This window comes from Flavobacterium enshiense, from assembly GCF_040750275.1.
Taxonomy (GTDB): domain Bacteria; phylum Bacteroidota; class Bacteroidia; order Flavobacteriales; family Flavobacteriaceae; genus Flavobacterium; species Flavobacterium enshiense_B.
Genome location: NZ_JBDOCV010000001.1, coordinates 1 through 57,370 on the forward strand (window position 1 = coordinate 1; position 57,370 = coordinate 57,370).

General features: G+C 40.9%; 57 protein-coding genes and 1 tRNA gene (1 of these 58 cut by a window edge). 44 read left to right on the top strand and 14 right to left on the bottom strand.

From position 1 onward, the window contains the following. Positions 1-284 precede the first annotated feature (284 nt). On the bottom strand, positions 285-737 hold the full coding sequence (locus ABGT15_RS00005) for a 6-pyruvoyl trahydropterin synthase family protein (protein ID WP_367229368.1): 453 nt from the start codon (positions 735-737) through the stop codon (positions 285-287). Positions 738-814: 77 nt separating this feature from the next. On the opposite strand from ABGT15_RS00005, the gene ABGT15_RS00010 reads away from it, so the two are divergent. After that, complete coding sequence (locus tag ABGT15_RS00010) at positions 815-1,438, top strand: 2OG-Fe(II) oxygenase (RefSeq protein WP_367229369.1); 624 nt, start codon at positions 815-817, stop codon at positions 1,436-1,438. A 37-nt stretch (positions 1,439-1,475) separates the two neighbouring features. Here the strand turns inward: ABGT15_RS00010 and ABGT15_RS00015 are convergent, their stop codons facing one another. Together ABGT15_RS00015 and ABGT15_RS00020 are read right to left on the bottom strand one after the other, a co-directional pair. Next, on the bottom strand, positions 1,476-2,240 hold the full coding sequence (locus ABGT15_RS00015) for an enoyl-CoA hydratase/isomerase family protein (protein ID WP_367229370.1): 765 nt from the start codon (positions 2,238-2,240) through the stop codon (positions 1,476-1,478). 6 nt (positions 2,241-2,246) lie between these two features. Further along, a complete protein-coding gene (locus ABGT15_RS00020) occupies positions 2,247-5,723 on the bottom strand; it encodes a T9SS type B sorting domain-containing protein (protein ID WP_367229371.1) in 3,477 nt (1,158 codons plus the stop codon). Positions 5,724-5,839: 116 nt separating this feature from the next. Between ABGT15_RS00020 and ABGT15_RS00025 the strand changes: the two genes are divergently transcribed. Beyond that, complete coding sequence (locus tag ABGT15_RS00025) at positions 5,840-6,448, top strand: hypothetical protein (RefSeq protein WP_367229372.1); 609 nt, start codon at positions 5,840-5,842, stop codon at positions 6,446-6,448. A 114-nt stretch (positions 6,449-6,562) separates the two neighbouring features. Further along, on the top strand, positions 6,563-7,156 hold the full coding sequence (locus ABGT15_RS00030) for a hypothetical protein (protein ID WP_367229373.1): 594 nt from the start codon (positions 6,563-6,565) through the stop codon (positions 7,154-7,156). A 46-nt stretch (positions 7,157-7,202) separates the two neighbouring features. Here the strand turns inward: ABGT15_RS00030 and ABGT15_RS00035 are convergent, their stop codons facing one another. After that, on the bottom strand, positions 7,203-8,450 hold the full coding sequence (locus tag ABGT15_RS00035) for an NAD(P)/FAD-dependent oxidoreductase (protein WP_367229374.1): 1,248 nt from the start codon (positions 8,448-8,450) through the stop codon (positions 7,203-7,205). Positions 8,451-8,568: 118 nt separating this feature from the next. Here ABGT15_RS00035 and ABGT15_RS00040 point away from each other — a divergent pair, with 118 nt between their 5' ends. From ABGT15_RS00040 to ABGT15_RS00200, 33 genes are all read left to right on the top strand, one after another. Next, a complete protein-coding gene (locus ABGT15_RS00040) occupies positions 8,569-10,089 on the top strand; it encodes an HAL/PAL/TAL family ammonia-lyase (RefSeq protein ID WP_367229375.1) in 1,521 nt (506 codons plus the stop codon). Between the two features lie 20 nt (positions 10,090-10,109). After that, positions 10,110-11,219, top strand: a complete 1,110-nt coding sequence (locus ABGT15_RS00045; protein ID WP_367229376.1) for a WG repeat-containing protein — start codon at positions 10,110-10,112, stop codon at positions 11,217-11,219. 7 nt (positions 11,220-11,226) lie between these two features. Then, positions 11,227-11,958 carry a 3-oxoacyl-ACP reductase FabG gene (gene fabG, locus ABGT15_RS00050; RefSeq protein ID WP_367229377.1) on the top strand — a complete coding sequence of 244 codons (732 nt, stop codon included), beginning with the start codon at positions 11,227-11,229 and terminating at the stop codon, positions 11,956-11,958. Positions 11,959-11,974: 16 nt separating this feature from the next. After that, a complete protein-coding gene (locus ABGT15_RS00055; RefSeq protein WP_367229378.1) occupies positions 11,975-13,201 on the top strand; it encodes a beta-ketoacyl-[acyl-carrier-protein] synthase family protein in 1,227 nt (408 codons plus the stop codon). A 2-nt stretch (positions 13,202-13,203) separates the two neighbouring features. Continuing rightward, positions 13,204-13,455: an acyl carrier protein gene (locus ABGT15_RS00060; protein WP_367229379.1), complete on the top strand. Its 252-nt coding sequence runs from the start codon at positions 13,204-13,206 to the stop codon at positions 13,453-13,455. A gap of 6 nt (positions 13,456-13,461) precedes the next feature. Then, a complete protein-coding gene (locus tag ABGT15_RS00065; protein WP_367229380.1) occupies positions 13,462-14,343 on the top strand; it encodes an LpxL/LpxP family acyltransferase in 882 nt (293 codons plus the stop codon). Between the two features lie 9 nt (positions 14,344-14,352). After that, positions 14,353-15,252, top strand: coding sequence for a dialkylrecorsinol condensing enzyme DarA (locus ABGT15_RS00070; protein WP_367229381.1), 900 nt, complete (start codon positions 14,353-14,355; stop codon positions 15,250-15,252). 7 nt (positions 15,253-15,259) lie between these two features. After that, positions 15,260-16,393, top strand: coding sequence for a beta-ketoacyl-ACP synthase III (locus ABGT15_RS00075; RefSeq protein WP_367229382.1), 1,134 nt, complete (start codon positions 15,260-15,262; stop codon positions 16,391-16,393). Beyond that, a complete protein-coding gene (locus tag ABGT15_RS00080) occupies positions 16,393-16,827 on the top strand; it encodes a hypothetical protein (RefSeq protein ID WP_367229383.1) in 435 nt (144 codons plus the stop codon). Before ABGT15_RS00075 ends, ABGT15_RS00080 begins: the two co-directional genes overlap by 1 nt. Next, positions 16,827-17,285, top strand: coding sequence for an ABC transporter permease (locus ABGT15_RS00085; protein ID WP_367229384.1), 459 nt, complete (start codon positions 16,827-16,829; stop codon positions 17,283-17,285). The genes ABGT15_RS00080 and ABGT15_RS00085 overlap by 1 nt, the downstream gene beginning before the upstream one ends. 11 nt (positions 17,286-17,296) lie before the next feature. After that, entirely contained in the window at positions 17,297-17,701 is a 405-nt protein-coding gene (locus ABGT15_RS00090; protein WP_367229385.1) for a hypothetical protein, read from the top strand. Next, complete coding sequence (locus ABGT15_RS00095; protein WP_367229386.1) at positions 17,691-18,686, top strand: BtrH N-terminal domain-containing protein; 996 nt, start codon at positions 17,691-17,693, stop codon at positions 18,684-18,686. The genes ABGT15_RS00090 and ABGT15_RS00095 overlap by 11 nt, the downstream gene beginning before the upstream one ends. 5 nt (positions 18,687-18,691) lie before the next feature. Further along, positions 18,692-19,447, top strand: coding sequence for an ABC transporter ATP-binding protein (locus tag ABGT15_RS00100; protein ID WP_367229387.1), 756 nt, complete (start codon positions 18,692-18,694; stop codon positions 19,445-19,447). Further along, positions 19,437-20,720 carry an ABC transporter permease gene (locus ABGT15_RS00105; protein WP_367229388.1) on the top strand — a complete coding sequence of 428 codons (1,284 nt, stop codon included), beginning with the start codon at positions 19,437-19,439 and terminating at the stop codon, positions 20,718-20,720. Before ABGT15_RS00100 ends, ABGT15_RS00105 begins: the two co-directional genes overlap by 11 nt. After that, a complete protein-coding gene (locus tag ABGT15_RS00110; RefSeq protein WP_367229389.1) occupies positions 20,695-21,144 on the top strand; it encodes an acyl-CoA thioesterase in 450 nt (149 codons plus the stop codon). The genes ABGT15_RS00105 and ABGT15_RS00110 overlap by 26 nt, the downstream gene beginning before the upstream one ends. Beyond that, entirely contained in the window at positions 21,144-22,280 is a 1,137-nt protein-coding gene (locus tag ABGT15_RS00115; protein WP_367229390.1) for a beta-ketoacyl synthase N-terminal-like domain-containing protein, read from the top strand. Before ABGT15_RS00110 ends, ABGT15_RS00115 begins: the two co-directional genes overlap by 1 nt. A 1-nt stretch (position 22,281) precedes the next feature. Next, the gene (locus ABGT15_RS00120; protein ID WP_367229391.1) at positions 22,282-22,896 is read left to right on the top strand and encodes a 3-oxoacyl-ACP synthase; all 615 of its coding nucleotides are present in this window, start codon (positions 22,282-22,284) and stop codon (positions 22,894-22,896) included. A gap of 1 nt (position 22,897) precedes the next feature. Next, a complete protein-coding gene (locus ABGT15_RS00125; RefSeq protein ID WP_367229392.1) occupies positions 22,898-23,155 on the top strand; it encodes a phosphopantetheine-binding protein in 258 nt (85 codons plus the stop codon). A 3-nt stretch (positions 23,156-23,158) separates the two neighbouring features. Beyond that, the gene (locus tag ABGT15_RS00130; protein ID WP_367229393.1) at positions 23,159-24,355 is read left to right on the top strand and encodes a beta-ketoacyl-[acyl-carrier-protein] synthase family protein; all 1,197 of its coding nucleotides are present in this window, start codon (positions 23,159-23,161) and stop codon (positions 24,353-24,355) included. After that, positions 24,355-25,416, top strand: coding sequence for a beta-ketoacyl synthase N-terminal-like domain-containing protein (locus ABGT15_RS00135; protein WP_367229394.1), 1,062 nt, complete (start codon positions 24,355-24,357; stop codon positions 25,414-25,416). Before ABGT15_RS00130 ends, ABGT15_RS00135 begins: the two co-directional genes overlap by 1 nt. Beyond that, on the top strand, positions 25,410-26,174 hold the full coding sequence (locus tag ABGT15_RS00140) for a polysaccharide deacetylase family protein (protein WP_367229395.1): 765 nt from the start codon (positions 25,410-25,412) through the stop codon (positions 26,172-26,174). The genes ABGT15_RS00135 and ABGT15_RS00140 overlap by 7 nt, the downstream gene beginning before the upstream one ends. Next, positions 26,164-26,790, top strand: coding sequence for a LolA family protein (locus ABGT15_RS00145; RefSeq protein WP_367229396.1), 627 nt, complete (start codon positions 26,164-26,166; stop codon positions 26,788-26,790). Before ABGT15_RS00140 ends, ABGT15_RS00145 begins: the two co-directional genes overlap by 11 nt. After that, positions 26,756-27,388 carry a hypothetical protein gene (locus ABGT15_RS00150; RefSeq protein WP_367229397.1) on the top strand — a complete coding sequence of 211 codons (633 nt, stop codon included), beginning with the start codon at positions 26,756-26,758 and terminating at the stop codon, positions 27,386-27,388. The genes ABGT15_RS00145 and ABGT15_RS00150 overlap by 35 nt, the downstream gene beginning before the upstream one ends. A 12-nt stretch (positions 27,389-27,400) precedes the next feature. Continuing rightward, positions 27,401-28,012, top strand: a complete 612-nt coding sequence (locus ABGT15_RS00155; protein ID WP_367229398.1) for a porin family protein — start codon at positions 27,401-27,403, stop codon at positions 28,010-28,012. Between the two features lie 6 nt (positions 28,013-28,018). Continuing rightward, positions 28,019-28,645, top strand: a complete 627-nt coding sequence (locus tag ABGT15_RS00160; RefSeq protein WP_367229399.1) for a porin family protein — start codon at positions 28,019-28,021, stop codon at positions 28,643-28,645. An 11-nt stretch (positions 28,646-28,656) separates the two neighbouring features. Next, on the top strand, positions 28,657-29,028 hold the full coding sequence (locus tag ABGT15_RS00165) for a 3-hydroxyacyl-ACP dehydratase (RefSeq protein WP_367229400.1): 372 nt from the start codon (positions 28,657-28,659) through the stop codon (positions 29,026-29,028). Position 29,029: 1 nt separating this feature from the next. Beyond that, a complete protein-coding gene (locus tag ABGT15_RS00170; protein WP_367229401.1) occupies positions 29,030-29,512 on the top strand; it encodes a hypothetical protein in 483 nt (160 codons plus the stop codon). Between the two features lie 3 nt (positions 29,513-29,515). Then, positions 29,516-30,691 (top strand): DUF2062 domain-containing protein, encoded by a 1,176-nt coding sequence (locus tag ABGT15_RS00175; RefSeq protein WP_367229402.1) that lies wholly within the window; start codon positions 29,516-29,518, stop codon positions 30,689-30,691. 4 nt (positions 30,692-30,695) lie between these two features. After that, positions 30,696-34,367 carry an MMPL family transporter gene (locus ABGT15_RS00180; protein ID WP_367229403.1) on the top strand — a complete coding sequence of 1,224 codons (3,672 nt, stop codon included), beginning with the start codon at positions 30,696-30,698 and terminating at the stop codon, positions 34,365-34,367. 3 nt (positions 34,368-34,370) lie between these two features. Continuing rightward, a complete protein-coding gene (locus tag ABGT15_RS00185) occupies positions 34,371-35,897 on the top strand; it encodes a phytoene desaturase family protein (RefSeq protein ID WP_367229404.1) in 1,527 nt (508 codons plus the stop codon). Then, positions 35,894-37,558, top strand: a complete 1,665-nt coding sequence (locus ABGT15_RS00190) for a C45 family autoproteolytic acyltransferase/hydolase (protein ID WP_367229405.1) — start codon at positions 35,894-35,896, stop codon at positions 37,556-37,558. Before ABGT15_RS00185 ends, ABGT15_RS00190 begins: the two co-directional genes overlap by 4 nt. After that, positions 37,555-38,844 (top strand): phenylacetate--CoA ligase family protein, encoded by a 1,290-nt coding sequence (locus ABGT15_RS00195; RefSeq protein ID WP_367229406.1) that lies wholly within the window; start codon positions 37,555-37,557, stop codon positions 38,842-38,844. Before ABGT15_RS00190 ends, ABGT15_RS00195 begins: the two co-directional genes overlap by 4 nt. A gap of 5 nt (positions 38,845-38,849) precedes the next feature. Beyond that, positions 38,850-38,923, top strand: a tRNA-Ala gene (locus ABGT15_RS00200). Positions 38,924-38,976: 53 nt separating this feature from the next. Here ABGT15_RS00200 and ABGT15_RS00205 read toward each other — a convergent pair. Genes ABGT15_RS00205 through ABGT15_RS00230 form a run of 6 tightly spaced genes read right to left on the bottom strand, consistent with a single transcriptional unit; the run spans position 38,977 to position 46,667 of the window. Then, complete coding sequence (locus ABGT15_RS00205) at positions 38,977-39,432, bottom strand: hypothetical protein (RefSeq protein WP_367229407.1); 456 nt, start codon at positions 39,430-39,432, stop codon at positions 38,977-38,979. Positions 39,433-39,490: 58 nt separating this feature from the next. Further along, positions 39,491-42,895, bottom strand: coding sequence for a hypothetical protein (locus ABGT15_RS00210; RefSeq protein WP_367229408.1), 3,405 nt, complete (start codon positions 42,893-42,895; stop codon positions 39,491-39,493). Between the two features lie 58 nt (positions 42,896-42,953). Further along, entirely contained in the window at positions 42,954-44,054 is a 1,101-nt protein-coding gene (gene chrA / locus ABGT15_RS00215; protein ID WP_367229409.1) for a chromate efflux transporter, read from the bottom strand. Positions 44,055-44,056: 2 nt separating this feature from the next. Beyond that, positions 44,057-45,310 carry an aspartate kinase gene (locus tag ABGT15_RS00220; RefSeq protein WP_367229410.1) on the bottom strand — a complete coding sequence of 418 codons (1,254 nt, stop codon included), beginning with the start codon at positions 45,308-45,310 and terminating at the stop codon, positions 44,057-44,059. Between the two features lie 40 nt (positions 45,311-45,350). Further along, complete coding sequence (locus tag ABGT15_RS00225) at positions 45,351-45,824, bottom strand: GNAT family N-acetyltransferase (protein ID WP_367229411.1); 474 nt, start codon at positions 45,822-45,824, stop codon at positions 45,351-45,353. 3 nt (positions 45,825-45,827) lie between these two features. Beyond that, positions 45,828-46,667 carry a M48 family metalloprotease gene (locus ABGT15_RS00230; protein WP_367229412.1) on the bottom strand — a complete coding sequence of 280 codons (840 nt, stop codon included), beginning with the start codon at positions 46,665-46,667 and terminating at the stop codon, positions 45,828-45,830. 134 nt (positions 46,668-46,801) lie between these two features. Here ABGT15_RS00230 and fbp point away from each other — a divergent pair, with 134 nt between their 5' ends. Next, positions 46,802-47,809, top strand: coding sequence for a class 1 fructose-bisphosphatase (gene fbp, locus ABGT15_RS00235; RefSeq protein ID WP_367229413.1), 1,008 nt, complete (start codon positions 46,802-46,804; stop codon positions 47,807-47,809). A gap of 26 nt (positions 47,810-47,835) precedes the next feature. Here the strand turns inward: fbp and ABGT15_RS00240 are convergent, their stop codons facing one another. After that, on the bottom strand, positions 47,836-48,267 hold the full coding sequence (locus tag ABGT15_RS00240; protein WP_367229414.1) for a TerB family tellurite resistance protein: 432 nt from the start codon (positions 48,265-48,267) through the stop codon (positions 47,836-47,838). Positions 48,268-48,493: 226 nt separating this feature from the next. On the opposite strand from ABGT15_RS00240, the gene ABGT15_RS00245 reads away from it, so the two are divergent. The 3 genes from ABGT15_RS00245 to ABGT15_RS00255 are packed head-to-tail and all read left to right on the top strand — an operon-like array spanning position 48,494 to position 51,136. Next, complete coding sequence (locus ABGT15_RS00245) at positions 48,494-49,087, top strand: HupE/UreJ family protein (protein ID WP_367229415.1); 594 nt, start codon at positions 48,494-48,496, stop codon at positions 49,085-49,087. A gap of 4 nt (positions 49,088-49,091) precedes the next feature. Then, positions 49,092-49,520 (top strand): deoxycytidylate deaminase, encoded by a 429-nt coding sequence (locus ABGT15_RS00250; RefSeq protein WP_367229416.1) that lies wholly within the window; start codon positions 49,092-49,094, stop codon positions 49,518-49,520. A 41-nt stretch (positions 49,521-49,561) separates the two neighbouring features. Next, positions 49,562-51,136, top strand: coding sequence for a S41 family peptidase (locus ABGT15_RS00255; protein ID WP_367229417.1), 1,575 nt, complete (start codon positions 49,562-49,564; stop codon positions 51,134-51,136). Between the two features lie 60 nt (positions 51,137-51,196). On the opposite strand, the gene ABGT15_RS00260 is transcribed toward ABGT15_RS00255, so the two are convergent. From ABGT15_RS00260 to ABGT15_RS00270, 3 genes are all read right to left on the bottom strand, one after another. Further along, entirely contained in the window at positions 51,197-51,805 is a 609-nt protein-coding gene (locus ABGT15_RS00260) for an FAD-dependent oxidoreductase (protein WP_367229418.1), read from the bottom strand. Positions 51,806-51,902: 97 nt separating this feature from the next. After that, positions 51,903-52,100, bottom strand: coding sequence for a hypothetical protein (locus ABGT15_RS00265; protein WP_367229419.1), 198 nt, complete (start codon positions 52,098-52,100; stop codon positions 51,903-51,905). Between the two features lie 137 nt (positions 52,101-52,237). Then, positions 52,238-52,813 carry a MarC family protein gene (locus tag ABGT15_RS00270; protein WP_367229420.1) on the bottom strand — a complete coding sequence of 192 codons (576 nt, stop codon included), beginning with the start codon at positions 52,811-52,813 and terminating at the stop codon, positions 52,238-52,240. Positions 52,814-52,951: 138 nt separating this feature from the next. Between ABGT15_RS00270 and ABGT15_RS00275 the strand changes: the two genes are divergently transcribed. The 4 genes from ABGT15_RS00275 to ABGT15_RS00290 all read left to right on the top strand — a co-directional run. Then, entirely contained in the window at positions 52,952-53,518 is a 567-nt protein-coding gene (locus tag ABGT15_RS00275) for a DUF3109 family protein (protein WP_367229421.1), read from the top strand. Positions 53,519-53,785: 267 nt separating this feature from the next. Beyond that, complete coding sequence (locus tag ABGT15_RS00280; RefSeq protein WP_367229422.1) at positions 53,786-54,763, top strand: ribonucleotide-diphosphate reductase subunit beta; 978 nt, start codon at positions 53,786-53,788, stop codon at positions 54,761-54,763. Between the two features lie 71 nt (positions 54,764-54,834). After that, a complete protein-coding gene (locus tag ABGT15_RS00285) occupies positions 54,835-57,237 on the top strand; it encodes a ribonucleoside-diphosphate reductase subunit alpha (protein ID WP_367229423.1) in 2,403 nt (800 codons plus the stop codon). A gap of 116 nt (positions 57,238-57,353) precedes the next feature. Further along, a protein-coding gene (locus tag ABGT15_RS00290; RefSeq protein WP_367229424.1) for a hypothetical protein crosses the window boundary here: on the top strand, positions 57,354-57,370 show its beginning. The gene runs 211 nt beyond the window's last position; only the first 17 of its 228 coding nucleotides appear in the window; it begins with the start codon at positions 57,354-57,356; its stop codon lies off the right edge, out of view.

The following is a 57,370-nucleotide window of genomic DNA, read 5'->3' on the forward strand; positions in this document are numbered from 1 at the left end:
GAAATAAACCGTATCACATAGAAAACAAAAAGCACCCATAACGGGTGCTTTTTTTATGGATAAAGAAATGGGGTTCTGAATAACAACTGATTCTTATAGCCCTGATGGGAGTGGTATCTTTTTGTTTTGGTGCACTTATGCAAAACAAAAAATAAAACGGACAGCAGGAGCCAAAAGTGTTTTGAGATGAAATGGCCCTTGCTCCTAAAAAAAACTTCCAGTTTTTTCCTGAAAGTTTTATAGCAGTTTGCTTATCTGAATGTTTCTTGTGTTTTAAACTACTGTTATAGGTTATCCGACTGATACCATTCTGCAAAGGAAGTTTCGGTTTCCTGTAGTTTTAAAGAGTGTAATTTTATCGTTTGCGGTAAGCGACTTTTTATTTTCTCGGCAAAATCAATCACCATGTTTTCACTGGTGGGCTGGTAATCGACTAAAATTACATGGTGCCCTCTGTCTTTCAATTCGTTGGCCAATTCGATGTGAGGCGTATTTCTGTTAAAAACAGTGGCATGATCGAAAATGTCTACGATTTCTTCTTTTACAATTTTTTTTAAATCGCCAAAATCAATTACCATCCCAAATTTTACATTGGAAGTATCTGTAATGGGTTGTCCGATTACGGTAACAGAAAGCTTATAACTGTGCCCGTGAACATTCTTGCATTTTCCATCGTAACCATACAAAGCATGCCCGGTTTCAAATGTAAACTGTTTTGTAATTCTGATGTTATTCATCGTTCTTAATTAGAGGACAAATTTAGTAAATAAAATCGAGGAACAACTTTTGTATCTTTGGCTATATTTTTACTGCTATGAGTGATTTTCAAATCAATCCGTTCTATGAGGCGATTATTGACGGGTTAATGAGTGAGGGATATTTTGTTTCCGATCGTTTTTTTTCTGAAGCGGAAGTGGCCGTTTTGCGAAGCAATCTGCTAAAGAAATACGATGAAAATAATTTCAAAAAATCAGCTATAGGCAATCAGTCGAATGAGAAAATCATGGATGCGATTCGTGGTGATTTTATCTTATGGATGGATGAAGCCGGAGCCGATGAAGCCGAAAAGTTGTATTTCGACCGGATCAACGATTTTGTGCAGTATCTGAACCGCACTTGTTTTTTAGGAATACAAGACAAGGAATTTCATTATGCCTTGTATCCGGAAGGGACTTTTTACAAGCGTCATCTGGATACCTTTCAAAATGACAGCCGAAGAAAACTCTCTATGGTTTGTTATCTGAATGATGAAGACTGGCAAGATAACTTTGGCGGAGAACTCACCATCTATAAGGACGAAAATGGCAGGGAAACCGAAAAGAATATCGTGCCCAAACCAGGCAGAATGGTGATTTTTGAAAGTCAGGTGTTGGAGCATGAGGTTAAACCCGTGAAACAACCCCGTTTGAGTATTACGGGCTGGTTGAAAACAAGATAGTATCCGGACTGAATGTCTCAATCCGAATCCTTTAAAATTATTTCTTTTTGAATTGATTCAGGGCGTTAACCGTAAAATCGGACAATACCAAACGACCCGAAATTCCGGCACGTTCGTAAAGTAAGGTGTTCCAGTTTTCAGTGCCTTCCCAAAGTACTTTTTTCATTTCGGTTAGCGCTTCGGGATTGTAGGAGGCTAATTTGGAAGTGAAACTTTCCAATTCTGCATCTAAGGCTTGGACGGTTTCAAAGACATCAGCGTACAAGCCTTTTTCTTTTGCCCATTGTGCTTTTTTCCATTCGTGAGCCGCTAATGTCATTTCTGCTAAAGCCGCTTTTCCAATTTTTCTTGAAACGGCCGGTTCGATAACAAAGGGTCCAATTCCAATAGCTAATTCCGATAGTTTAATGGCGCTTTCTTTTGTAGCCAAAGCATAATCGCAGGCTGCGGCTAAACCGACTCCGCCACCAACGGCTTTTCCGTGAATTCTTCCAACGATTAATTTGGAACAGTTGCGCATGGCGTTAATTACATTGGCAAATCCTGAGAAGAATTTTGAACCTTCTTCCAGATTGGAGACTGCCAGTAACTCGTCAAAGGAAGCACCGGCACAAAAGGCTCCTGCACCTTCACTTTTTAAGACGATTAATGAAATTTCAGTGTTGTAACTTAATGCGTTGAGTTCATCTGTCAATCGCTGTAACTGTTCGCTGGGAAACGAATTGCTGGCCGGATGACCAAACGTTACGGTGGCAATTCTGTTGTTTATGATAGTTTGTAATGTTCCTTGATTTGCATTCATGGTTGGTTATCTTTTTAATGAAAAGTGGCTTGTAAAGGTTTTTTCGGCATTGTGTTCTATGTATTCCACTTTAAACCAATAATCGGTGGCCGGAAGTTGAATGCCGTTGTAGGTTCCGTCCCATCCTTTTCCGTCTTGTGAAATTTGTTTTAGTAGTTTTCCGTAACGGTCGAAAATATACAGTTTTGCATTGTACGATAAAGGCATATTGCCAATTTTCCAAGTGTCATTGAAACCATCTCCGTTAGGGGTAAAGAAATTTTGATAGGTTATGGTGTAAAACTCTTCTGAATGCACTATTGGGCCACAACCCAAAATGTCTCTCACCTGTACAGTGTAGCTGCCGTTTTGAAGGTCTGTAAACAATCCGTCGGTTTGCCAGTGTATGCCGTCAACGCTGTATTCGTATTGTCCGTAACCGCCAATGGCTGTTGCTTCAATTTCTGCCAGTCCGTTGGAAAAAAGAGGGGTTAAAAGGACAACAGTTACATCCAAAGGTTCTGAAGAGCCAGTCACTACTACAGAATCTGTATTGCTGCAATTAGTGTCGGTATTTGTTACAACTACAGAGTAATTGCCGGGTTGTGTAACGTTGTATTGTGCGCTTTCATTTCCGCTGGTGTCGGCATCAGGATTTGCAGGCGTCCACAAGTAAGAATAATTGCCTGAAATTGCCGGGGTTGCATCAATTATCTGCGAACCTAGGCCTGTTTGCGGGTTCAGACACAATAGGAAATCATCCCCTAAATTAACATTCGGAATGGGATTGACCTGTAAGTTAATATAGTTGCCTAATCCCATACAATCATTGTTGGTGTTGCTGTCTATTCTGACAAAAATGGGCTGGTAATCTGGAATGGTATTTCTAAAAGGAACAGTAGTGTCAATAGCATTTATCTCCGCTTCTGCATCGGCTAGAGAGGTGTAATAGCTGACGGTAAGATTACTTGGATTGGTAAACAAAGCAAGGAATGTGTTTCTGGTTGATCCTAAGTCAAAGAAATCATATCCGTTATTGGCAGCATCATTTTGTGAAGCATTATTCACCAGTTCGTCACATTCGTTTAGAAGAACAGGGTTGAAAGAAGCAGGAATCTGTGTTGCGGAAACCACAAGATTTAGTTCTGCGGTTCTGTAGCATCCTGTGTTGTTGTCGTCAACCCTAGCCCATATTCTTCTGTTTCCGGATGGGAAATTTGTGTCATTGGTAATAGGAGAAAGATTGTTCTCGGCATTATTTAAAGAAGTAAAATAAGAGAATGTTAAATTACTGCCGTTATTAATAATTTCATCGGCTTCGTGAAGGTTGAAGTTGGTGAACGCATCCTGATCGACATCACATTGTTTCAGCGTGACAGGGCTCGAAACAGTGGGTTTGGGAACAACAACCAAGTTGAAAGATGTAGTGTTAAAACATCCGGTTGCCGTATTTCTTAATCGGGCATAAATGATACGGTTACCTGAAGTTATCGAAGTTATGGCGTTGTTTCCGTTTAAGGCATCATTACTGTTGGTGTGATATGTTACGGTAATACCGGTTTGACCTTGTAAAACTTCAGTATTTTTAAAAGACAGGTTAAAGGTGACGCTTCCATTGGAATCGTTTCCGTCCAGGTTGTCATCACATTTGCTGTAATCGCTTACTGTTGCAACAGTTGGTAGGGGGTTTACCGTGACGATAATTTCTGCGGAAACTTCTTCGCAAACATTGTTAGCGGGTAATGTGTAAATGTAAGTTCCTGTTATGTCAGTATTGGGGTCAAAAATATTTGTTCCACTTGCCAACGTAGGAGTCCAGTAACCGCCGGTTTCGGCATTAGGGCCTAAAAGGGCAAATAAATCAAAAGTGGGGTCATTCTTGCAGACTGTTTTTTGGGTGTCTGTTCCGGGATTTTGACCGTTTTGAACAGATACATTTACCCTAACGCTGAAATTGGCAACAGAAGAGCTACAGTTTTTTGAGAAAGAATAGGTGTATTGCCCAGGGGAATGTACTGCTGGGTCAAAAATGTTGTTGACAATTGGCGCTCCTCCCGCAGGAACAGTCCATACTCCTCCCGGTTCAGGGTTTCCAATGATGGCTTCAAAAATGTCTTTTGTTTGATTGGTACAAACCACTACATCAGTATCCTGAGGTGTACTCCCAAAACCGGAATAATATCCTGCATATCCGGAAGCATTGCCAAGATATCCGAAAACACCTAATGCTAAAGGGCCTGTGGATACTAAGGTGACATTACCCGAAGCGTTTGGAATTCGGTAGGTTACCCACTCCGTATTTCCTTGAACTGCTTGCGCTAAATCTGTACTGATTGGGCTTCCGTTAAGTGTTAAAGTTGCGGATGCATAGGTAAGAACCATTAAATCGGTGCTATACTGAGTATTTCCAATTTCATTAACTGCAGGAACAGTTACCGAGTTTTGGAAAAAACAACTTAGAGGGGGTATGAAATTGAGTCCTGAAGTGGCTGTGTCTGAACCTCCTCCGATAAGTTGATAAGCAAATACAGGTTTTGTGGCCCTGACGAAAATATTTTTATTGTTAGTTCCTTGGTAAAAGCTGTTTGGGATTAGATAGTAGTCACCGGCATTAAGACGTACTGCTGCTGTGCTGCTTCCGTTAATGAAAATTTCAGTATTGTTTTCGTGTGCAATAATTAAAGGTTTTTCCATTTCCGGCAGTCCGTTACCTTGAATAAAAATATATTCGCTGCCAATTTGCGAAGTAGAAACAATCTGATCGAGACAGAAATCGGCTCTCAGGTTTTCAATGCCTCCTAAGGAATTACCGGCGTTAACAGCAATAGGTTTGGTGGCGCTGATTAAAGCTCCTATAAAACCGGTAATATTGCCAGGATTGCTGCTGTGTCCGGTCAGTACTACCGATTCACCCGCATTTAAAACAAAGGTTTGCGTGTCGTCTGTAATAGGTCCAAGAGACGATTCAAAAATAACAGTGGTGTCGTATTCGGAAACGGTTACCTGTGTATTGTCTTGGGTTGCCATAAAACTGGTAATGAAATTTTTTCGCTGATCGTTAGGCTCGTTAATCATGTGGCCGATTCGAAATGCAGTACCAATACCCGGTATTCCTTTTGAGATTAAAGTTTCGGAATGACTTTGGGCTCTTAATCGAAAACTGGCATAAAAATCTCGGCTAGAGCTAAGGATGAGACCTTTGTCGCTTTCTACAGTGTTTAAGCCGGATTCATCAACAAACATTTTTGTTGGCTGACCTTGTCCGATAAAAATTACCTGTGGACTGCTTTGGGAAATGGTAAACGGAGAACCCGTAACTAAGGTTCCGTCACCATAAGTTATGGTAACTCGTATAGGAGTGGTTTCCGGAGTAGAAAGATAAAGGTAATAATCTTCAATTTGAGTTGCATCTCTGGAATGAAGGGGAGGTATCCAGTGTTTGCTGCTTAATTGTGCAGAAACAGAATGCGCTATCAGGATAAGAAAAAGGGTTAGTAGCCTCATTATTAAGTTGGTTAGGTTTTAGGAAAGCAAAAATAACCTAAAAAAAACAATTTGTGTTTTTTGTGTTGTTTTAAAATGTTATTTTTATCTCAAATTTTAACATTAAACTCAGAAAAATGAAAAAAATTGCAATTATCGCCTTGCTATTGGTGTCGGGAGCAACAATGGCACAAAAAATGAAAGTCAAAAGTGGTGATTTTAAATTCATCCAAGGTCAAAAAGAAATAAACGTAGAGTTTGTTTACGAGAACCTTAAGTTGATGAAAGAAAATCTTACTGAGGCTGAATACGTGAAAAATAGATCTACCGAGTTGAACGAGAAAACTAAAGGAAACGGAGATATTTGGAAAAAGAAGTGGGAAGGAAGTAAGGAGATGATTTGGAATCCTAAATTTTTAGAGTTAATGAACACCGTGATGACAAAAGATAAAAAGGATATGTCATTTCAAGAAGGGTTAAGCTCAGCAAAGTATACGTTGATTGTTGATGTGGTTTGGATTTACCCGGGTTGGGATGTAGCAATGATGAAGCAGCCGGCGAAAGTTACTACGGTTTTAAAATTTGTAGAAACAGCAAATAAAAGCAATGTTGTGTTAGAAGTTAGCAGTGAAAACTCACCTGGAGATCAGTGGGGAAGCAACTTCAGCAATGAATCAAGAATTGGTGAAGGATTTGCTAAAACTGGTAAATCGTTAGCGAAAATGATTCTTAAAGAAGCGTTTTAATAATTAGTCTTTATTCTATAAAAAAACCCGGAGTAATCCGGGTTTTTTTATAGAATAAATTGCTGAAATCATAAGAAAATAATTATATATTTGCTTGTTTTTAAATTATGATTTATGAGAAAAATTGTAATAATTGCTTTGCTATTGCTGTCGGGAGTGATGATCGCTCAAAACAAAAGAATTCTTTCCGGAGATTTTAAAAATTTGAAAGGAATAACCGGGTTTAATTTAGTTTTTGATTACACTAATCTGAAAGTTGATAAGTTTGAAACAGAAGAGGCTTTTCTGGAAGATAAAATGAAGAAAAGAGAAGCAAAAGGAACGGCTGAAGATTTTAAAAAATCGTGGTTTTTGGATAGAGAAGAAAGATACGAACCAAAATTTATCGAATCGTTCAATAAAAGATTTGATGGAAAAATAAAAGCAGATAAAAATTTATCTTCGGCAAAGTATACTGCAAAAATACAGACGCTTTGGATTTACCCAGGTTATAATGTAGGGGTGGTTAGGCAACCATCAAAATTGAATGCAATTATTAAAATTTTCGAGATTGAAAATCCGGACAATGTAATATTGTCGGTTGGTTATGAAAAAGTTTTAGGTGATGGAGCGGCTGGTTTCGACTATAATTCAGGCTATAGGATTTCAGAAGCGTATGCTAAATTAGCAAAAGAGTTTGCAAGAGAGATGAAGAAAGCAAATAAATAAGTGTTCTTTAAAACAAAACCCCGATGAATGAATCGGGGTTTTGTTTTTATTCGGCCTTTTCTTTTTCAAGATTAATCAGATAGGCCATGTTTTTAATAACACTGTCGTGTTTTTTAACGAAAGGATTGTCTTGATTCCAGACATAACCTGCTAAAACCGCGCAGATTTTTTCTTTTACGTCCGGATTTTCCGGCTGATGGAAAAACAAAGTTTGCAGATTTCCGGTATACCACTCTTTTACGTACGTGGTGAAAACCCCGATTCCGCTTCTCATGTATTGGGTGAATTCTACTTCCCAATCGATTTTTTCTCCCTGAAGTTGTCGGTGAATCAATTTAGCCGATAACATTCCGGATTCTGTTGCAAAAGCCACTCCGGAAGAGAATACCGGATCCAAAAACTCCGAACTGTTTCCAGTAAGGGCAAATCCGTCACCGTACATTTGTTTTACTGAGCGGGAATAATTTTCCAGTTTTACCGGTTCAAACAAGAAATCGACACCGCCAAAGCGTTTGATATAATAATCGGACAACTGAATGGCGTTTTTCAGTGCTTCAGCATTGTCTTTGTTGGTAGAAAGGGAATTGATAAAATGTGTAGGTCCCACCACTCCCAAACTTGTATTACCATTAGAGAACGGGATTACCCATAACCATACTTCGGTTTCCAGAATGTCGAAAGAGATCAACGTACCCTCTTCGCCTTCCGGGCGGTTAATGTCTTTAACATGGGTGAAGATGGATGAGTGCGGATCTAATTTTGAAGGCGTGTCCAAATCCAGTAAACGTGGCAGTACACGGCCATAACCACTGGAGTCAATAATAAATTTGGCATGAATCTCTTTGATATTTCCGTCTTTGTCTTTAACAGTGGTGATGGAATCACTTCCGTTAAATTTTACGTCCAGTACTTCGCTTTCAAATTCAAGGTCAATCCCTTTTCGGATGACTTCCTGAGCCAAAGTATTGTCGAAATCCGCACGGGGAACCTGCCAAGTCCAATCCCAGCCTTCTCCAAATTTTTGGCTAAAATCGAAAACACAAATTTCTTCACCACGGATGAATCGGGCACCCAATTTTTTTTCGAAATTCATGGCATCTAACGCTGGAAACAAACCGGCTTCATCGAAATGATCCATAACCCTTGGGATTAAGCTTTCTCCGACAACCAAACGAGGAAACTTGGTTTTCTCTACTACTTTTACTTTAACGTTGTTATTGTGAAGGTAAGAAGCTGAAACACAGCCGGAAGGTCCGGCGCCAATTACCAATACATCTACAAATTCCTGTGTCATATTTTTCTTTTTTCTTTTTAAGAATATATTACCTTTGCTGCTGTCAAATGTAAATACATTTTTTAAAATAGAAATTAAATTATCTACTATTATTTCCGTAGGTAAAAACGCAAATTTAATGAGTACTATAAACGAGTTTTTGAGCTTAGAGGAGTTTACAGCGATTGTTTTTAAAAACAATAAGGTTGAGGTAAGTGATGCCGTTGTGAAACGTGTGGAGGAAAGCTTTAATTTTTTAAAAGAATTTTCGGGCAATAAGGTGATTTATGGTGTAAATACCGGTTTTGGTCCCATGGCACAATACCGTATTAAAGACGAAGACCGCCTGCAACTGCAATACAATTTAATCCGAAGCCATTCTTCAGGAACTGGTAAGCCGTTGAGCCCGGTTTGTGTAAAGTCGGCAATTTTGGCACGACTTAATACACTTTCATTAGGGAATTCTGGCGTGCATCCTTCGTTGATTCATCTGATGCAGGAATTTATCAACCGCGATATTACACCGCTTATTTTCGAACACGGTGGTGTTGGGGCTAGTGGAGATTTGGTTCAGTTAGCACATTTGGCTTTAACCCTTATCGGGGAAGGTGAAGTGTTCTACAAAGGAGAACGAAGAGCCACTAAAGAAGTTTTTGAACTGGAAGGATTGCAACCGATCAATGTGGAAATTCGTGAAGGTTTGGCCTTGATGAACGGAACTTCCGTGATGACCGGAATCGGTATTGTGAATGTTCATAATGCTGAAAAAGTACTGGATTGGGCCATAAAATTATCGTGTGCGATCAACGAAATCGTAAAAGCGTACGACGACCATCTTTCTTCCGAACTGAACAATACCAAACGTCATTTCGGTCAGCAGGAGATTGCCAAACGTATGCGTGATAATTTGACAGACAGTTCTTTAGTGAGAAAACGTGAAGATCATTTGTATACAGGAGAAAATACCGAAGAGGTTTTCAAGGAAAAAGTACAGGAATATTATTCTTTGCGTTGTGTGCCTCAAATTTTAGGGCCTGTGCTGGATACCATTAATAATGTTTCTGAAGTGTTGGAAAACGAAATCAATTCGGCCAACGATAACCCGATTGTAGATGTGAAAAACCAACACGTATACCACGGCGGGAATTTTCACGGGGATTATATTTCTCTGGAAATGGACAAGCTGAAGTTGGTCATCACCAAATTAACGATGCTGGCCGAGCGTCAGTTAAATTATCTGTTGAATTCCAAACTGAATGAAATTTTGCCTCCGTTTGTAAACTTGGGAACGCTTGGGTTTAACTTTGGAATGCAAGGGGTTCAGTTTACAGCAACTTCTACCACAGCAGAATGTCAGACGTTATCGAATCCGATGTACGTACACAGTATTCCGAACAACAACGACAATCAGGATATTGTTAGTATGGGAACCAACGCTGCAGTCATTACAGGAAAAGTGATTGAAAACGCTTTTGAAGTATTGGCCATCGAATTGATTACCATCGTTCAGGCCATTGATGCGTTGGAGTATAAAAACGAGATTTCTTCCGTGACCCGAAAAATGTACGACGAAGTGCGAAACATTGTTCCGGAATTCAAACAGGATATGGTTATGTACCCTTATGTGCAGCAAGTAAAAGAATACTTAATGGCAGAATAAATCCGATCAAATTATAAGGTATGAGAGTATTGACTTTTTTATTGGTGTTGCTTTTTCAGATGGTTTCCGCCCAGGAGCTTGCTTTGGTAAGACAAGACGGGAAGTTTGGATATATTAACAAAGCCGGAGCGTTTGTGATCGAACCCAAATTCAAGGTGGCTAAAAATTTCTCAGAAGGTTTGGCTGCTGCTCAGGAAAACGGGAAATGGGGGTTTGTCAATCCTAAAGGAGAATGGGTAATTCAACCTGCTTTTTCGGATGCCAAATACTTCAACAGCGGCATTTGTGTAGTAGAAAAAGACAAGCAATGGTTTTACATCAATAAAAAAGGCGAAACTTTGAAAATGCCGGCTTCGGAAAAATTTTTTGATTTCGAAGAAGGAGTGGCGTTTATCAAACAAAACGAAAAAATAGGCATAATAAACACCAAAGGCGATGTGATTGTTCCGCCGACGTATCAAATCATTAAATCGTTTGAAGACGGATATGCCCGTGTTAAAAACAACGACAAGTGGGGGATTATCGACAAAACCGGAAAAGTAGTTGTGGCCATCGATTATGAAGATGTGGGTAATCTGTTCAAAAATACAACCTGGGCTAAAAAAGACGGTGCCTTTGGTTTGGTTACAGCAAACAAATTCAGCCCGATAGAAGGTGTTGATAAAATCTGGGACTTTCACAGTGAAGACCTAACCTATGTCAAAAAAGGAGAAAAAGTAGGGTTTATAGATTTAAAAGGGAAATGGGTTATCGAACCGAAATTTGATAAAGCGCGCGCCTTTTCCAAAAATCTGGCTCCGGTTTGCGAAGGTAAAAAATGGGGTTACATTAATCTGAAAGGAGAATATGTTATTCAGCCAACTTATGCAGATGCTGAGGTTTTCAGTGCTGATGGTTTGGCTCCGGTAAAAGATAAAGAATGGGGATTTGTAGACCTTACCGGCAAAATGGTAATTCCGACGAATTATCAGATTACGGCCGGAGGTTTCGGGATTTTCCGTAAAGAAGAAAAAGGATTTGTTGGAGGACTCGCTCGCGTGAAGTCTGGCAAACAATGGGGATTTATTAAAACTGACGGAGTGGTTTTGGGCGGAAAATGGTTCGAAAACGCCGAGTTGTTTCAAAAATAGTACAAATATGAAATGTGCCTTAATAACAGGAGGTTCCCGCGGAATCGGGAGCGCCATCTGTCAGAAATTAGCAGAAGATAAAAAATACCATATCCTGATCAATTATCAGGCAAACCAGGAAGCGGCCGAAAAAACTTTGGAAGAAGTGGTGAAAAAAGGCGCGACCGGTGAAATAATCAAATTCAACGTGTCGGATGCTGAAGAAGTAAAAAGCGCTTTGAGTGCATGGCAGGAAGCCAATCCGGATGCCGTGGTTGAGGTGATTGTGAATAATGCGGGCATTACACGCGACGGATTGTTCATGTGGATGTCCCATGACGACTGGAGCAACGTAATCAACACGAGTCTGAATGGTTTTTTCAACGTAACGAATTTCTTTATCCAAAAAATGTTGCGTAACAAATACGGGCGTATCGTGAATATGGTGTCGGTTTCCGGAGTAAAAGGAACGCCGGGGCAAACCAATTATTCTGCGGCAAAAGGAGCGGTAGTTGCGGCCACCAAAGCCTTGGCTCAGGAAGTGGCGAAACGTAATATTACCGTGAATGCGGTAGCGCCCGGGTTTATCCGTACCGATATGACCGGCGAACTGGATGAAAAAGAATTAGTAAAAATGATCCCGGTAAACCGTTTTGGGGAAGCAGAGGAAGTAGCCGAACTGGTTGGTTTCTTAGCCTCACCTAAAGCGGGGTACATTACAGGGGAAGTTATCAATATAAACGGCGGAATTTATTCATAACATTACTTTTTAAAGCATGGAAAGAAGAGTTGTAATTACCGGAATGGGGATTTATTCCTGTATTGGAACTTCATTGGAAGAAGTGAAACAGTCACTTTATGAAGGGAAATCAGGGATTGCATATGATGAGGAAAGAAAAGAATTCGGTTTTCAGTCGGCTTTGACCGGAATGGTGCCTAAACCCGATTTGAAAAATCTTCTGAGCCGTCGTCAGCGCGTGAGCATTGGCGAAGAAACCGAGTATGCTTATATGGCGACCATCGAGGCGTTGAAAAATGCGCAAATCGATGATGCTTTTTTTGATGAAAATGAAGTGGGAATTCTGTATGGTAACGACAGTGTTTCCAAAGCGATTATTGAAGCCACCGATATCATCCGCGAGAAGAAAGATACCGCTTTGATTGGCTCGGGAGCGATTTTCAAATCGATGAATTCTACCGTTACCATGAACCTGTCCACCATTTTCCGTTTGCGCGGGGTGAACATGACCATCAGTGCAGCTTGTGCCAGCGGTTCGCATTCGGTAGGATTGGGATTTCATTTGATTAAGAGTGGCTTACAGGATATTATCATATGTGGAGGCGCACAGGAAATCAATAAATATGCTATGGCCAGTTTTGACGGCTTAGGGGTTTTCTCGCCAAGAGAAGCCGATCCGGCCAAAGCCTCCCGCCCATTTGATGTGGGAAGAGACGGTTTGGTGCCAAGCGGAGGAGGGGCAACCCTTATTTTGGAGAGTTATGAATCAGCCGTAAAAAGAGGCGCTCCTATTATCGCCGAAGTAATCGGTTATGGTTTTTCATCCAATGGCGGGCATATTTCCACGCCTAACGTAGAAGGTCCGGCAACAGCTATGCGTCGTGCGCTTCAACAGGCAGGAATTGATCCGAGTGAAGTAGGATATATCAATGCTCATGCCACATCAACCCCTCTGGGAGATGCCAATGAAGCTAAAGCTATTTTTGAAGTTTTCGGGGAAAGCAATCCGTATGTAAGTTCGACTAAATCCATGACAGGACACGAGTGTTGGATGGCCGGAGCCAGTGAACTGATCTATTCTACTCTGATGATGCAAAACGATTTTATTGCACCAAACATCAATTTTTCAGAACCGGACGAGGATTCCAGAAAGTTAAATATTGCTTCCAAAACTGTAAATAAAAAATTTGATATATATTTGTCGAATTCTTTTGGATTTGGTGGAACAAATTCAGCAGTTGTGGTAAAGAAATTTAAAGAATAAATATGAACAAAGAAGTGATTTTAGAGAAAATTAACGAGATTTTAGTGGATGAATTTGAGGTAGATGCCGATGTGATTTCTCCGGAAGCCAACTTAAAAGATACCTTAGGTCTTGACAGTTTGGATTACGTAGATTTGGTAGTGTCTATCGAAGCAAATTTCGGCGTGAAATTAGGAGAAGCGGATTTCGTTGGAATCGCTACTTTTCAGGATTTCTATAATCTAATCGAAACAAAGATTCAGAACAAGAACTAATATACTATGAGTCAGTGGGATGGTAAGTCCAAAGGGACTCTTTTAGGGTATAAAATATTTGTTTTTTGTATAAAAAAGCTCGGAATCAAAGCGGCTTATTCGGTTTTGGTTTTTGTAGCTTTTTATTATTTTCTGTTTGAACGTAAAAGCAATCAGGCGACTTTTTATTATTTCCGCAATCGTTTGAAATATTCGTATTTCAAATCGAAAGTTATGGTGTATAAAAGTTACTTTACTTTCGGACAGACCATTATAGATAAAACAGCCATTTCTGCCGGCTTACGAAACAAGTTTACGTATGAGTTTGACGGTGTGGAGTTGCTGTATCAGTTGTTAGCCGAAAAAAAAGGAGGTGTTTTAATCAGTGCCCACGTGGGTAATTTTGAAATTGCCGAGCATTTTTTCGGAGAGATCGATTTGAATTGTCAGATCAATCTGGTGACCACCGACAGGGAGCATTCCGTGATTAAGGAATACCTGGACAGTGTTACTAAAAAATCGTCGATCAAATTTATTATTGTGAAAGAGGATTTGTCGCATATTTTCGAAATCAACAACGCGCTCTCCAATAATGAGTTGATTTGTTTTACCGGTGACCGTTATTTTGAAGGAACCAAGGTCATGACGGAAGAACTTTTGGGGCAGGAAGCGAATTTTCCGGCCGGTCCGTTTTTGATTGCTTCCCGTCTGAGAGTGCCGGTGGTGTTTGTGTATGTGATGAAGGAAGCCAATCTGCATTATCATTTGTATGCGCGAATGGCAGAGGTGAAACAGCGTGATGAAAAAGGATTGTTGAAAGCGTACACCACAAGCGTGGAATCCATTCTTCGGAAATATCCGTTGCAATGGTTCAATTATTTTGATTTTTGGAATGCTTTAAAGCGTTAACACACTACTATGAAAAATGTACTGGTGCTTTACTATACCCAATCCGGGCAACTGGAAGAAATTGTAAAAAACATTGCCCAACCATTGCTTTCGTCTTCGGAAGTTTCGGTTACTTTTTGCGATATAGGTCTGGAAAAACCATTCCCGTTTCCTTGGGACAAGCCTTCTTTTTTTGATGCTTTTCCCGAATCTTTTTTACAAATTCCAAGAACCGTGCATGCTCCTTCAGATGAAGTGTTGGGGAAGAAGTATGATTTGATTGTTTTAGGGTATCAGGTTTGGTATTTGTCACCGTCCATTCCGGTAAATTCCTTTCTGAAAAGTGAATATGCCAAACAACTTTTTAAGGGCGTTCCAGTGGTTACCGTAATCGGAGCCCGTAATATGTGGGTGATGGCGCAGGAAAAAATGAAAGCCATTTTAAAAGGACTGGATGCGAAATTGGTTGGGAATGTAGCTTTGGTAGACCGACACATCAATCACGTGAGTGTGGTAACGATAGTGGAATGGATGTTTACCGGAAAAAAAGAAAAGTTTGGAATTTTTCCCAAGCCGGGTGTTTCCGATGAAGAGATCGCCGGCGCAACAAAATTCGGAACAATTCTGTTAGACCACTTGAAAAGGAGTTCTTTCGATACTCTTCAGGTGGATTTTGTTTTTAATGGTGCTGTGGAGATCCGTCCCTTTTTAGTGGAAATGGATAAAAAAGCCAACAAAATGTTTCAAAAGTGGGCCAATCTTATCATAAAGAAGAAAGCTTCACGTCCAAAATGGTTAAAGGTTTTTAATGTTTATTTATTCGTGGCAATTTGGTTAATCTCGCCAATTGTCTATATCTTGCACCTTTTAAAATACCCGTTGGTTTTTTCTAAAATAAGTAAGGAAAAAGCGTATTATAAGGGGGTATAACAATATTATGGTTGAAGTTTATATTACAAAATCTGGAAAATTTTTGCCTAATAAGCCTGTTTCAAATGATGAAATGGAAGCTTTTCTGGGTTTAATCAATAATACGGCCTCCAAAGCCCGACGCATCGTGTTGCGAAATAATGGTATTTCCACACGGTACTATGCTTTAGATGCTGAAGGGAATCCAACGCATACCAACGCCGAGTTGACCTGCGGTGCGATTGAAACCCTTTTTGATGCCAACTTTTCTGCCCAAGATCTAGAGTTGCTTTCCTGCGGAACCTCCACCCCAGATAATCTGTTGCCGTCGCATGCGGCCATGGTACACGGTTTGCTGAAAAATCGTTCCGTAGAACTGAATTCTTCTTCCGGGGTTTGCAATGCAGGGATGAATGCTTTGAAATTCGGTTATCTTTCGGTGAAATCAGGGAATACTTCGAATGCGGTTTGTACCGGTTCGGAAAGAGTCTCTACCTGGATGTTGGCGGATAAGTTTGAAAACGAAGTTATCAATCTCAAAAATCTGGAAGAACAGCCAATTATTGCTTTCAAAAAAGATTTTTTGCGCTGGATGTTATCCGACGGTGCAGCAGCTTTCCTGTTGGAAAATAAACCAAAAGGCGAAAATCCATTAAAGATAGAATGGATGGAAGCTTTTTCATATGCCCATGAACTGGAAGCCTGCATGTATGCCGGAGGTGATAAAATGGAAGATGGCAGTATCAAACCCTGGAGCAATTACAAAACCAGCGAGTGGCTTTCAGAATCCGTGTTTTCTATCAAACAAGATGTGAAAATTTTGGATAAGCATATTCTGGTAAAAGGCGCTGTAAGTATGAAAGAAGCGCTGGCAAAGAATAATATAAAAGTAGACGATATTACCTACTTCCTGCCCCACGTTTCCTCTCATTATTTTGTAAGCGGACTCTACAAGGCATTAGCGGAAGAAGGTGTTGAAGTGCCGATGGAAAAATGGTTTATGAACCTGAAGCATGTCGGAAATGTAGGTTCTGCCTCTATTTATTTAATGTTGGAAGAACTGATGAATTCCGGAAAGCTTAAAAAAGGCGATACGATTTTATTATCGGTTCCTGAAAGTGGAAGATTTTCGTATGCGTATGCTTATTTAACCGTTTGCTAATGGAACACACTTTACCCTTATTGGACAAAGCATTTGTCGGAAACCTGATTCCGCAGAAATTTCCGTTTGTCATGGTGGATGCGCTGTTTTCTTTTTCCGAAAACCAAGTAACTGCCGGGCTTACGGTTAGTGATGATAATATTTTTGAACACGAAACCGTTTTTCAGGAATCCGGTTTGATTGAACATATGGCGCAATCGGTAGCTTTGTTTACGGGCTATCAGTTTTATTTAAAGCAAGAGCCGGCTCCAACCGGATATATCGGGTCGATCAAAACAATAACCATAACCAAGCTTCCCAAAAAAGGAGATACCATCAAAACCACGGTTAACGTGTTGCACGAATTCATGGGGGTAACTTTGGTGGATATCGTCTCGGAAGTAAACGATCAGGAAATCGCCCGTGGGCAAATGAAAACCGTATTGGCATCATAATGGAGTCTTTACAAAACATAATCGATATTCAGAATTATCTGCCACACCGGGCACCCATGCTCATGGTGGATTCAATCTTGGAGCTTAATGACCATGAAGTGAAAACGGTCTTCAGCATCCAAAACGATAATCTTTTTGTGGAAAATGGTGTTTTTGCCGAAGTAGGTTTAATCGAAAATGCCGCCCAAACTTGTTCGGCTATTGTAGGGCAGACTTTTTTTATCGACGATGACAATCAGGTAAAGGAAGATGTGGAAGTAATCGGTTTTATCAGCGGTATCAAAAAAACAAAAGTGTATGCCTTAGCCAAAGTAGGCGAGACGATCACAACGGATGCCGTGCTGCATTCCCGATTTGACGCCGACAATTATAGCATTTGCACCATGCTGTGCAAGACATTTCAAGGTGAAACGTTACTCTTGGAAGCCGAAATCAACCTGTTCATTCAGGAAAAGTAAAAAGAAGGAAGATGAAGAAGGAAGAAGTACCTCAGGATAAAAGCAATCTTTCGTCCAACAACATGAAAGAGCTTTGCTACGCCACCGATGAAAACGGCAATTATACCACCGCCTTAAGTACCGGTTGGGAGCCTAAAACCATCGCGTTGGAAAATTCCATACAGGACATCAACGAACGTATCGAACAGGCCAAAAACGATGTCAGAAAAGGCTTGGTAAGCCCGGTCGTGTATTATATGGAAGTGCATAAAATGGACTGGGTTACCCTGGCCGGTTATGTCGAAATGTGGACCTGGCGCGTAAAACGTCACGGAAAGCCGAACGTTTTCAAAAAATTAAACGACAAAATATTGTCCCGCTACGCCGAGGCTTTCGAAATTACTGTAGCAGAACTCAAAAACTATAATGGAAACTAATTTTATCCACCATCAGTCGGCACATTGTGAAAACGGTGTGGCTTCGAATTTATTGAAGCATCACGGAATAAACATTAGCGAGCCTATGGTTTTCGGTATTGGCTCCGGCTTGTTTTTCTTTTACCTTCCCATTTTAAAAGTTAATCATGCACCGGCAATCAGTTATCGTCCAATGCCGGGATCTATTTTCAATAAAGCCGCCAAGCGTTTGGGAATCAAGGTCAAACGAGTGAAATTCTCTAACCCGCAATCGGCTCAAAATGCACTGGAAGACAATCTTAAAAAAAATATACCGTCCGGGTTACAGGTAGGCGTTTACCATCTTACCTATTTTCCGGATGAATACCGTTTCCATTTCAATGCCCACAACCTTGTGGTGTACGGGAAGCAAGACAACACGTTTTTAATCAGTGATCCTGTGATGGAAACCGTAACCACTTTAACGGAAAAAGAGCTGGAGAAAGTACGTTTTGCCAAAGGTGCTCTTGCGCCGAAAGGTCAGATGTATTATCCCATTCATATCCCGTTGCAAATTGATTTCGCTTCGGCGATTAAAGTGGCGATTAAAGACACTTGCAACAAAATGCTGGCTCCCGTGCCTATTGTTGGCGTGGGCGGGATGCGATTTTTAGCCGGACATATCCGAAAATGGCCTGCCAAAAAAGGCGTGAAAGTGGCCAATCATTATCTGGCGCAAATGGTGCGCATGCAGGAAGAAATCGGTACCGGAGGCGGAGGCTTCCGTTTTATATACGCTGCTTTTTTACAGGAAGCCGCAGTGGTGCTTAACAATGAAAAACTGAAGAAACTTTCGGCTGAAATGACGCAAATTGGCGATTTATGGCGTGACTTTGCGGTAAATGCTGCCCGTGTTTATAAAAACCGAAGCAATCAATCGGATGTTTACAATAGTTTGGCCGATGAATTACTGCATTTGGCTGCTTTGGAAGAAGCTTTTTTCAAAAAATTAAAGAAAGCGATTTAACCGTAATGAACGAACCGATAATCCATATCAACCAACTTTATAAAAAGTATAAGGATGCCGATGATTTTTCCGTCAACGATTTAAGTCTGTTGATTGAAAAAAGCGAAATCTTCGGATTGTTGGGGCCTAACGGTGCCGGAAAAACGACCTTGATTTCCATGTTGTGTGGTCTGATTAAACCGACTTCGGGAACCTTTTCCATTGACGGGCTTACGTATGATAAAAATGCAACAAGCATCAAAAAAACGATAGGCGTTGTGCCGCAGGAATATGCGTTGTATCCGACGCTTACGGCTCGTGAAAACCTACGTTATTTCGGGAGTATGTACGGGTTGAAAGGGAAGGAATTGCATCAGAAAGTAGATGCTGCGCTGGACCATTTAGGACTTTTAAAATTTGCCGACAAACGTGTGGAAACTTTTTCAGGAGGAATGAAGCGCCGAGTGAATTTAATTGCCGGGATTTTGCACAATCCAAAGGTTTTATTTCTGGATGAACCTACCGTTGGGGTAGATGTGCAGTCTAAAAATGTAATTATTGATTATTTGAAAGCCTTGAATGAAGGTGGAACAACGATTATTTATACCTCACATCATTTAACTGAGGCTCAGGATTTTTGTACCCATATCGCTATTATCGACCGAGGGAAAATCTATGCCAAAGGCACACCAAACGATTTGATTGCCCAAACAAAACACGCTCATAATCTTGAAGATGTGTTTATTTCATTAACCGGTAAAGAGCTGCGGGATGATGCATAAATTTTTAATGTCGGTATATAAGGAAATCCTTTTGTTGAAAAGGGACTTTGGCGGACTGGTCATTCTGTTTGTCATGCCGTTGGTGCTGATTGTGACGATTACCTTAATTCAGGACAGTACCTTTAAAACGGTTACCGAAACAAAAATCCCGATTTTATTGGTCGATAACGACAAAGGCGAAATCGCTAAAACCGTTCAGGAGAATTTAAACCAAAGCGGTTCTTTCGAAATTGTTACCACCCTCGATAATACTTCAGTTACGGAAGCTATTGCCAGAGAAGCGGTTTTCAAAGGAAAATACCAGCTGGCGATTGTCATTCCGGAAAAATTGAGTTCCGATTTACAACGAAAAGTCAACCAGAACGTGGAAAAAATCCTGAGTACTTTCGGGATGGAAGACACAGTTACTGCTGCTAAAATTCAGGAAATCAAGCCGAAGGAAGTGAAATTATATTTCGATCCGGCGACCCAGTTGTCATTTAAAAACGGTGTGAAAAGTGCCATCGATAAGATGATTTCCCAAATTGAAACCAAATCCATCTACGCAACGTTTCAGGATCAATTGGGTGAAACCGACGAGCCTTTGTTTGAACAGAAAAGTTTTATCTCCTTTAAAGAAATCGTTCCAAAAGTGGACGACAAGGAAATTGTTCCCAATTCGGTGCAGCACAATGTGCCGGCCTGGACACTGTTTGCCATCTTTTTTGTGGTGGTGCCGCTTTCCATCAATATTGTAAAAGAAAAAAGTCAGGGAACCTTGGTACGTTTGATTACCAATCCGGTGCCTTATGCCATAGTAATCCTCGGAAAAACCGCAACCTACCTAATCATCTGCATGATTCAGTTCTGGCTGATGGTTGCCGTTGGTGTTTACCTTTTTCCGTATTTGGGCTTGCCGGTGCTGGAAATCGAGGGTAAATTGCTGCTGATGAGTACGGTGGCTTTATTTTCAGGTTTGGCCGCTATCGGTTTTGGGATTTTACTTGGGACGGTGGCGAAAACCCAGGAACAATCGGCTCCGTTTGGCGCTACTTCGGTAGTAATTTTGGCGGCTATTGGCGGCGTTTGGGTGCCGGTGTTTGCCATGCCGAAAGTCATGCAGTACGCTTCGCATATTTCTCCGATGAACTGGGGGCTGAATGCATTCTATGACGTGTTGCTCCGCAGCGGAAGCCTGCTGGAAATCCTACCCGAAATAATTTTACTACTTTTGTTCTTTTTACTAACCACTACAATTGCCATCGGCTATGATAAAAAGAAAAGAGCAGTATAACGAAGTGCCGGAACTGACCATTTCCCAGGAAATACGAGTACGTTTTAACGAAACCGATCCTTTGGGAATCGTATGGCACGGTTATTACATTACCTATTTCGAAGACGGACGCGAAGCCTTTGGGCGGGAACACGGCATCTCTTATCTTGATGTACAGCGAAACGGCTATACGACGCCCATCGTAAAGTCAGAATGTGAGCACAAATTATCTTTGCGTTACGGGGATGTCGCGCGTATTGAAACTACGATTGTCGATACTCCGGCTGCCAAGATGATTTTCCGATATAAAATATTTGACACCAACGAAAAAGTAGTCTGCACCGGAGAAACCATTCAGGTTTTTGTGGATGCCAAAGGCGATTTATCGTTGAATTTACCGCCTTTTTTCGAGGCATGGAAGCGTAAAGTTGGACTACTGAAATAATGATGAAACAGGTTTATATTACTGATGCCAATTGCGTCACTCCTCTGGGGTTTGATGTAGATTCCAACTGGAACGCCATGCAGATGGGAATTTCCGGAATTCAGCAGCACCATGATGTGGGGCTTTTGGAGTCGTTTTACGCGTCGGTGGTGCAAACGGAACAATTGGATGTTGCCTTTGAAGCGGTTGAAGCGAATACTGGTTTTACCAAACTGGAAAAAATGCTGATTCTCGCCTTGAAACCTTTGGTTGCTAAATACCCAATCACTCCAAAAACAGCTTTTGTTTTTTCCACGACAAAAGGTAATATAGGGCTTTTGAAACAGGGCCTTGATAAAAGTGCATCGGTACAATTGGCAGTTTTGGCTAAAAAAATCAGTACTTATTTTGGTTTTACTGCCGAACCTATTGTGGTTTCCAATGCTTGTGTGTCGGGGATTCTTGCTGTGGCAGTGGCCAAAAGGATGATGCAATCCGGTATGTTCGACAATGCTTTTGTGGTGGCAGGTGACGAAGTTTCGGAATTTGTACTTTCCGGATTCAATTCCTTTCAGGCAATGAGCCCTGAACCCTGCAAACCTTACGATGCCAACAGAAGCGGTGTTACCTTGGGTGAAGCAACTGCAGCTGTATATTTGACCAAAGATGAAAATGAGGTGACCGCCGGAAGTTTTAAAATTTTGGGAGACGGTGCCGTAAACGATGCCAACCATATTTCCGGACCTTCACGTACCGGGGAAGGATTGTACAGAAGCATCCAAAGTGCTTTACGCGAGGCTGCAATTTCTGCAGAAAAAATTGACTACATCTCAGCCCACGGAACGGCTACGCTATACAATGATGAAATGGAAGCCATTGCTTTCAACCGTTTGAATTTGGAACAAGTTCCCGTAAACAGTCTGAAAGGCTATTACGGTCATACGTTGGGAACTTCCGGATTGTTGGAAACGATATTCGGAATGGAAAGTGCCAAACGCAATACGTTGCTAATTTCCAAAGGATATGAAACCAGTGGGGTAACGGTGCCGCTGAATGTAATTGCGCAGAGCGATGCTACAGCAATCAACTGTTTTTTGAAAACAGCTTCCGGTTTTGGAGGGTGTAATACGGCGGTGTTATTTGAAAAAGTAAATTAATTTGGAAAGGAAGAACAACATATCGGGACATTGTGTCATTGAGAACAATTCGGTTTTTCTGAATGGAGAAAAAAGCTTTGCTTTGGAAGGTGTTTCGTTTTCGGAATTTGCCAAAGCAGCCTACAAACATTTTCAGATGGACTACCCGAAGTTTTTTAAAATGGACAATCTGAGCAAGTTAGCTTTTCTGACTTCAGAAATTATTTTAAAAGATGTTGCAAAATCGGAAGAAGAGCAGGATATTGCGCTCGTTTTTGCGAATCAGTCTTCAAGCTTGGATACCGATGTAAAATACCAGGAATCGATAGCCGATAAAAACGACTATTTTCCAAGCCCGGCGGTGTTTGTGTATACCTTACCTAACATCTGCATTGGCGAAATCAGTATTCGCCACCAGCTGAAATCGGAAAACGCTTTTTTTGTTTTCGATACTTTTCCAACGGTTTTTCTGCACAATTATGCGGAAATGCTTCGGGAAACCCAAAAAGCCCAAAAGGTATTGTGTGGTTGGATGGAATATTATCAGGAAAACTACAAAGGGGTTGCTTATTTAGTGGAAGAAACCGGAGATTTAGAACATAACGAACAGATTATAAATACATTATACAGAAATTAAGATGGACGCTTTAAAACAGGAATTAAAATCAAAAATCATCGAAGTATTAAACTTGGAAGATGTGGCAGTAGAAGATATTAACGACAACGATGCACTTTTTGGTGACGGTTTAGGGTTGGACTCTATCGATGCGTTGGAACTGATTGTTTTGATGGACAAAGAATATGGTATCAAGTTAACAGATCCGAAAGAAGGAAAAACGATTTTCCAGTCGATTGAAACCATGGCGGCTTATATTACTGCAAACAGAACCAAATAATTCATGTACAGTAAAGTTGCCATAACCGGAATGGGGATCATTTCTTCGATTGGAAAAACCGTCGAAGAAAACTTTACGTCTTTAACGGAAGGGAAAAAAGGGATTTCCACCATTGAAAATCTCGAAACCATTCATAAAGACGTCATTAAAGTAGGAGAAATTAAGCTCACCAATACTGAGTTAGCGCAACTTTTAGGGCTTTCGTCCGATAACAATTATTCAAGAACGGCCCTATTGGGGGCTTATGCTGCCAAACAAGCGGTGCAGTCGGCAGGAATTAACGCGATTAACGAATACCGCACGGGTTTGATTTCTTCTACCAGTGTGGGAGGGATGGATATGACCGAAAGGTACTTCTATGATTATTTCAAAAACGAAGCCGTTCAAAAATACATTACCGCGCATGATGCCGGAGATTCGTCGCATAAAATTGCGGAATACCTCGGTCTGGAAGGTTTTGTAAGTACGGTAAGTACAGCGTGCTCTTCGGCAGCGAATGCTATCATGATGGGTGCCCGAATGATTCAGGCTGGAAAATTAGACCGTGTCGTGGTAGGAGGAACCGATGCTTTGGCGAAGTTCACCATCAACGGGTTCAAAACCCTGATGATTTTATCCGATACCTATAACACACCTTTTGACAACCATCGAAAAGGACTGAATTTGGGAGAAGCTGCGGCTTTTCTGGTTTTGGAATCCGATGCGGTAGTCAAGGAGCAAAATAAAAAAGTGTTGGCGTATGTGTCCGGATTCGGCAATGCCAATGATGCGTATCACCAGACGGCTTCTTCGGAAAACGGAGACGGTGCGTTTTTGGCGATGGAAAAAGCCTTGCAATTGGCTAAGTTGGATATTTCGGATATCGATTACATCAATGCCCACGGAACCGCTACCCCAAACAACGATTTGTCGGAAGGAAGGGCACTGATTCGAATTTTCGGGGAAAAAGTACCGGAATTCAGTTCCACTAAAGCCTTTACAGGACATACGTTAGCGGCAGCAGCAGCTATTGAAGCAGTTTACAGTGTGTTGGCGCTCCAAAATAATGTGGTGTTTCCGAACCTGAATTTTCAAACTCCAATGGAGGAATTTGATCTGATGCCGCAAACGACTTTAAAACATAAAGAGATTCGTCACGTGCTGTCCAATTCGTTCGGATTTGGCGGTAATTGTTCCACGGTAATATTTTCTAAAAACTAATGAAAGGCTGTTATATTAACGGAATGGGAATCATTTCGGCTCAAAACCTTCTGGAAGCCGATTTTTTGGAAACGGCCGTGGTGAACCAAACGGATAATGTGCTGTATGCACAACAACCGTCCTATAAAGAACTGATTCCGCCGGCGATGATTCGACGTATGGCCAAAGGGGTGAAGATGGGGATTTATGCCTCAACGCAGGCTCTAAATGAAGCAGCTGTTCAAAACCCTGAAGCCATTATTACCGGCACCGGGATGGGTTGTGTTGAAGATTCTGAAAAATTCCTGAAAGCCATTTTAGACAATAACGAAGAATTTTTAACCCCTACATCATTCATTCAGTCTACGCACAATACGGTGGGAGCACAGATAGCCTTAGGGTTACAGTGCAAAAGTTATAATTTTACGTATGTGAACGGTGCGGTATCTTTCGAATCGGCACTGATGGATGCGAAAATGCAGTTGGAAAACGAGGAAATACACTCTGCTTTGGTGGGCGGTATTGATGAAACGGCACAGCACACCATTGATTTATACAAATTAAAGAATATCATCAAAAAAGAAGAAGCGAAACCGTATGCGATTTTGAATTCCAATTCAGAAGGTGTCGTGTTCAGCGAAGGCGCTTCCTTTTTTACACTGGAAGATACACCAAAAGCCACTTCATATGCGAAAGTTGCCGACGTGGTCATCAAGAATATTATGGCCTCTGATGAAGTGTCGGGTTTTATCAGCGAATTTTTAAAAGAGAACCAATTGACAGCCGATGCTATTGATGCTCTAGTGTTAGGAAACAACGGCGATATTGCTTTCGATCATTATTATGATGCGGCAGCGGCTTTGTTTCCGCAGACGCCGCAAGTGTACTACAAACATTTGAGTGGGGAATACAATACCGCTTCCGGATTCGGATTGTGGATAGCAGCCAATTGCCTTAAAAAACAGGAAATTCCGGCGCTTATAAAAATGAATGACTACACAAAAACTACCCTGAATGCCGTTTTGTTGTACAATCAGTATCAGGGGAAAGACCATAGTTTAATTTTACTGCAAAAATGCTAAAGCATAAAAACATAATCGTTTTATGTTTAATGGTGCTGCTTTTGCTGTTTTTTTTAAAAGTGGCCTGGTGGACGTATGGCTTGGTTTTTCTGTTTTTTTTGGGAATGACCTCCTGGGGTTCTTTTGACATTCGCTTGGGTTATTTTTTGAAAGCTTACAATAATAATCCCCACGAGAAATCCCGCAAAATCGCCCTTACGTTCGACGACGGACCACACGAAATGACCGAAAAAGTACTCGATTTGCTTCAGCAGTACAATGCCAAAGCGACTTTTTTCTGCATCGGTACTCAAATTGAAAAACATCCCGAGATTGTTAGTCGCATCCTTGCAGAAGGCCATATTTTGGGCAATCATACGTATTCTCATTCCAAATCGTTTGGTTTTTTTTCCACAACAAAAGTGAAAGACGAAATCAGGAGAAATGATGCACTCTTAGCTGAGGTTGCCGGTAAAAAAATCAAATTGTTTCGCCCGCCATTTGGGGTTACCAATCCTAATATTGCCAATGCCATTGCTGCGACCGGACATCAGGTTGTCGGTTGGAATATCCGTTCGTTGGATACGGTGATTGATAGCGAAGACAAGATTTTTGAACGCACCCAAAAAAGAATTCAACCCGGAGGCATTGTACTTTTGCACGACACTTCGTTGAAGACCGTTGCAGTTTTGGAACGGTTATTGTTATTTTTGCAGTCGGAACACTACGAAATGGTTTCGGTAGATGCATTATTAAATTTAAAGGCTTATGAAGACTAACTTCTTTTTGTTTATCCTCACTCTGTTGAGTTGTACTGTAAATGCTCAGGAACAGAAAATGTCAGCTGCCGAAATTACCTCATTTAAATCGACTGTCGAAAAAGAAACGCAAGGCATCAAAACCCTGAAAACGGATTTTGTGCAATACAAACACATGGATTTTCTGTCGAAAGACATTGAAACTTCCGGGAAAATGACATTCAAAACGCCAAACTTGTTGAACTGGCAGTATACCAAGCCGTATCAGTACAGCATCGTTTTTAAGAACAATAAAATCTACATCAACGATCAGGGGAATAAAAGCACTGTGGATGCCAAAAGTAAAATGTTCGAGAAAATCAACAAACTGATCGTGGGCAGCGTAAGCGGGAATATGTTCGATGATAAGGAATTTACCATTTCGTATTTCAAAAACAAGGAATTTTACATTGCCAAATTAGTCCCAAAAACCACTACGGTAAAAAAATACATCAAGCAGGTGGAGTTGTTTTTTCCGATGAACGAGTCGACCGTATCTCAGGTGAAACTGGTAGAGCCGTCCGGAGATTTTACCAGAATTGTATTCAAAAATAAAGTAATCAATGCAAAAGTGGATGATGCGGCTTTTACTAATTAGCCTGCTTTGTGCCGGACTGTTTTCCTGTAAAAGTTATCAGCCGGAAAATGCTGTACGAAAGGAAAATTCCCGTTCCGAATTCCAGAATCTTTATTTTGCGGATCCCCAAACGGATTATGTATACAAAGCCCACATCGAGGTTTACGGACATAAGGCTGGAGGGATTTTCGTGGCCAAGCGCATTAGTGATTCTGTGCATCGTGTAGTTTTTACGACCGATTTTGGAAATAAATTGCTTGATTTTGAGCTGTCGGAAACGGATTTTAAAGTGCATTATATTTTAGAAGAAATGGATCGGAAAATGGTGGTTAACACGCTCCGTGACGATTTTCGGCTGTTGTTGAAAGTGAATCGTAAAATTGAAGCAACTTTTGAAAATAAAGATGCTGAAATTTTTAAAGCTGTTCAGGGAAAGCGATCGGTTTATTTTTATTTTGATAAAAAAGATAACAGACTGGTAAAATTCATTGCGGCTTCAAAACGTAAGGAAAAGGTTATTTTCGAATTTGGTTCAAAAAACAGTATTTTTGCCGAGACTGTAAAAATCGATCATAAAAACATTAAACTCAAAATTGAATTAAATCAGATTGTTAATTAAAAAATAGTACGAATGAAAAAAGTAATTTTTGTTGCGTTGTTAAGCTTTTTAGGATTTACTCAAGCAGACGCCCAGGTATCTTTTAAACCAGGGGTGCGTGCCGGTATAAACTTCTCTCATTTTACACAAACCGATAATCCGAACGAGAAATTTTCTTCCAAAACCGATTTTTATGCCGGGGTTTTCGGAGCGCTTCAATTGTCAAAGTTCTATACCCTGCAACCGGAATTGGTATTCACCAAGCAAGGTTCTGAATATGAGTACATTGATAGCGATAATAAAAAATTCAAAGAAACTATCGACCTGAGTTATATCTCGGTAGGAGTAGCTAATAAATTCACGTTTAACCGCTTCAATTTTGTGGTAGGGCCAACGGTAGACGTAAGAATTAATGACAACAATAAAAGCCTAAACGCTACCTATAACGATAGTTATGATTATTATTATGATGATTACAACGGAATTGATTTCGCTTTCTTTGTAGGAGCTGGTGTAGAAATTACGAAAAATTTCGGTATTGAAGCCCGAATCAAAAAAGGAATCATCCCGGTTAACGGCGATTGGGATTATACCAATGTGGTGTATCAGGTTGGGTTGAATTATGCTTTTGATATTAAAAAATAACAAAGAATGAAGAAATATTTAGTAGCAGCTTTGTTCACCTTTGCACTATTGCAGGGTGTGAATGCTCAAATGAAGGCAAAGCCAGGATTAAAGGCAGGTTTGAATTTTTCCAATTTCACGAATACAGAAACCAATACGAAAACAGATTTTTATGTTGGAGGATTGGTTGCTTTGAAGTTTACTAAGTTTTATACCTTACAGCCGGAATTTGTGTATTCTCGCCAGGGAGCGAAAGCGGATTATGTGGTTTACAATCCCCTTTATACCGGAACTCCTATCCGACACGAAAAGTATCATATTGATTATATGTCTTTTGCTGCGTTTAATAAGTTTACCTTTGGAAAAGGATTTCATGCCGGAGTTGGGCCTACCTTAGATTTTAGAATCGGCGATAATTTTCATGAAATGTATATCGAGGAGCCACAAGATTTTGATTTAGGACTTATTTTTGGCGGAGGTTATTCGTTACCAAACGGATTGACTTTTGAAGCCCGATTCAAACAAGGTTTTGTGGATATTTTTGGCAATGATTATAATAATTATTCCGATCAAGATAATGACGGTGATGCCAGTGATGTAGTGCTAAACCAAGTATTCCAGTTAGGCGTTTCCTATACTTTTGATATAAAATAAATCGTGTTTTTATGTTGTTAAAGGATTTTTATACTGTTGAGCAATTAGAAAATGTATCCGAGGGAAAGTACAATGCTATAGTACATTTGAACAATAAGCATGAGATTTTTAAGGGACATTTTCCGGACAATCCTGTAACACCAGGGGTTTGTATGATGCAGATTATCAAAGAATTATCGCAGGAAATTTTAGGAAGTTCACTGTTGATGACCAGTTGTTCCAATGTGAAATTTATGGCCTTAATCAATCCGGATGTAACGCCGAAATTGAAGCTGGAGCTTGAAATTTCTGGCGATTTGAATGCGGAAGTGAAGGTGAAAAACACGACCACTTTCGGTGAGACCGTAGCCTTAAAATTGACGAATACTTATAAAAAAGCGTAACATGAACGTATTGTTATCCCTGGTATTGTCTTTTTTTTTCTGTCTGACTCAGGATTTGTCTGACGTCAGATCGCAATACTATGCCGCTTCCAAAAGCCGTCAGGCTGCCGATAAATTTTACGACAGTATGGAATCGTATAATAGGGATAATAAAACCTTGTTGGCCTACAAAGGAGCTGCTTTGACGTTGAAATCGAAATTTGCTTCGGATAAAAAAATACGGAAAGAATCGTTTACGGAAGGCGTGATGTTGTTGGAAAACTGCGTAAAAAAAGAACCTAAAAATGCCGAAATACGTCTGATCCGGTTGAGTATTCAGGAAAATACGCCTAAGTTTCTAAAGTACAAAGCAAACATTGAAGAAGACAAGAAAATGATTTTAGCTTCCTTCGATAAAGAACCGAAAGAACTTCAAAACTATATCCGAACGTACGTACAACAGTCGAAAGTATTCACAGACACTGAAAAACAAAAACTAAAATAACACATGGCAACCGGACCAAACATTTCGGAACGAATGAACCAGCGGAAGGTGTGTGTGATTATTCCAACGTACAATAACCACAAAACACTGCGCCGCGTGATTGACGGTGTTTTGCTTTGTACTCAAAACGTAATTGTAGTCAACGATGGTTCCACCGATACCACAACGACTATTTTGGCGTCCTATCCAGACATAACGCTGGTAGATATTCCTCAGAATCAAGGAAAAGGCAACGCTTTGCGCGAAGGGTTTAAGAAAGCAAAGCAATTGGGGTATGCCTATGCTATTACCATAGATTCGGATGGTCAGCATTTTCCGGATGACATTCCGGTTTTTCTGGATGCAATGGAAGCAGAAGGGAAAGACATCCTGCTCATCGGAAGCCGAAACATGAATCAGGATGGTGTGCCGAAAAAAAGCAGCTTCGGGAATAAATTTTCTAATTTCTGGTTTTGGTTTGAAACCGGAATCACTCTGGAAGATACCCAATCCGGTTATCGTTTGTATCCGTTGGAGGCCATACCGAAAAAGTTTTTTACCAAAAAGTTCGAATTTGAAATCGAAGTGATTGTACGCACCGCCTGGAATGGGGTTCCGGTAAAAAATGTGCCGGTAAAAATCCTGTACGATCCCAACGAACGGGTAACTCATTTCCGGCCGTTTAAAGATTTTACCCGAATCAGTATCCTGAATACCGTTTTGGTATTTTTACTGTTCGTGTATATCAAGCCTCGAAATTTTTTCAGAAGTTTCAAAAAAAAAAGTCTTAAAGAATTTTTCCGCGAAGACATTTTAGCTAGTTCCGATTCCAATTTAAAAAAAGCATTGTCCATCGGCTTGGGGGTGTTTTGCGGGATTGCTCCTTTTTGGGGTTTTCAGACGGCCGTAGTGATTTCGCTCGCCGTGTTATTGCGCTGGAATAAGCTTCTGGCCTTTACCTTTTCCAACATCAGTATTCCACCGATGATTCCGTTGGTTATCTTCGGATCGCTTAAAACAGGCGCCCTTTTTGTGGAAGATACTGCCCGGTTTACTTTAGGAAGTCCCATTACGCTGGAACACATCAAAAATAATGTGGTTCAGTACCTTATCGGGAGTTTTGTTTTAGCAACTGCTGCCGCAATCATTTTCGGGGTTGGAAGTTATTTACTACTTTCGCTGTCGAAAAAATCAGAATAGTAAAATGCACACTTATTTCATTGGAATCCATCGTTTTGTACAACGAAACAGGCTGTTGTCGGCCTTTGTGGCGTTTTGTTTTCTGGTTCTTTTTGGTTTTTTGGCCTCTAAAATCCGGTTTGAGGAAGATATTACCCGCATCATTCCCAAAAATGAGAAAGCCGATGTTACCGCTAAAGTGCTGCAACAACTTAATTTTTCCGATAAAATCACGGTAATTATTGAAAAAGACAAGGCCGGAACGGTAGACGATCTGACCGAAACCGCCGATGCTTTTCTGGACAGTATCAACAGTTGTAAGGAATACATCAAAGACATACAAGGTAAAGTAGACGAAGAGAACATTCAGGAAACTTTCGATTTTGTGTACCACAACCTGCCTTTGTTTCTAGAAGCTAAAGATTACCGGCAAATCGAACAAAAGCTGAACAACGACAGCATCGCCGCTCAAGTCGATAAAAATTACAGAACCCTGATTTCGCCCACCGGAATTGTAGCTAAAGATTTCATTCTGAACGATCCGATGGGGATTTCCTTTATTGCTCTGAAAAAACTGCAGCAATTGGGGGTAGGTGACGAGTTTCAGTTGAAAAACGGTTATGTGATTACCAAAGACGAATCGAAACTGCTCTTGTTCATTAGTCCGAAATTAGGCGGTAGTGAAACCGAAAAAAATACGCTTTTCGTAGCTCAGCTTCATGCGATTCAGGAAGTATTGAACAAGCAGTTTAAAACGAAAGCAACTGTCGATTATTTCGGATCCTCGTTGATTGCAGTGGCCAATGCCAAACAGATCAAAAATGACATCATCACCACTATTTTGGTTTCCCTTGGGACCCTGATGCTGATCCTGATGCTCTTCTACCGAAAACTGTTGATCCCGATCATTATATTTATTCCGACGCTTTTCGGTGTAGCCGTGGCTATTGCTGCTTTAGTGTTTCTTAAAGGGACAATTTCTGCCATCTCTTTGAGTGTAGGCGCGGTTTTGCTTGGTGTTACCATCGATTATTCACTGCACATCATGACCCATTACCGTCATAACAGTGATGTGGAGCATTTGTATAAAGACATTACCATGCCGCTTATTATGAGTAGCTCGACTACGGCGATTGCTTTTCTGTGTTTGCTTTTTGTGAATTCGGAAGCTTTGAAAGATTTGGGGATATTTGCCGCCATCAGCGTAATGGTTTCGGCCATTTTTTCGCTGTTGATTATACCGCATCTGTATAAACCCAAAGTAGCGGAAGTGGCAGAACACAAAACTTTTTTAGACAAAGCCGCCGGGTTTTCTTTTGAAAGTAATAAGTTTTTGATTATTTCCAGCGTCATTGTCATAGCGGTCAGTCTGTTCACGTTTAACAAGGTGAAATTCAACAACAACCTTTCCGATTTGAATTTTGTGCCTTCGGAGATTAAGAAAGCGGAAGCCAAACTGGAAAGTGCTTCAAATCTGACATCGAAATCGATTTATCTGGCTTCGTACGGAAATTCGATGGAAGAAGCCTTGCAACACAACAACAGCCTGTTCGAAAAGCTATCAGCACAGAAAACGAAAAAAGAAATCCTGAATTTCAGTTCGATTGGAGGCATTGTCCTTTCCAAAGCCGCACAACAGGAAAAAATAAAACAATGGGAATCTTTTTGGACCGAATCCCGAAAAAATACTTTACAGAACAGTCTGATTGCCAACGGTAACCGCATTGGCTTTAAACCTGAAACGCATCAGTCGTTTTACGATTTGCTGAACTATGCCTTTGTGCCGATTTCCTTCAGCGAGTATGCTAAAATGAAGGCGCTTTATCTGAACGAATTCGTTAGTGAAAAGAACGGATTTTGTACCGTTACTTCCGTAGCCAAAGTTTCCGATGCACAAAGGGATGCTTTTGTAAAGGTTATGGCTAAGGAGAAAGACGTTATTGCCATCGACCGTCAGCACATGAACGAAACCTTTTTGGGGAAATTGCGCGACGATTTCAACGATTTGATCAACTATTCCTTTGTAGCGGTCATCCTGATTTTATTTGTGTTCTTCCGAAGAATTGAACTGGTGATTGTCAGTACCATTCCCATAGTGATTACCGGAATTGTTACCGCAGGCGTGATGTATTTTTTCAACATACAGCTGAATATTTTCAGTCTGATTGTCTGTACGCTTATTTTCGGACATGGGGTCGATTTCAGTATTTTCATGACCAGTGCGTTGCAGAAAGAATACACTACCGGAAAAAATGAAATGGGAACCTATCGAACTTCCATATTGCTGGCGGCCCTGACTACAATTTTAGCGATCGGAGCCTTGATTTTTGCCCAACACCCGGCCTTGAAATCGATTTCTTCCGTGTCGTTGATTGGGGTTTTTGCAGCCTTGCTGATTACCTTTATTTTCTATCCGATTTTATTCCGCATCTGTTTCTTTAACCGTGTGAAGAAAGGGAAATCGCCCATCTCCTTACGATTGCTGATCCATTCGACGCTTTCTTTTATTTACTATGGCTTGGGCGGTTTGGTTTTTTCTTTTACCGGAAAACTCATGCTGAAAATCCTGCCGGTTAAGAAGGGCGTGAAAATTATGTGGTTCCGTATCATCATTTCGAATTTTATGAAATCGGTGCTGTATTCCAATCCTTTTGTAAAAAAACAGATTCTCAACCGATACGGGGAAACGTTCGAAAAACCTTCGGTAATCATTTCCAACCATACGTCCTTTTTGGATACGCTGGCCATTGGGATGGTCACTCCGAAAATCATTTATTTGGTAAACGATTGGGTTTATAATTCGCCGGTTTTCGGACGTGTGGTCAAGTTGGCGGGATATTATCCGGTTTCGCAAGGTGTGGAAGGCAGCGTGGAACATTTGCGTGAAAAAGTGGAAGAAGGCTACTCGTTGATGGTTTTTCCGGAAGGTTCGCGTTCCGAAGACGGGGTGGTTAACCGTTTCCATAAAGGGGCTTTTTACCTGGCGGAGCATTTTAATTTGGATGTTTTGCCGGTGTACATTCACGGAAATGCCGAAACTTTACCTAAAGGCGATCATATCATCTACGACGAAAACATATCGGTAGTTATCGGAAAACGGATTGCTGCAGAAGATACCGCTTTCGGGTTGAATTATTCCGAACGCACCAAAAAAATAAACAAACATTTCCGGGAAGAATACGCGCTTTTGCGTAATGAACTGGAAGACGAGAATTATTTCCGACATAAATTGTTCCTGAGTTATTTGTATAAAGAACAGGAAGTAATAAAAGCGGTAAAATCCGATTTTGAAAAAAGGAAATCATTGTATTTCCGATTGAATAAGGTGCTGAAAGAGGATGCCAGAATTTTGCATGTTGCCGATGATTACGGGCAATTGGATGTGTTGTTGGTGTTGCAGCAGCCCAAACGAAAAATCGAAAGTTTTCAGCAGAATGCCGAAAAGAGAGCCATTGCTTCAGCAAATTATATGTTGAAAAAACGCAAGCTGTCGTATCTGGATTCCGTTTTGGATCACAACAAAAAAGAAAACGTTTTACTGGTTTCGGCCAAGTATTCGGATTTTGTAAAACAAATGACGCTGGGCGAGGTGCAACAAATTGTTTTAATTGATAATTTTGAATTGAAAAACCATTTTGTAAACCTTGGTTTTGAAGTGTGTGATCAAGCAGAAGGGCTATTGGTTTTAAAGAAATAAGAAGTGGATAAAAAATACGACATCGTAATTATCGGAAGCGGACTGGGTGGCCTCGTATCGGCCATTATTTTGGCGAAAGAAGGTAAAAGGGTCTGTGTTTTGGAAAAGAACAATCAGTACGGAGGCAATCTGCAGACGTTTGTTCGTGAAAAAACAATTTTCGATACCGGGATTCATTATATCGGAGGATTGGATAAAGGCCAGAATCTTTATAAATATTTCTCCTATATCGGCATCATGGACCAATTGAAACTCAAGAAGATGGACGAAAACGGTTTCGATATCATTTCCTTTGAGGATGACAAAACCGAGTATCCGCATGCCCAAGGTTATGAAAACTTCATTCAGCAATTACTGGTGCATTTCCCGGAAGAAGAAGCAACCATAAGAGCCTATTGCGATAAACTGATTTATACCTGTGATTCCTTTCCGCTGTACAATTTAAAACAGGGTGAAGGGTATCAAAGCGAAATCCTTTCCATCAATGCAAAAGCCTATCTGGATGAATTGACCGACAATGAAAAGCTGAAAGCGGTTTTAGCCGGTTCCAATTTTCTGTATGCCGGTATTGCGGACAAAACCCCGTTTTATGTGCACGCACTTTCGGTGAATTCGTATATTCAGAGTTCATGGCGTTGTATCAACGGCGGAAGTCAGATTACAAAACAACTGATCAAACAACTTCGAAAATACGGTGGAGAAGTGTACAAACATCGGGAAGTGGTTGGGTTTGGCTTTGAATCGGAAAAGCTGGTTTCGGTAAAAACGAAGAATGGCGAAGAGTTTTTTGGGGATCTTTTTATTTCCAATATCGAACCGAAGACCACGCTGAAAATGATCGGCGAAGACAAATTCAGAAAATCGTATTACAGCCGCATTCAAAGTCTGGATGTGTTGCCTTCGGCTTTTAGTTTGTATATTGTTTTTAAACCCGAAAGTTTTCCATACCTGAATCACAATTATTATCATTTCAAGGAAAGTGCCAAGGTTTGGAACGCCAATGAATATACCGAATCGTCATGGCCGGAAGCGTATATGGCTTCCATGAATGTTTCAGAAGAAAATCAGGTTTGGGCCGAAAGTCTTACAGCAATTACCTACCTGAAATTTGAAGAATTTGCCAAGTGGGAGACTACCCATAATACGGTTTCTGAAAAATCAGACCGTGGTGCATCTTACGAAAAATACAAAAACAAAAAAGCAGAAGCGTTTATCGCCGAAATTGAGAAAAAGTTTCCGGGTATCCGCGAATGCATTCAATCGGTACATACGTCCACGCCTTTGTCTTACCGTGATTACATCGGTGGGCATAATGGGAATTTGTACGGTTATATCAAAGATTCGAACAATCCTATGAAAACCTTTATTTCACCGAAAACCAAAATTGATAATTTGTTCTTAACCGGACAAAGCATCAACATGCATGGGGTTTTGGGAGTGACCATTGGAGCCGTAGTGACGTGTTCCGAAATTCTGGGCAAAGACTATTTAGTGGATAAAATAAACAAAGAGCTGGAAGCCATCGGATGAAAAGAAGCATTCAGATAATTTTTTTCTTTGCCGCCATGTTGTCGCTGTTTTCCTGTGGCGTTTCCGAATCGTTGCACCATCAGCCGCAATTGTCGGGTTATGGCCAGGAGAAACCTTTGGTCATAAAGTATAACGATACTTTGTATGCTGCCGGAGATAATTATCTGATAAAAAACAAACAGCAGCTTTGGGAATTGTACGTGTCGGGAGATCCGCTGCAAAGAGGGCAACGCATTGGTGCTTTAACCCAGCCGCTTTTACAAAAACAGGAGAAAATTTTCTTTTCCAAAGTACAGGAAATCGTGCCTTCCAAATTCAAACAAAAAGTGCTGCGGGAGTTTTTGAAATGGTACAACCGAAAACTGTATCGCCACATCACCGAAGAGTATAAAACCGAAATATACGGACTGTCGCAATATGCCTCCGACGAATTCAATTTCATCGCACCAAAATACCTGCGAAGCCTTTACCTGCACGGTGCACACGATATTGGTCATGCTTTGCAGGATTTGGCTTTGGTAGGCTGTTCGTCTATGGCGGTTTGGGGTGATAAAACCGAAGACGGGCAATTGCTTTTGGGAAGAAATTTCGATTTCTATGCCGGGGATGCCTTTGCACAGGAAAAAATTATCGCGTTTATAAAACCCGATTCAGGCCATCCGTTTATGATGATCACCTGGGGCGGAATGATGGGCGTGGTGTCGGGGATGAACAATGAAGGATTGACGGTTACCATCAATGCCGGAAAATCGGAGATTCCGCTGATAGCGAAAACACCTATTTCCATTGTGGCCCGGGAAATTTTGCAATATGCGTCCACCATTGAAGAGGCCGAAGCCATTGCACGAAAGCGGAAGGTTTTTGTATCCGAATCCATTATGGTGGGAAGTGCCAAAGACAAAAAAGCCGTTTTGATTGAAGTGGCTCCGGAAAATTTCGGGGTTTATGACATGCCAAACAGCAATCAGTTAATTTGTTCCAATCATTTTCAGAGTGAAGCCTACAAAACAGACGAAAGGAACCAGCGGCATATTCTGGAAAGTCATTCCCAGTATCGTTTCGAGCGCATGCAGGAGTTGTTGGACGAGCAGGAAAAGATGAATCCGGAACGCATGGCAGCCATATTGCGCAACAAAGACGGCTTGCAAAATGCTAAAATCGGTTACGGAAATGAAAAGGCGCTGAATCAGTTGTTGGCACATCACGGCATCGTGTTTCAGCCGGAAAGCCGTATGGTTTGGGTGTCGTCGAATCCGTACCAGCTGGGTGCGTTTGTGGCGTATGATTTGCATAAAATTTTCAACAAAAAAGAAAACGATTTTGTAGTTTTAGGCACAGAATCGAGGACCATTCCTAAAGATGATTTTCTGGATACGGAAACCTATCGGAAATACGAAGAGTATCGCATTCAGGACCGGATTATCGATAAAGCTCTTTCCGAAGAAAAAATATTGGAGCCCAATTTTATCCCAGCCTACCAAAACCTGAATCCGGAGCATTGGGCTGTTTATTTTAAAGCAGGGAAATATTATTACGAACGCGGTTGGTATAAAGCGGCGGAAATCGAATTTCAAAAAGCGCTGACCAAAGTAATTAGCACCGAACCGGACAGGATTCAAACCGAAACCTATCTGAAAAAAGCCAAAAAGAAACAACAATGATACCGGCAATAGAAAAAGCAACTCCGAACGAAATAAAGCAATTTCAGGAACAAAAACTGAAAGAAATGCTGGTATATGTTAGCGAGCATTCACCGTATTATAAGAATCTCTTTGAAAGGGAAAAGATTAATGTTCGTTCGTTGGATACGCTGGACGATTTACAGCAACTTCCGGTTACCACCAAAACGCAGTTACAGGAACATAACGAGGCATTTTTCTGTGTTCCGATGCATAAGATTATCGATTATGCCACGACTTCCGGTACCTTAGGAAGCCCAGTGACTTTTGGTTTGACTGATAAGGATTTGGAGCGTTTGGCCTATAACGAAGCGATTTCCTTTGCGTGTGCAGGCATTCAGGAAGGCGATGTGGTACAATTGATGACTACAATGGACCGTCGTTTTATGGCTGGATTGGCTTATTTTTTAGGCTTGCGGAAATTAGGCGCGGGAGTCATTCGGGTAGGTGCCGGAATACCGGAATTGCAATGGGATTCCATTTTAAAATACAAACCGAAGTATTTGGTAGCTGTCCCGTCTTTTTTACTGAAACTGATTGAATATGCCGAACACCACGGTATCGATTATAAAAACTCAAGCATAAAAGGGGTGATTTGTATTGGGGAATCGCTGCGGAATCAGGATTTTTCACCAACCATCCTCACCCAAAGAATCACGGAAAAATGGTCAGTTCAGCTTTTTTCCACCTATGCCTCTACGGAAATGAGTACAGCTTTTACAGAATGTGAGCATTTTCAGGGCGGACACCATCATCCGGAGTTAATTATTACCGAAGTGTTGGATGAGAACGATACCCCCGTAGCAAACGGCGAAAGCGGTGAATTGACTATTACAACTTTAGGGGTAGAAGGAATGCCGTTGCTGCGTTTTAAAACCGGTGATATCGTACAGCTTCACACGGAAAGTTGTGCCTGCGGGAAAAACACGTTGCGCGTGGGCCCTGTGCTGGGAAGAAAACAACACATGATTAAATACAAAGGCACTACGTTGTATCCGCCGGCCATGCATGATTTGTTGACGTATTTCGAGGGGGTTAAAAGCCACGTTATTGAAATTTCAACCAATGAACTGGGTACCGATGAAATCCTGATTAAAATAGCTTCGGATGAGCCTTCAGAAGAGTTGTTGAATCAGATCAAGGATCATTTCAGAGCAAAATTGCGAGTTTCACCAAAAGTTGAATTTATTGCGCAAGATATCATAAATAAGATTATATTTGCACCGATGAGTCGTAAGCCGATAACCTTTATCGACAAGCGAATGTAAGTTTTGGGGGATTAGCTCATTTGGCTAGAGCGCTTGCCTGGCAGGCAAGAGGCGACCGGTTCGAATCCGGTATTCTCCACAAAAAGACCGCAGCTGAAAAGTTGCGGTCTTTTTTTGTACGGTATATAATTGTTACTCTTCGATGTAGGTTTTGTTTCCGTTCGAATTAATATAGTATTTCCCTCCGCGAGGTCCGGTGTATACTTTTTTTCCGTTGTAGGTGCCGGTTACTTTATCGGCTATTTTGGGTGCTTTTTCATTACTGGCTTTTTCCTTTACTTTCTTGGCAGTGCTTTTGCCTTCGTCTTTTATTTTAGCATCAACTTTATTGGCTGTTGATTTTACTTTACCGGCATCCGATTTTGCATCTCCTTTTACTGATGCCGAATTTTCTTTTGCTTTGGAGGTTGCTTTTTTAGTTGTTTTTTCAGCTTTTGTAAGACCTTCATCGGCTTTGGTTTCCACTTTTTTTACGGTCTTTTCTGTTTTTGAGGTCGTTTTACGAACTGTTTTTTTAACTTCGGTTTCCTGAGCAAAAATGCTGGTGGATAGCATTAGTGCGATTCCTAATAAAAATATCTTTTTCATTTTTTAAAGTATTGGTTTATAGCTATTAAAGTTAAGAAAAAGTTTTCAGAAAAGAAGGTTAAAAATAGGCGCGGAGTTGTATGCTGCCGTTGTGGATGGCCTGACTGGTTTCGCTTTTCCTTCCCTGATAGGTTACATTAACATCCAAGTATTGCGTTATGTTTTTCTGAACCAGTAAGCGCCAGGTAAGATTCTGTCCGGGTTGTAGTCCTTCGAGCATCTGGAAAGCTACGGGAGAAAGCGGATTCCCTTCATATTGATTCTCATAAAACGAAAATTCACCGTTAATTGTAAATTGCTTTTGACCGGAATACGTGAAAGAAGTGCCCAAACGCTGCTGATTCAGGTTTTCGGCATTGCCAATTTTATTTTCTTTTTGTTGATATTCGTAGAAGATATCCCAACTCGCATTTTTTGAAAAAAGATAAGAAATTTTAGGACCTACCATGAATCCTTCGATTCTGTAGTTGCGGCTCGCATAATTTTCCGTGGTGGTTTCTGAAAACAGCGTTTTACCATTTATATCAAACAGCCAGCTTTTTTTGAGTAAGTGCTGATACTGTAGCTGATGGGAGCGATTTTTATTTTCAATACTTCCGGATGATAGCAGGTTTCGGTTACGTGCCGTAAGGAATGTATAGGTTACCGAATGATTTTGCTTTCCGCGGTTGTAGAATAAATTGTTGCGAAATGTTGAATTCAGCCCTAATAAATCGTTATCGCTTCCGGAAAACGGATTCAAATCGAAATTATCACCCTGACGCAAAATTTTACGATCCATTAAAATTGAAGTTTGGTTGTAAAAATGGGACAATATTTTTTTGAAACCAGTCTCATTTTGCCATTGGATGGGATTCAGTATGATCGATTCCGAAAACCGGTTCTGATGCGTTTTAACAAAAATCTGATTCGGCAGAAATACCCGTACATATTTCGCCTGATCCGGAAACTGTGCAACTTCAAATTCCTGTAATTCCTGAATGCCGTTTCCGTTGTAATCGTTCCACATATAGATACCACGTCCCGGTTCTACTTCCAGATAGGTGAATTCCTGCTGGGCTATGGTACCCGATGAAGTTTCAAAAGCCGTGGTAGTTTGAATTAATTGGTTGAAAAAACGATCGTTGTACAGCAAACGCGAATTTAGTGAAGGTTCGTCCGGTCTGTTCTGGTCTTCAAATGTAAGGTTTCGGTAATTTACAAATAAGGACAAATCGCTTTTATCATTCTGAATCAGTTTCGATTTTAGATAATAGGAATGTGAAGTGTTTACTTTTTGAAGCATACCGTTTTGCAAACTGTCGTTAACGCGGTGCAGATAACCTAATTCTGCATACACTTTTGTGCTGTCACCTCTTCCGATAAAAGCGCCGTATTCTTTATATCGCTGGCTTAAAGCCGAAAATTCATTGGTGGATTTGATTTTTTCTTCGTTATCTTCCAATCGGAAACTACCGCCTACCCAATTCTTTTTGAAATGGTATTTGGCCCTAGTCTGGCTTCGGACAAAACGCGATTTGGCATAATCACCATCACTGTTTAAGGCGCTGGAATTGTTGGAAAACACCCAGTTGTTCAGTTTGAAAGTACCGTCCAATATATGACGCGTTCCCGAAAAACTCTCCGAGAAATCCAGTTTTTCCAGTTGGTATTTGGCAAAGCCTTTACCCGGCAATTCGAAATTCACCCCGGACACCAGTAGGCTTTGGTCGCCCAGCGGATTGTTTAAGTTCCAGTCGCGGTTGAATTCGATCGTAAACAAACGTTCAATAGTGCGGAAATCTTTTTTGATGAGCTGGTAGTTGGCAAAACCATCGATGTTCCATGTTCCGGTAAATAAGCGTTGTTTGGCATTGATTTTAGAAGCGATGCCTTTGTTGTTGTTATCGTCCGTCGAAGAAAAAAGGTTGAGGTCGTTGTTACTCATCCCAATCTCAAAATCGATATTTGTTTTTTCGTTGGGGTTATAGCGGCCCAAAATTGTGGCGATTTGGATTTTGGTGGGCGGAATCAAACGGGTAATCGGTTCATAGTTCCCTTGCGGGATACCCGAGACAGGAGCGACATATTCATAAATCTTTCCAATAGCCTGATTGCTTGCCAAGATGTAATTTCCCTGATTGTTGCCCACCAATAAAAATTTGACATTGAATAAAGTATCCTCCGGGTTGTTCGAATATTCAAAGACTTCCACACCACCGACCAGTATTTTTTTGTAGAGGATTTTATTTTCAGAATAACTGTCTTGGTAGGCAGAAGGCGCCGTCATCAAATCCGGATCGTCACCGGCCTGAGTTAAAATCTGGGCTTGTTCCGGAGAAAGATTTTGTTGAAGGGGCTGGTTTTTGACATCGTTTTCAGAATAGACAAAGCCCCCAATACTCCAGGTTTCCTGCTGATGTGTTACACCGCCATACGTTACAAAACGCGTATAGTTGCGGTCAGAATATTGATATTCCACGTTGATACGCATTTCGGAAGTAATCGGAAACAGCGAAGTAAAACGGATTTCCCCGGCATTGTAATCGATGATATAATCATTGTTTTCCCCTCGTTCCAAAAGGATTCCGTTCACATAGACGCGTTCGGAACCTGAAATCACTAATACGAACAACTCGCCATTGGGTCCTTTCAGTTTATAAGGTCCTTGGTTGCCTTCCTGCCCGATAAAGGTGCTTCGGGCATATTGACCGCGCACGATGGCCCCGGCTGCAAAGACATCGGTTTTGTTTTCTGGTTTTCCGAAGGTGAAATGCGTGGACAAACCCTGTACTTTTTTGTTGAAATTCAGAAAGCGCGATTGTCGGTTTTCCAGAAATAAATCCCCGGCTCGGATGTTCCATTTCTCGGAGAACAATTCCACGAAAATCTGATCGAATTCATCCAGTTTCTGGGAATAGCCGCCTTCCTGTAAGGGAATGTTGCTGTCCTGAAGTGACGCCCTCAAGCTTACTTTTTCGGATATTTTTCCGGTAATCTGTAAATCCAGATTGGAATTTACCACCGTATTCTGATTGTTGCCGACCGTTACTCCGCGGGTAATGCTTCCGGAAGTCGACAAACCGTCAAAAGGCTTGAAAGTGGTAATCGGTTCGCGGGAAACCTGATAGAGATTCCGTCCGGCTTCGTTGCTCACCACACGACTTTGATCGTAAATGCTGTATTTTTTGGTGAGGTACTGCGGCAGTTTTAAGTATTGAACGGTAAGGGTATCGGTGGTTTGAAAATTGTTTTTGAAGTTAAGGACGCCTTTCTGAAAATCGACTTTGTAAAAAGCGGTGTCGATTGCTGTTCCGGTTGGGTCTGTCAGTTTAAAAAATTCTTTGTTGATGCTGACCGAATCGATCGAAACAATAGTATCGGAAACCGTAATTTTTTTGGAATGGTACAGCTGATTGTTGTCCTGAGCCCAAACCCCTGAAACAAAACAAAGTGCGAACAAAAAAAGGACCTTTTTCAGCATATCTTACTAACTCCGAAAACTCAAAAGTAGTGTAATTAATCGAGATTTTTTAGGCAGATTACAGTAGGGTCAGCAGATAGCCTGCCAAAGAGCCACCCAAAACCACCCAAACACTATTGATTTTTCGGAATCCAAAGGCAATTGTTAGGCTTAAAAGCATGATGACAGTCGTTTTCCAATCTGTAACGGATTCTTTGCCCATCGTGAAGCAAATGGCAACAATCAAGGCGACAGAAGCCACGTTTACCGCATCCAGAAAGGCGGCAAAAAGTTGGGAATCGCGCATCTTTTTCACCAAAGGATTCAATACTGCCACAAAAATAAAGGAGGGTAGAAAAATCCCGATGGTCGACACCAAAGCGCCCATGCCGCCGTTCATTTGATAGCCGATAAACGTTACCGAGGAAAAAACCGGACCGGGTGTGAATTGCCCAACGGCTATGGCATCAATCAGAGTTTGTCTTGGCAATAAACCGGTTTGCACGAGTTCCGCATCCAAAAAAGCAAACAGCACATAACCGCTGCCGTATAAAATCGAACCGATTTTCAGAAAAATCAAAAAGAGTTTGGAATTACTCACAGTTGCAATACTTAACGGTAAAAGCGTATGCATCTGATTACGGTTCGTTTGAAAATATTTCAGTAGTAACGCTAAAAAACCAAATCCGAAAAGGATGAGGATTTCGTTCGCGCCTAAAAAGGAAGCGGTTAAAGCCAAAATTCCGATGACAATCAAAAGATTAGATTTTAAAGAAGTTTTGGCCAGAGGATAAATCGCCGAAAGGATAATAGCAATAATAGCCGGTTTAATACCGTAAATAAAAGGTTGTATTTCGGGAAGTTGTCCGTAATTTTTATACAGATAAGCAAATCCCAACGTGATAAAAACGGCTGGTAGTATAAAACATAACCCGGCAATAAGTAATCCTTTCCAGCCGCCTCTTTCTTTGCCCAAATGAATGGCGAGTTCGGTGCTGTTCGGTCCGGGAATTAAATTGGTGGCGCCCACCAAATCGAGAAAATGGTTGTCGGTCATCCAATTGCGTTTTTGGACTACTTCGTCCCGCATCATGGCGATGTGTGCAGCCGGTCCGCCGAAAGCAACTAGGCCCAGTTTCAGGAACAGTTTACCGATGTCTTTCAGCGTACCTTGTTGCATCTTTATTCTTTGGTTACAATTTGCATCGTTTCACGGCTCATTTGTTTGACCAAAACGGATTTGTCTTTTTCTACCATTTTAATGGCTTTTTCGGTGAAATGACGAATGGTGTACAGCGACACGTTTTCGTTATAGGAGATTTTGAATTTCTTTGCCAACACGTTTTTTAAATCGTTGAAATGGTTGAATTTATCTTCAATGCATACCGAAAAACTAATCGCCGAATTCTGGATTAAACTCACTTTCATCTTGTATTTGTGCAACAACGCAAAAATCTCACTGATGTTTTCTTCCATGATAAACGAAAAATCAATGGAGGAAAGCGACAACAACAACTGGTTTTTCTTCACGATAAAACACGACGTTTCCGGCTCCAAATGTGCGCCTTTGGAAACGCTTGTTCCTGGCAATAACGGATTTACAAACGATTTTACATACAACGGAATCTCTTTGCTTTGCAACGGTTGTAAGGTTTTTGGGTGAATTACCGAGGCCCCGTAAAAGGCCAGCTCAATCGCTTCGCGATACGAAATCTGGTTTAGTAAGGTGGTGTTTTCAAAATAGCGCGGATCGGCATTTAAAACTCCAGGTACGTCTTTCCAAATCGTTACGCTTTCCGCATTCAAACAATACGCGAAAATGGCAGCGGTATAATCGGAACCTTCACGGCCTAAAGTAGTAGTAAAACCGTTTTCATCCGAACCTAAGAAACCTTGGGTGATGTTAAGGACTTTCTTTTTGATGTTTTTGGTGATGGTTTTCTGCGTCGCTTCCCAATCTACGATGGCATCACGGTAAGTGTTGTCGGTTTTGATGAGGTTGCGCACGTCTACCCAGGTGTTTTTTAATCCCACATGATTGAAATAATAGCTCAAAATGGTAGTCGAGATGATTTCCCCCATGCTTACAATCTGATCGTACACGAAATTGTAATTTGGAGATTTATTGCCGGCTAAGAAATTTTCCAAATCGGTGAAGTGTTTGTTAACGGCAGCTAATACAAGGTGTTTTTCGTCGTCGAACAAATCCAGTAAAATCTGATTGTGGTACTTCTTGACTTCCTGAATGGAGGCCTTCAGTTCGGCAGATTTTTCAAAATAGTTCTTGATTACCACTTCCAGGGCGTTGGTGGTTTTTCCCATAGCGGAAACTACCAGTAACACATCTTCGTGGCCTACTTGCTGTAAAACGCTGTACACGTTACGGATTCCATCGGCATCTTTAACAGACGCTCCTCCAAATTTGAAAATTCTCATGTTGTTTAAAATGTCAAAACCGTTATTTGGGTTTTGAGGGTTATCGATTGTTTAAAAAAGTAATCAGTCCTTCTTCGGTCATTTGTACTACGCGCCAGTCGTCTAAAATTTTAGCACCGGATTTTTCATAGAAATCGATGGCATTTTGGTTCCAATCCAAGACATTCCATTCGATTCTTCGCACGCTGTCGGCTTTGCCCTGTTTCATGATTTCGGTATACAAGGCCATGCCCAAACCGGTACCGCGCATCTTTTCTTTTACAATTAAATCTTCCAAGTGAATGGTTTTGCCTTTCCAAGTGGAATAACGGTAGTAGTAAAGCGCCATGCCGACAATCTGACCCTCGGTTTCTGCAATAAAAGTGTGAAATAAAGGATTGCTGCCAAAACCATCGCGGATTAAATCTTCAACCGTTACTACTACGGCTTCGGGTTCTTTTTCGAAAACTGCCAATTCGCGAATCAAATCGAGAACGGCAGGCATATCTTCTGGTGTCCCTTTACGGATGTGCATAGTTTATTTTTTCTTTTTCTTAGTTGTTTTTTTAGCGGCGGGTTTTGCGGTTTGTTTTACGTAGGGTTTATACAATCCGTCTTTTTCGGCTCTTGCTTTGGCTTCGGCGGCTCTTGCTTTAGCTTCCGGGTGGGAGCTTAACATTTTTTCGATGAATGACGCTTCTTTTCCTTCGCTTTGCTTTGCCAATATGTTAAAGGCGGATTCCACAGCGTTAACGTTATACTTGTTGCGCTTCATAAAGTCGTATGAATACGTGTCCGCTTCGGATTCCTGTTTTCGGCTGTGACGACTGTCAATCATGGCGTTTCCGATTTTCCCCAACTGGCTGTCTGTTACCGCGGCCACTTTATCGGATTGGGAAGAAACAGCGTCTACCAAGGCTTCTTTTTTATAGGCTTCTTTGATGGCGTCTCGGGTATCGTGATTGGCCACGTGACCGATTTCATGACCGATTACTGCCAAAAGTTCGTTGTCGTCCATGATGTCCATCAATCCGGAATATACACGAACGCTACCATCGGCACAAGCAAAAGCATTTACTTCTTTCAGTTTGTATACCTTGAAGTTAAGGGTTAAGCCGTTTTCGTTAGTGTGTTTTCCAAAGACTTTTTTCAAACGGATGGTATAGGGGTCTTTATCGTCGGCTACAGGGTTTTCTTTGTCCATTTTGGCTACAGCTTCTTTGGCAAGATTGGCTGCATCGGAATCGCTAAAAGTAAAACCGGTTACGCCTTTTTGTACAGCGCCCAAGGCTCTTTCACCAAGGTTGATTTGTGCATTAACGGTTGAAATGCCTAATGTGGCAAGCGATAAAGTTAAAAATAAAGTGCTTTTTTTCATTTTGCTGAATTTTGATTCAAAGATAAAATAACTTTACTTGAGATTTCCTTTTTGATGGCGATTTTCTCTATCAGATTTAGTGAAAATCAAAAATTAAGCATAATATTTGCATACGAATAAACAACACAGGAATAATGGAGCAACGCAATAAGACTTTAGGGGAATTTATTATTGAAAAACAGGAGGAATTTAGGTATTCTTCCGGGGAATTGTCCCGTATTATCAATGCTATACGTTTGGCAGCCAAAGTAGTGAGCTATAAGGTGAATAAAGCCGGTTTGGTGGATATTGTCGGTGCGGCCGGAGAGCAGAATGTGCAAGGTGAAGACCAACAAAAATTGGACGTTTATGCCAACGAAGTTTTTATTCAGACGTTGATCAACCGTGAAATTGTTTGTGGAATTGCTTCCGAAGAAAATGATGATTTTATTGCCGTACACGGGAAAGACGGCGCCGATAATAATAAGTATGTGGTGCTGATGGATCCTTTGGATGGTTCTTCCAATATTGATGTAAATGTGTCGGTGGGTACTATCTTTTCGGTGTACCGAAGAGTAACGCCGGTGGGTACTCCGGTTACTTTGGAAGATTTTTTGCAACCCGGTGATCAGCAGGTGGCTGCGGGTTATGTAATCTACGGAACTTCTACCATGTTAGTATACACAACAGGACATGGCGTGAATGGTTTTACGCTAAACCCGGCTATCGGAACCTTCTATCTGTCGCATCCAAACATGCAATACAGTGCTGACGGTAAGATTTATTCGGTAAACGAAGGGAATTATATTCATTTTCCGCAAGGGGTGAAAGATTATATCAAATATTGCCAGCTGGAAGAAGGCGATCGTCCGTACACGTCCCGTTATATTGGTAGTTTGGTGTCCGATTTTCACCGTAACATGATTAAAGGCGGCGTTTATCTGTATCCGACCAGTTCCAAAGCCCCTAATGGGAAACTGCGATTGCTGTACGAATGCAATCCGATGGCATTCATCGCCGAACAGGCCGGAGGGAAAGCCTCTGACGGTTACGGAAGAATCATGGAAATCAAACCGACGGAATTGCACCAACGCGTTCCTTTTTTCTGTGGCAGCAAGAATATGGTGGCCAAAGCAGAAGAATTTATGGCAAAATATAAGTAACAAAAAACTCCCGATCGGGAGTTTTTTTATTTGTTCATATGCTGCATTTCATAAATAAAGGTATCCAGATCGACGTGAAGAATCAGCAGGGAAAGCGCTTTTTCCACGATGAGGCTTACATTGGCCGGAGTAAACCCTAAAGCAAGTACGAATTTGCTTAGAATTTCCTTTTGTTTGGGGCCTAATACCTGATCGACATACACCATTCGGGACAAATCATACAAGCGTTCCAGGCGCTGGATGTACAATGAAGGAGCATTAATGGGGTATTTTAAAGGATTCTCTAAGATTTCCTCATATTCGTCTGGGGAGATTTCCAATTGGAAGGCAAGTTTGTCCAAAAATAGTTTTTCTTCCGGACTTAAATCACCATCGGCAATGGCTACCCGAACAATGGCGGAAAAATGGCCTTTGTTGCGGGTTTTGAATTCGCTGTCGTATAAATCTAATAATGACATGATTGGGATGTTTTGACTAACTCAAATTTACGATTTTTCTTCTTTTGTTGGAATCAATTCCGTCTGAAAAATCGTTTATAGGCTAAAAAATCAGTTCATTCTTTCTTTGTGAATTCGCGTGTTGCGTTGCAATGGATATGAAAAAATGATAAGCTTTTCTTAACGAAAATCATCCGTTAGCAAAATAAATTGTAAGTTTGAGATCCCAATCTGAAAAACAAGTGTAATGTCGGAGTTTCTTACGTATTTCAATATCGGTCTGCGTCATGTGTTGGACATCAATGCATACGATCATGTGTTGTTTTTAATTGCTTTGGTAACACCTTATGCCTTTAAAGATTGGAAACGCGTGCTAATTTTAGTGTCGCTTTTTACTTTAGGGCATACCTTGTCGTTGTTGCTTTCCGTTTATGGGGTTGTCATCATACAGGCAAGTCTGATTGAATTCCTGATTCCGATTACGATTCTGGTAACGGCTTTGTTTCATTTGTTTACCGCAGGAAAATCGGGAAAAAACGAGAGTATCACTTTTGTGGCCTTGGTAACTTTGTTTTTTGGGATTATTCATGGCCTTGGTTTTTCAAATTATTTTAAAACCATTTTGCCGGGAAGTGCTTCCGATAAATTGCTTCCCTTGTTGGAGTTTGCCTTAGGAATTGAAGCTGCTCAAATTATAGTGGTAATCATCGTATTGCTGCTTTCCTATATTGTTCAGACATTTTTTAGATTTTCCAAACGCGACTGGACCTTGGTTATATCCGCTTTTGTAGTAGGCGTGGTATTGCCGATGATTATTCAAAGCGAGATTTGGAACCGATAGCGGCATGAAAGAAAAAAAGAAATCGAAATACGATAAAGCCTATCTGCGCATTGCCAAGGAATGGGGGCAATTGTCCTATTGCAAACGCAAGCAAGTTGGCGCGATAATTGTAAAAGACAGAATGATCATTTCTGATGGGTACAACGGTACGCCGTCAGGGTTTGAGAATTGCTGTGAAGACGAGGAAGGGTATACGAAATGGTATGTGCTTCATGCCGAAGCCAATGCAATTTCCAAAGTGGCACGTTCTACACAGTCGTGTGAAAATGCAACGTTGTACATCACGCTTTCCCCTTGTAAGGAATGTAGTAAGCTGATTCATCAGTCAGGTATTAAACGGGTGGTGTATTTTGAAGGGTATAAAGACGATTCCGGTTTGGATTTTTTAAGAAAAGCAGGTGTTGAAGTGGATCATATCACCGATTTGAATTAACTTTATTCGGGAGAATAATCGCTTGACAGAAAGGATTTTGCATGAAAATTAAGAGAATATATTTGCCGATTATCATTGCCACTGCTGTAGCGGTGGGTGTGCTTATTGGGGGATATCTGAATTTTTCGGGACCACGCCCCGGTTTTTCTGCCAATTCAAATAGAAGCAAGCTGAACAAACTTATCGAATTAATTGAAAGCGAATATGTTGATGATGTTAATTCCGACTCCATCGTTGATTTAACGGTAAACGGAATTTTGGAAAAATTGGATCCGCATTCCGTATATATTGCCAAGAATGAAATGGAACAGGTGGCGCAGAGTATGAAAGGCGATTTTGTGGGCATCGGCGTCAATTTCTACATGTACAAAGATTCGGTAGCCATTATCAAGCCTATTGCTAACGGGCCATCCGAAAAAGCCGGATTGAAAGCGGGTGATCGCATTCTGTTTGCCGGTAATACAAAGCTTTTTGGTCGAAAGCTGCCCACAGACAGTCTGTTTTCTAAGCTAAAAGGTGAAGAAGGTTCCGAAGTAAATCTTACTATTTACCGAAAATCAGAAAACAAAAAATTCAAAGTCAATGTAACCCGAGATATTGTACCGATTAAGAGCGTTGATATTGCCACCATGCTGAATAAGAGCACCGGATACATCAAAATTAATCGCTTTGCCGAAACTACGTATAAAGAGTTTAAAAAAGGCTTGTTGGAATTAAAACGTTTGGGCATGACCGAACTCATTGTCGATGTACGTGAAAACGGAGGCGGTTACATGGAAATGGCAGCTCAAATCGCGGATGAATTCCTGAAAAACAAAGACGTCATCGTCAAGACTAAAAATAAAAAAGGTAAAATCGAAACCACTTATGCTACCGATGAAGGGAACTTCGAGAATGGTAAACTCTATATTTTGATCAATGAAAATTCGGCTTCGGCGAGTGAAATTCTGGCAGGCGCGATTCAGGATAACGACAGAGGAACCGTGGTAGGAAGACGTTCCTTTGGGAAAGGCCTAGTACAAAAAGAAATGCCACTTGGTGATGGTTCCGCAGTGCGATTAACGGTAGCTCGTTATTATACACCTTCCGGACGATCCATTCAAAAGCCTTACGATCACGGAAATGATGAATATTTCAGCGATTTTGAAAAGCGATTCATCAATGGAGAACTTTTTGCAGCCGACAGTATCAAAGTAGCCGACAGTTTGAAATTTAAAACAAAAAAAGGCAGAATCGTTTACGGCGGTGGTGGAATTATTCCCGATGTTTTTGTGGCAATCGAAGGCAGTCACGGCGACGAAGCGCTTTCCCTGCTGATGCAGTCCGGCATTGCGAGTTATTTCGTTTTTGAGCAATTGGATAAGAGCCGAAGTGCATTTCAAAACCTTACTTTTTCACAAGTTTTGGACAAACTGAATAAAACCGATTTGTATTTCAATAATTTCAAAGCCTATATTTCCAATAGCGGCTTGATTTTAAATCTTGACGGTAATAAAGAAAGAGTGAAACGCTATATGGCCGCAGAATTTGTCAGACAGCTTTTTGATGAAAACAAATATTTTCAAATCGTGTTGAAAGAAGATGCGATGGTGAAAAAGGTCTTGGTGAAGCAATAGAAGTTAAAATTGAAAATTTCTGAAACTGGCCACTGATCATTCGTCACCGAACAATGATTGCTATTTCCTAATGCTGTCGTGCGAATGTGTTTCCGTGCCATCATTCCATAAAACCAAAATATCAGTAGCTACTGCGGCGCCACTTCCGGCTGCGATGGAAAGTTGGCTGCGATGCCCGGCCAAAGTGCCACAAACATAAATGCCTTCGGTTACTTTATGATCGTTGTTTTTAAGCTGGATTCGGTTTTTCTCCGGTAAAGATTTTTGATGAGGTGTTACATACTGCATCAGTCCGTCAATTGCAAAAAGATTGGACGAACCAATACCTACCACAATTATTTTTGAAGTATAGGTGTTTTTGTTGGTGGTAATGGTAAAGTTTCCGTTTTCCCCACTGATGCTAATTACTTTTTCATTTTCGATTTGCTGAATATGCGGGTAAATTTCAGAAAGATGGCTTGTGCTTTCGGTTAGAAGTTCTGCACCCAATTTTCCGTTGGGAATTCCATACGCGTTGTAAAAAATGGCATCCTGAAGGGAAGATGCTTTTTGGTGTGCAATAACCCCGATTTTTTTATCGGCAGCAAACGTTTTTTTGTGGGCGGATCCTAAAATCAAAGCGCAGGAAATCCCTGAAACGCCACCGCCAATAATGAGGACATCGAACATTTATAATAAGCGATTAGGGGTTAGTGGTATAGTTAAATGTAATAAGCAGGAAACTGTGAACGAATGTTGTGACGGACTGCTTTTTACGGACAACTAACTATTCCTTGGTTTTTTCATCGATAATTTTCGACATTCGAAAAATCAACAGTATGCATACCGCACAAAGGGAAGCGGCAATCCCAATTAAGGCTACCATGCTGTTTCCTTCAAAAAGATTGTTGAAATCCAACAGTGTAATGTTAAAAATAATAAGACCCAGGGCTAGGGCAATCAAAATATAGGTAAAAACTTTCATCTCTTTAATTTTATTTGTTATAGGCATTCGATGCGGCTCGCTTGAAAAACAACTTCATAGGCAAAGAAAACTGTAACAGCTTTTATCATCTCCATTTAGATTTATTGAAATAAGGTGTAAAACTACTAAAATTGGGTTTAAACAAATAGACCTTTAACATTAGCTGCGAATAATTTAACAGCAATTGCTAATAGTACTACGCCAAATACTTTTCGTATAACGCCCAAGCCATTTTTGCCTAACGCTTTTTCAATTTTTGAAGAAGATTTCAGTACGATGTATACGATAATAATGTTGATAAGAATCGCTACAACAATGTTGATGCTCTGGTATTGTGCGCGTAGGGATAGTAAGGTGGTCATGGTTCCTGCACCCGCAATCAAAGGAAAGGCAAGTGGAACGATGGAAGCTGTGCTAGGTTCTTCGTCTTTATATAATGTGATGCCTAGAATCATTTCCAAAGCCAAAAAGAAAAGGATGAACGAACCCGCTACAGCAAACGATTTAACATCAACCCCCATAAATTTCAGAATTTCTTCCCCCACAAAAAGAAAGGTAATCATGATAATCCCTGAAACCACTGAGGCTTTCTCGGATTGAATGTGGCCGACCTTGCTTCTCAAATCCACGATAATCGGGATGGTTCCCACAATGTCGATTACCGCGAAAAGTACCATTCCAACCGTTAAAATTTCTTTTACATCCAATTCCATAGCGAGTTGTTTTGTTTGTGAGGTTGCAAAATTATTGGTTTTATTACGAAGTTAGCTAATAAATCGTTAATTTCTAACATTTGCGGGATTCTGGGTGGAATCTTCGTAACTTTGCTCCGGAAATTTAGCGTAAAAAATATGTTTCAGTTAGGGAAAACCATAGTGTCGGAGGAGATTTTAGAAAAGGAGTTTGTGTGCAATTTGTCGGCCTGCAAAGGAGCCTGTTGTGTGGACGGAGATGCCGGTGCACCACTATCGGAAGAGGAAACAAAAATTTTAGCGGATATTTTTCCTAAAATAAAACCGTTTTTACGCCCGGAAGGGATTGCAGCTATCGAAGCACAAGGGACTTCGGTTATCGGTGAAGACGGAGAGTTTGAAACGACTTTAATTGACGGAGCGGATTGCGCTTACGTTATTTTCGACGGCCCAACCGCGCTTTGCGGTATCGAGCAGGCCTATAACCAAGGGATTGTGGATTGGAAAAAACCAATTTCCTGCCATTTGTACCCGATTCGCGTTAAGGAGTATTCTGAATTTTCGGCCGTGAACTATCATAAATGGCACATATGTGACGATGCTTGTTCACTTGGAAAAGAATTAGAAGTTCCGGTGTATAAATTTCTGAAAGAATCGCTTACCAGAAAGTTTGGTTCCGAATGGTATTCTGAATTGGAAAAAGTTGCAGCAGAGTACAAAAAATAGCTTCGGTTTTTTACTTTTTTAAAGTGGCTTTAAGCCGATGTTTTACTGCGGTTCAGATAGAATTTGTAAGATTTTATTTATTTGTAAAATATTGATTTCCAAGTATTTGGCAACATAAAATTTTATTGACAAGAAAATCTTCATTGTTAAAAACTCGGTCAAATTGTGAATAAGTTTGACTTTCTTTTTACAATACAAATGACAATCTTTGTAAACCCCAATCTAGTTAAATAATCATTTTTTTAATCGTATAAAAGTCAGCATACTATGTCAGTAGTCGAGCCTATATTGCAGGATAACAAAGACCGATTTGTAATTTTCCCGATCAAACACCATGACATTTGGGAATGGTATAAAAAATCGCAAGCCAGTTTCTGGACTGCGGAAGAAATTGATTTGCATCAGGATTTGACCGACTGGAACAGTAAGTTGAATGATGATGAGAAATATTTTATCAAACACATTTTGGCATTTTTCGCCGCTTCAGACGGAATTGTGAACGAAAACCTTGCGGAGAATTTCGTAAACGAAGTGCAATATCCGGAGGCGAAGTTTTTCTACGGTTTCCAGATCATGATGGAAAACATCCACAGCGAAACGTATTCGTTGTTGATTGATACCTATGTGAAAAACGAAGAAGAGAAAAACCAGTTGTTCCATGCTATTGAAGTGTTTCCGGCAATTCGAAAAAAAGCCGATTGGGCCTTAAAATGGATCGAGTCCGATTCGTTTGCAGAGCGGCTAATTGCGTTTGCAGCGGTGGAAGGAATCTTCTTCTCCGGAGCATTCTGTTCGATCTTCTGGTTAAAAAAACGCGGTTTGATGCCGGGCTTAACGTTCTCTAACGAATTGATTTCCCGTGACGAAGGTGTTCACTGTGATTTTGCGGTGCATTTACACAATAATCATTTGGTAAATAAAGTTTCTAAAGAACGTATTACTGATATTATTACCGATGCGTTAACTATTGAAAGAGAGTTTATCACCGAATCGTTACCAGTGAGTTTGATCGGAATGAACGCGGGATTAATGACGCAATACTTAGAATTCGTAGCGGATCGCTTATTAGTGGAGTTAGGGTGTTCAAAAGTGTACAACTCGAACAATCCTTTCGATTTCATGGACATGATCTCGTTGCAAGGGAAAACGAATTTCTTCGAGAAGCGCGTTTCGGAATACCAAAAAGCAGGCGTTTTGAATAAAGACACCGATTCGCAAAAAATCAGTTTCGACGCTGATTTTTAATCGAAGACAAACCAGACAATTCACGGCCAATGGCCAACATTATATAAACTAACCTTCAAAACAGTAACACTATGTATGTAGTAAAAAGAGACGGAAGAAGAGAGCCGGTTATGTTCGATAAGATCACCGACCGCGTGAGAATTTTATGCTACGGATTAAACGATTTGGTTGATCCGGTAAAAGTAGCCATGCGTGTTATTGAAGGTTTGTACGATGGAGTAACTACTTCAGAGTTGGACAACTTAGCAGCGGAAACAGCAGCTTCCATGACGGTAACCCACCCGGATTATGCGCAATTGGCAGCTCGTATAGCAGTTTCCAATTTGCATAAAAATACCAAAAAATCCTTCTCGGAAACCATGTCGGATATGTTCCATTACGTGAATCCGAGAACAGGGCAGGAATCTCCTTTGTTGTCGGAAGAAGTGTATCAGGCAATCATGGACAACGCGGAAATTTTGGATTCTTCCATCATATACAACCGCGATTTCAACTACGATTATTTCGGGTTTAAAACTTTAGAACGTTCCTATTTGTTGCGCATTAACGGGCAAATTGTTGAACGCCCGCAACATATGTTGATGCGTGTTTCGGTGGGGATTCACTTAAACGATATTCCGGCAGCCATTGAAACGTATGAGCTTATGTCGAAGAAATTCTTCACGCATGCAACACCAACGCTTTTCAACGCGGGAACACCAAAACCGCAAATGTCTTCTTGTTTCTTATTAACGATGCAGGATGACAGTATTGATGGAATTTATGATACGTTGAAGCAAACTGCTAAAATCTCGCAATCGGCGGGAGGAATCGGCTTGTCTATCCATAACGTAAGAGCAACCGGATCATACATCCGTGGAACGAACGGAACGTCGAACGGAATTGTACCGATGTTGCGTGTATTCAACGACACGGCGCGTTATGTGGATCAAGGAGGCGGTAAACGTAAAGGAAGTTTTGCGATTTACATCGAGCCTTGGCATGCTGATATTTTCGATTTTCTGGATTTGAAGAAAAACCACGGAAAAGAAGAAATGCGTGCCCGTGATTTGTTCTTTGCCATGTGGATGAACGATTTGTTTATGAAACGCGTACAGGACGACGCACACTGGACGTTAATGTGTCCGAACGAGTGTCCGGGCTTATACGATGTGTATGGTGATGAGTTCGACGCGATGTACATTAAATACGAAGAAGCCGGAAAAGGAAGAAAAACCATCAAAGCGCGTGAGCTTTGGGAAAAAATATTAGAGTCGCAAATTGAGACCGGAACGCCATACATGTTGTATAAAGACGCGGCGAACCGTAAATCGAACCAGAAAAATTTAGGAACCATTCGTTCTTCGAATTTGTGTACGGAGATTTTAGAGTATACGTCTGCCGATGAAATTGCGGTGTGTAACTTAGCGTCGATTTCGTTGCCAATGTTCGTGGAAAACGGTCAGTTCAACCATCAGTTGTTACATGATGTAACCAAACGTGTTACCCGTAACCTGAACAAAGTAATTGATCGCAACTACTATCCGGTAAAAGAAGCGGAAAACTCCAACATGCGTCACCGTCCGGTAGGATTAGGCGTGCAAGGTTTGGCTGATGCGTTCATCTTATTGAGAATGCCGTTTACGTCGGATGAAGCTAAAAAATTAAACCAGGAAATCTTCGAAACCATTTATTTTGCGGCAGTTACTGCTTCCATGGAAATGGCAAAAGAAGAAGGGCCTTATTCAACTTTCCAAGGCTCGCCGATTTCTCAAGGAGAATTCCAGTACAACCTTTGGGGTATGAATGACAGCGATTTGAGTGGTCGTTGGGATTGGGCATCGCTTCGTAAAGAAGTAATGGCTAACGGAGTGCGTAACTCGTTGTTGATGGCACCGATGCCGACTGCTTCGACTTCGCAAATCTTAGGAAACAATGAGGCGTTTGAACCGTATACATCCAATATTTACACTCGTCGTGTATTGTCCGGAGAATTTATCGTGGTGAATAAACACTTGTTGCATGATTTAGTGAGTTTAGGTTTGTGGAATGAGAGTCTGAAGCAGGAAATCATGCGTGCCAACGGTTCGATTCAGGATATTGACGGTATCCCGCAAGATATCAAAGAATTGTACCGAACAGTTTGGGAAATGAGTATGAAGGATATTATCGATATGTCCCGTCACAGAGGCTACTTCATCGATCAGTCGCAATCGTTAAACTTGTTTATGGAAGGGGCAACGTTCTCTAAATTAACTTCAATGCATTTCTATGCATGGCAATCCGGATTGAAAACAGGTATGTACTACCTGAGAACGAAATCAGCCGTAGATGCTATTAAGTTTACCTTGAGCAACGATAAAAAATCCGAACCAATCGCTGTAGCCGCTGAAGTAGCGAACGAAAATCAGGAGATGACTCCGGATGAATTTCGTGCCATGCTTGAGCGTTCTAAAAACGCAGGCCCGGAAGATTGCGAAATGTGCGGGTCATAATAAAAGAATTTGATTTGTATTAATAGAGTGAAAGCAGCTGTCAGTAATGATGGCTGTTTTTGTTTTATAATAAATCGATAAGGTCTTCGTACCTTTGTAATTCAAAAAATAAAAGTATGGCAAAAGACAAGAA

Coding starts and splice junctions, on each gene's coding strand:
- ABGT15_RS00005 (WP_367229368.1), bottom strand. CDS start 737: ATGAATAACATCAGAATTACAAAACAGTTTACATTTGAAACCGGGCAT.
- ABGT15_RS00010 (WP_367229369.1), top strand. CDS start 815: ATGAGTGATTTTCAAATCAATCCGTTCTATGAGGCGATTATTGACGGG.
- ABGT15_RS00015 (WP_367229370.1), bottom strand. CDS start 2,240: ATGAATGCAAATCAAGGAACATTACAAACTATCATAAACAACAGAATT.
- ABGT15_RS00020 (WP_367229371.1), bottom strand. CDS start 5,723: ATGAGGCTACTAACCCTTTTTCTTATCCTGATAGCGCATTCTGTTTCT.
- ABGT15_RS00025 (WP_367229372.1), top strand. CDS start 5,840: ATGAAAAAAATTGCAATTATCGCCTTGCTATTGGTGTCGGGAGCAACA.
- ABGT15_RS00030 (WP_367229373.1), top strand. CDS start 6,563: ATGAGAAAAATTGTAATAATTGCTTTGCTATTGCTGTCGGGAGTGATG.
- ABGT15_RS00035 (WP_367229374.1), bottom strand. CDS start 8,450: ATGACACAGGAATTTGTAGATGTATTGGTAATTGGCGCCGGACCTTCC.
- ABGT15_RS00040 (WP_367229375.1), top strand. CDS start 8,569: ATGAGTACTATAAACGAGTTTTTGAGCTTAGAGGAGTTTACAGCGATT.
- ABGT15_RS00045 (WP_367229376.1), top strand. CDS start 10,110: ATGAGAGTATTGACTTTTTTATTGGTGTTGCTTTTTCAGATGGTTTCC.
- fabG (WP_367229377.1), top strand. CDS start 11,227: ATGAAATGTGCCTTAATAACAGGAGGTTCCCGCGGAATCGGGAGCGCC.
- ABGT15_RS00055 (WP_367229378.1), top strand. CDS start 11,975: ATGGAAAGAAGAGTTGTAATTACCGGAATGGGGATTTATTCCTGTATT.
- ABGT15_RS00060 (WP_367229379.1), top strand. CDS start 13,204: ATGAACAAAGAAGTGATTTTAGAGAAAATTAACGAGATTTTAGTGGAT.
- ABGT15_RS00065 (WP_367229380.1), top strand. CDS start 13,462: ATGAGTCAGTGGGATGGTAAGTCCAAAGGGACTCTTTTAGGGTATAAA.
- ABGT15_RS00070 (WP_367229381.1), top strand. CDS start 14,353: ATGAAAAATGTACTGGTGCTTTACTATACCCAATCCGGGCAACTGGAA.
- ABGT15_RS00075 (WP_367229382.1), top strand. CDS start 15,260: ATGGTTGAAGTTTATATTACAAAATCTGGAAAATTTTTGCCTAATAAG.
- ABGT15_RS00080 (WP_367229383.1), top strand. CDS start 16,393: ATGGAACACACTTTACCCTTATTGGACAAAGCATTTGTCGGAAACCTG.
- ABGT15_RS00085 (WP_367229384.1), top strand. CDS start 16,827: ATGGAGTCTTTACAAAACATAATCGATATTCAGAATTATCTGCCACAC.
- ABGT15_RS00090 (WP_367229385.1), top strand. CDS start 17,297: ATGAAGAAGGAAGAAGTACCTCAGGATAAAAGCAATCTTTCGTCCAAC.
- ABGT15_RS00095 (WP_367229386.1), top strand. CDS start 17,691: ATGGAAACTAATTTTATCCACCATCAGTCGGCACATTGTGAAAACGGT.
- ABGT15_RS00100 (WP_367229387.1), top strand. CDS start 18,692: ATGAACGAACCGATAATCCATATCAACCAACTTTATAAAAAGTATAAG.
- ABGT15_RS00105 (WP_367229388.1), top strand. CDS start 19,437: ATGATGCATAAATTTTTAATGTCGGTATATAAGGAAATCCTTTTGTTG.
- ABGT15_RS00110 (WP_367229389.1), top strand. CDS start 20,695: ATGATAAAAAGAAAAGAGCAGTATAACGAAGTGCCGGAACTGACCATT.
- ABGT15_RS00115 (WP_367229390.1), top strand. CDS start 21,144: ATGATGAAACAGGTTTATATTACTGATGCCAATTGCGTCACTCCTCTG.
- ABGT15_RS00125 (WP_367229392.1), top strand. CDS start 22,898: ATGGACGCTTTAAAACAGGAATTAAAATCAAAAATCATCGAAGTATTA.
- ABGT15_RS00130 (WP_367229393.1), top strand. CDS start 23,159: ATGTACAGTAAAGTTGCCATAACCGGAATGGGGATCATTTCTTCGATT.
- ABGT15_RS00135 (WP_367229394.1), top strand. CDS start 24,355: ATGAAAGGCTGTTATATTAACGGAATGGGAATCATTTCGGCTCAAAAC.
- ABGT15_RS00140 (WP_367229395.1), top strand. CDS start 25,410: ATGCTAAAGCATAAAAACATAATCGTTTTATGTTTAATGGTGCTGCTT.
- ABGT15_RS00145 (WP_367229396.1), top strand. CDS start 26,164: ATGAAGACTAACTTCTTTTTGTTTATCCTCACTCTGTTGAGTTGTACT.
- ABGT15_RS00150 (WP_367229397.1), top strand. CDS start 26,756: ATGCAAAAGTGGATGATGCGGCTTTTACTAATTAGCCTGCTTTGTGCC.
- ABGT15_RS00155 (WP_367229398.1), top strand. CDS start 27,401: ATGAAAAAAGTAATTTTTGTTGCGTTGTTAAGCTTTTTAGGATTTACT.
- ABGT15_RS00160 (WP_367229399.1), top strand. CDS start 28,019: ATGAAGAAATATTTAGTAGCAGCTTTGTTCACCTTTGCACTATTGCAG.
- ABGT15_RS00165 (WP_367229400.1), top strand. CDS start 28,657: ATGTTGTTAAAGGATTTTTATACTGTTGAGCAATTAGAAAATGTATCC.
- ABGT15_RS00170 (WP_367229401.1), top strand. CDS start 29,030: ATGAACGTATTGTTATCCCTGGTATTGTCTTTTTTTTTCTGTCTGACT.
- ABGT15_RS00175 (WP_367229402.1), top strand. CDS start 29,516: ATGGCAACCGGACCAAACATTTCGGAACGAATGAACCAGCGGAAGGTG.
- ABGT15_RS00180 (WP_367229403.1), top strand. CDS start 30,696: ATGCACACTTATTTCATTGGAATCCATCGTTTTGTACAACGAAACAGG.
- ABGT15_RS00190 (WP_367229405.1), top strand. CDS start 35,894: ATGAAAAGAAGCATTCAGATAATTTTTTTCTTTGCCGCCATGTTGTCG.
- ABGT15_RS00195 (WP_367229406.1), top strand. CDS start 37,555: ATGATACCGGCAATAGAAAAAGCAACTCCGAACGAAATAAAGCAATTT.
- ABGT15_RS00205 (WP_367229407.1), bottom strand. CDS start 39,432: ATGAAAAAGATATTTTTATTAGGAATCGCACTAATGCTATCCACCAGC.
- ABGT15_RS00210 (WP_367229408.1), bottom strand. CDS start 42,895: ATGCTGAAAAAGGTCCTTTTTTTGTTCGCACTTTGTTTTGTTTCAGGG.
- chrA (WP_367229409.1), bottom strand. CDS start 44,054: ATGCAACAAGGTACGCTGAAAGACATCGGTAAACTGTTCCTGAAACTG.
- ABGT15_RS00220 (WP_367229410.1), bottom strand. CDS start 45,310: ATGAGAATTTTCAAATTTGGAGGAGCGTCTGTTAAAGATGCCGATGGA.
- ABGT15_RS00225 (WP_367229411.1), bottom strand. CDS start 45,824: ATGCACATCCGTAAAGGGACACCAGAAGATATGCCTGCCGTTCTCGAT.
- ABGT15_RS00230 (WP_367229412.1), bottom strand. CDS start 46,667: ATGAAAAAAAGCACTTTATTTTTAACTTTATCGCTTGCCACATTAGGC.
- fbp (WP_367229413.1), top strand. CDS start 46,802: ATGGAGCAACGCAATAAGACTTTAGGGGAATTTATTATTGAAAAACAG.
- ABGT15_RS00240 (WP_367229414.1), bottom strand. CDS start 48,267: ATGTCATTATTAGATTTATACGACAGCGAATTCAAAACCCGCAACAAA.
- ABGT15_RS00245 (WP_367229415.1), top strand. CDS start 48,494: ATGTCGGAGTTTCTTACGTATTTCAATATCGGTCTGCGTCATGTGTTG.
- ABGT15_RS00250 (WP_367229416.1), top strand. CDS start 49,092: ATGAAAGAAAAAAAGAAATCGAAATACGATAAAGCCTATCTGCGCATT.
- ABGT15_RS00255 (WP_367229417.1), top strand. CDS start 49,562: ATGAAAATTAAGAGAATATATTTGCCGATTATCATTGCCACTGCTGTA.
- ABGT15_RS00260 (WP_367229418.1), bottom strand. CDS start 51,805: ATGTTCGATGTCCTCATTATTGGCGGTGGCGTTTCAGGGATTTCCTGC.
- ABGT15_RS00265 (WP_367229419.1), bottom strand. CDS start 52,100: ATGAAAGTTTTTACCTATATTTTGATTGCCCTAGCCCTGGGTCTTATT.
- ABGT15_RS00270 (WP_367229420.1), bottom strand. CDS start 52,813: ATGGAATTGGATGTAAAAGAAATTTTAACGGTTGGAATGGTACTTTTC.
- ABGT15_RS00275 (WP_367229421.1), top strand. CDS start 52,952: ATGTTTCAGTTAGGGAAAACCATAGTGTCGGAGGAGATTTTAGAAAAG.
- ABGT15_RS00280 (WP_367229422.1), top strand. CDS start 53,786: ATGTCAGTAGTCGAGCCTATATTGCAGGATAACAAAGACCGATTTGTA.
- ABGT15_RS00285 (WP_367229423.1), top strand. CDS start 54,835: ATGTATGTAGTAAAAAGAGACGGAAGAAGAGAGCCGGTTATGTTCGAT.